Origin of the sequence: Streptomyces africanus (genome assembly GCF_002150735.1) — a bacterium.
In the GTDB taxonomy this organism is placed as follows: Bacteria; Actinomycetota; Actinomycetes; order Streptomycetales; family Streptomycetaceae; genus Streptomyces; species Streptomyces africanus.
In genome coordinates this window covers 1-41820 of sequence record NZ_MUKA01000036.1, presented here as the reverse complement: position 1 = coordinate 41820, position 41820 = coordinate 1, and the positions used below count along the sequence as shown (strand labels likewise).

The 41820-nt window shown below is 71.8% G+C and carries 35 protein-coding genes and 3 pseudogenes; 11 read left to right on the top strand and 27 right to left on the bottom strand.

Translation table 11 applies throughout. The features are described from left to right. Nucleotides 1-165: pseudogene (locus CCL05_RS45965) on the bottom strand (lipase); the annotation flags it as partial. A 171-nt stretch (nucleotides 166-336) separates the two neighbouring features. Continuing rightward, nucleotides 337-783: a MarR family winged helix-turn-helix transcriptional regulator gene (locus CCL05_RS05820; RefSeq protein ID WP_086559393.1), complete on the bottom strand. Its 447-nt coding sequence runs from the start codon at nucleotides 781-783 to the stop codon at nucleotides 337-339. A gap of 79 nt (nucleotides 784-862) precedes the next feature. On the opposite strand from CCL05_RS05820, the gene CCL05_RS05815 reads away from it, so the two are divergent. Further along, nucleotides 863-1237: a cupin domain-containing protein gene (locus tag CCL05_RS05815; RefSeq protein ID WP_086559392.1), complete on the top strand. Its 375-nt coding sequence runs from the start codon at nucleotides 863-865 to the stop codon at nucleotides 1235-1237. A gap of 16 nt (nucleotides 1238-1253) precedes the next feature. Here the strand turns inward: CCL05_RS05815 and CCL05_RS05810 are convergent, their stop codons facing one another. The 5 genes from CCL05_RS05810 to CCL05_RS05790 all read right to left on the bottom strand — a co-directional run bounded on the left by CCL05_RS05810 (nucleotide 1254) and on the right by CCL05_RS05790 (nucleotide 9961). After that, entirely contained in the window at nucleotides 1254-2246 is a 993-nt protein-coding gene (locus CCL05_RS05810; protein ID WP_086559391.1) for a DNA polymerase Y family protein, read from the bottom strand. Beyond that, nucleotides 2243-5692, bottom strand: a complete 3450-nt coding sequence (locus tag CCL05_RS05805; protein WP_086559396.1) for a DNA polymerase III subunit alpha — start codon at nucleotides 5690-5692, stop codon at nucleotides 2243-2245. The genes CCL05_RS05810 and CCL05_RS05805 overlap by 4 nt, the downstream gene beginning before the upstream one ends. A 475-nt stretch (nucleotides 5693-6167) precedes the next feature. After that, nucleotides 6168-7250 (bottom strand): S1 family peptidase, encoded by a 1083-nt coding sequence (locus tag CCL05_RS05800; RefSeq protein ID WP_086559390.1) that lies wholly within the window; start codon nucleotides 7248-7250, stop codon nucleotides 6168-6170. Between the two features lie 368 nt (nucleotides 7251-7618). After that, nucleotides 7619-8524 carry a S1 family peptidase gene (locus CCL05_RS05795; protein ID WP_086559389.1) on the bottom strand — a complete coding sequence of 302 codons (906 nt, stop codon included), beginning with the start codon at nucleotides 8522-8524 and terminating at the stop codon, nucleotides 7619-7621. A 198-nt stretch (nucleotides 8525-8722) separates the two neighbouring features. Next, nucleotides 8723-9961 carry a DUF5685 family protein gene (locus CCL05_RS05790; RefSeq protein ID WP_208641384.1) on the bottom strand — a complete coding sequence of 413 codons (1239 nt, stop codon included), beginning with the start codon at nucleotides 9959-9961 and terminating at the stop codon, nucleotides 8723-8725. A gap of 289 nt (nucleotides 9962-10250) precedes the next feature. Here CCL05_RS05790 and CCL05_RS05785 point away from each other — a divergent pair, with 289 nt between their 5' ends. Continuing rightward, nucleotides 10251-10688, top strand: coding sequence for a cell division protein SepF (locus CCL05_RS05785; RefSeq protein WP_086559387.1), 438 nt, complete (start codon nucleotides 10251-10253; stop codon nucleotides 10686-10688). 37 nt (nucleotides 10689-10725) lie between these two features. Here CCL05_RS05785 and CCL05_RS05780 read toward each other — a convergent pair whose 3' ends face one another. Further along, nucleotides 10726-11916 (bottom strand): acyl-CoA dehydrogenase family protein, encoded by a 1191-nt coding sequence (locus CCL05_RS05780; RefSeq protein ID WP_086559386.1) that lies wholly within the window; start codon nucleotides 11914-11916, stop codon nucleotides 10726-10728. Between the two features lie 266 nt (nucleotides 11917-12182). Beyond that, the gene (locus tag CCL05_RS05775; protein WP_086559385.1) at nucleotides 12183-13784 is read right to left on the bottom strand and encodes an MFS transporter; all 1602 of its coding nucleotides are present in this window, start codon (nucleotides 13782-13784) and stop codon (nucleotides 12183-12185) included. 263 nt (nucleotides 13785-14047) lie between these two features. Here CCL05_RS05775 and CCL05_RS05770 point away from each other — a divergent pair, with 263 nt between their 5' ends. After that, a complete protein-coding gene (locus CCL05_RS05770; protein WP_086559384.1) occupies nucleotides 14048-15217 on the top strand; it encodes a hypothetical protein in 1170 nt (389 codons plus the stop codon). Nucleotides 15218-15444: 227 nt separating this feature from the next. Continuing rightward, nucleotides 15445-16437, top strand: coding sequence for a phosphatase PAP2 family protein (locus CCL05_RS05765; RefSeq protein WP_086559383.1), 993 nt, complete (start codon nucleotides 15445-15447; stop codon nucleotides 16435-16437). 100 nt (nucleotides 16438-16537) lie between these two features. Here the strand turns inward: CCL05_RS05765 and CCL05_RS05760 are convergent, their stop codons facing one another. Beyond that, nucleotides 16538-16753 carry an I78 family peptidase inhibitor gene (locus CCL05_RS05760; RefSeq protein WP_086559382.1) on the bottom strand — a complete coding sequence of 72 codons (216 nt, stop codon included), beginning with the start codon at nucleotides 16751-16753 and terminating at the stop codon, nucleotides 16538-16540. 429 nt (nucleotides 16754-17182) lie between these two features. Here CCL05_RS05760 and ctaD point away from each other — a divergent pair. Then, nucleotides 17183-18754, top strand: a pseudogene (gene ctaD / locus CCL05_RS05755) (aa3-type cytochrome oxidase subunit I); the annotation flags it as partial. On the opposite strand, the gene CCL05_RS05750 reads toward ctaD, so the two are convergent. The 3 genes from CCL05_RS05750 to CCL05_RS05740 are packed head-to-tail and all read right to left on the bottom strand — an operon-like array spanning nucleotide 18753 to nucleotide 21654. After that, nucleotides 18753-19793, bottom strand: coding sequence for a WYL domain-containing protein (locus CCL05_RS05750; RefSeq protein WP_086559381.1), 1041 nt, complete (start codon nucleotides 19791-19793; stop codon nucleotides 18753-18755). The pseudogene ctaD and the gene CCL05_RS05750 overlap by 2 nt on opposite strands. Before the next feature lie 39 nt (nucleotides 19794-19832). Continuing rightward, on the bottom strand, nucleotides 19833-21119 hold the full coding sequence (locus tag CCL05_RS05745) for an ABC transporter substrate-binding protein (protein ID WP_086559380.1): 1287 nt from the start codon (nucleotides 21117-21119) through the stop codon (nucleotides 19833-19835). Next, nucleotides 21094-21654, bottom strand: coding sequence for an MTB12 C-terminal domain-containing protein (locus CCL05_RS05740; RefSeq protein ID WP_208641382.1), 561 nt, complete (start codon nucleotides 21652-21654; stop codon nucleotides 21094-21096). Before CCL05_RS05740 ends, CCL05_RS05745 begins: the two co-directional genes overlap by 26 nt. Before the next feature lie 142 nt (nucleotides 21655-21796). On the opposite strand from CCL05_RS05740, the gene CCL05_RS05735 reads away from it, so the two are divergent. Genes CCL05_RS05735 through CCL05_RS05725 form a run of 3 tightly spaced genes read left to right on the top strand, consistent with a single transcriptional unit; the run spans nucleotide 21797 to nucleotide 25596 of the window. Next, entirely contained in the window at nucleotides 21797-22273 is a 477-nt protein-coding gene (locus CCL05_RS05735; protein WP_086559379.1) for a hypothetical protein, read from the top strand. Nucleotides 22274-22282: 9 nt separating this feature from the next. Beyond that, entirely contained in the window at nucleotides 22283-24958 is a 2676-nt protein-coding gene (locus CCL05_RS05730; RefSeq protein WP_086559378.1) for an ABC transporter permease subunit, read from the top strand. Next, on the top strand, nucleotides 24955-25596 hold the full coding sequence (locus CCL05_RS05725; protein ID WP_086559377.1) for an ATP-binding cassette domain-containing protein: 642 nt from the start codon (nucleotides 24955-24957) through the stop codon (nucleotides 25594-25596). The genes CCL05_RS05730 and CCL05_RS05725 overlap by 4 nt, the downstream gene beginning before the upstream one ends. Nucleotides 25597-25665: 69 nt before the next feature. On the opposite strand, the gene CCL05_RS05720 is transcribed toward CCL05_RS05725, so the two are convergent. Continuing rightward, on the bottom strand, nucleotides 25666-26313 hold the full coding sequence (locus CCL05_RS05720) for a LysM peptidoglycan-binding domain-containing protein (RefSeq protein ID WP_086559376.1): 648 nt from the start codon (nucleotides 26311-26313) through the stop codon (nucleotides 25666-25668). A 544-nt stretch (nucleotides 26314-26857) separates the two neighbouring features. Between CCL05_RS05720 and CCL05_RS05715 the strand changes: the two genes are divergently transcribed. Further along, nucleotides 26858-27640, top strand: coding sequence for a hypothetical protein (locus CCL05_RS05715; RefSeq protein WP_086559375.1), 783 nt, complete (start codon nucleotides 26858-26860; stop codon nucleotides 27638-27640). An 85-nt stretch (nucleotides 27641-27725) separates the two neighbouring features. Beyond that, the gene (locus CCL05_RS05710; protein WP_086559374.1) at nucleotides 27726-28112 is read left to right on the top strand and encodes a hypothetical protein; all 387 of its coding nucleotides are present in this window, start codon (nucleotides 27726-27728) and stop codon (nucleotides 28110-28112) included. A gap of 71 nt (nucleotides 28113-28183) precedes the next feature. On the opposite strand, the gene der is transcribed toward CCL05_RS05710, so the two are convergent. The 5 genes from der to aroH all read right to left on the bottom strand — a co-directional run bounded on the left by der (nucleotide 28184) and on the right by aroH (nucleotide 32646). Next, the gene (gene der, locus CCL05_RS05705) at nucleotides 28184-29677 is read right to left on the bottom strand and encodes a ribosome biogenesis GTPase Der (protein WP_086559394.1); all 1494 of its coding nucleotides are present in this window, start codon (nucleotides 29675-29677) and stop codon (nucleotides 28184-28186) included. 79 nt (nucleotides 29678-29756) lie between these two features. After that, nucleotides 29757-30407, bottom strand: coding sequence for a lysophospholipid acyltransferase family protein (locus tag CCL05_RS05700; RefSeq protein WP_086559373.1), 651 nt, complete (start codon nucleotides 30405-30407; stop codon nucleotides 29757-29759). Then, nucleotides 30404-31066: a (d)CMP kinase gene (cmk, locus tag CCL05_RS05695; RefSeq protein WP_425275892.1), complete on the bottom strand. Its 663-nt coding sequence runs from the start codon at nucleotides 31064-31066 to the stop codon at nucleotides 30404-30406. Before cmk ends, CCL05_RS05700 begins: the two co-directional genes overlap by 4 nt. 135 nt (nucleotides 31067-31201) lie before the next feature. Further along, a complete protein-coding gene (locus CCL05_RS05690) occupies nucleotides 31202-32287 on the bottom strand; it encodes a prephenate dehydrogenase (protein WP_086559371.1) in 1086 nt (361 codons plus the stop codon). Next, nucleotides 32284-32646 (bottom strand): chorismate mutase, encoded by a 363-nt coding sequence (gene aroH, locus CCL05_RS05685; protein WP_086559370.1) that lies wholly within the window; start codon nucleotides 32644-32646, stop codon nucleotides 32284-32286. Before aroH ends, CCL05_RS05690 begins: the two co-directional genes overlap by 4 nt. A gap of 188 nt (nucleotides 32647-32834) precedes the next feature. Here aroH and CCL05_RS05680 point away from each other — a divergent pair, with 188 nt between their 5' ends. Continuing rightward, nucleotides 32835-33275 carry a Rieske (2Fe-2S) protein gene (locus tag CCL05_RS05680; RefSeq protein WP_086559369.1) on the top strand — a complete coding sequence of 147 codons (441 nt, stop codon included), beginning with the start codon at nucleotides 32835-32837 and terminating at the stop codon, nucleotides 33273-33275. Between the two features lie 54 nt (nucleotides 33276-33329). Here CCL05_RS05680 and CCL05_RS05675 read toward each other — a convergent pair whose 3' ends face one another. The 8 genes and pseudogenes from CCL05_RS05675 to CCL05_RS05640 all read right to left on the bottom strand — a co-directional run. Then, nucleotides 33330-34349, bottom strand: a complete 1020-nt coding sequence (locus CCL05_RS05675) for an ADP-ribosylglycohydrolase family protein (RefSeq protein WP_086559368.1) — start codon at nucleotides 34347-34349, stop codon at nucleotides 33330-33332. 71 nt (nucleotides 34350-34420) lie between these two features. After that, nucleotides 34421-35482 carry a pseudouridine synthase gene (locus CCL05_RS05670; RefSeq protein ID WP_086559367.1) on the bottom strand — a complete coding sequence of 354 codons (1062 nt, stop codon included), beginning with the start codon at nucleotides 35480-35482 and terminating at the stop codon, nucleotides 34421-34423. Further along, entirely contained in the window at nucleotides 35482-36168 is a 687-nt protein-coding gene (gene scpB, locus CCL05_RS05665) for an SMC-Scp complex subunit ScpB (protein WP_086559366.1), read from the bottom strand. The genes CCL05_RS05670 and scpB overlap by 1 nt, the downstream gene beginning before the upstream one ends. Next, complete coding sequence (locus tag CCL05_RS05660; protein ID WP_425275893.1) at nucleotides 36165-37424, bottom strand: segregation and condensation protein A; 1260 nt, start codon at nucleotides 37422-37424, stop codon at nucleotides 36165-36167. The genes scpB and CCL05_RS05660 overlap by 4 nt, the downstream gene beginning before the upstream one ends. A gap of 90 nt (nucleotides 37425-37514) precedes the next feature. Continuing rightward, nucleotides 37515-38102: a hypothetical protein gene (locus tag CCL05_RS05655; protein WP_086559364.1), complete on the bottom strand. Its 588-nt coding sequence runs from the start codon at nucleotides 38100-38102 to the stop codon at nucleotides 37515-37517. After that, nucleotides 38087-39214: a ParA family protein gene (locus CCL05_RS05650; protein ID WP_086559363.1), complete on the bottom strand. Its 1128-nt coding sequence runs from the start codon at nucleotides 39212-39214 to the stop codon at nucleotides 38087-38089. The genes CCL05_RS05655 and CCL05_RS05650 overlap by 16 nt, the downstream gene beginning before the upstream one ends. 413 nt (nucleotides 39215-39627) lie before the next feature. Continuing rightward, on the bottom strand, nucleotides 39628-40752 hold the full coding sequence (ald, locus tag CCL05_RS05645) for an alanine dehydrogenase (protein ID WP_086559362.1): 1125 nt from the start codon (nucleotides 40750-40752) through the stop codon (nucleotides 39628-39630). Nucleotides 40753-40888: 136 nt separating this feature from the next. Continuing rightward, nucleotides 40889-41820 (bottom strand): annotated as a pseudogene (locus CCL05_RS05640) (hypothetical protein); the annotation flags it as partial.

Below are 41820 nucleotides of genomic sequence, written 5' to 3'. Positions count from 1 at the left end.
GAGGACGACGGGGCGGGGGTGGGCGGTGGACGGCTTGCAGGAGTAGTCGTTCCAGCCGGAGCTCGGCGCGCCGGCGGCCTGGGCGGAGGTGGCGGGGACGGTGACGGCCGCGGCGGTCAGCAGCAGTACGGCCAGGGGTCTGAGCACTCGTTTCCAGGGCAGCATCGGGTGATCTCCTTGCGGCTCAAGGGAGGTGCGACGGCACGAAGCCCTGTGATCCGGATCACGGGATGCTGTTCACTCGTCAAGTTACGAGTCAGTAGTCAAACTGGGAAGTTACGCGTCAGTAAAAACTTCCAGTGGTAACCGACGACGGTGGGCCCGCCTGACGCCCCTTCACCAGGCGGGCCGGATCGGCCCGAGCGGAGCGATCCGCAGCAACTGCTCCCCGAGCGCCCGCACTTCCCTCTCCCCCAGCACGTCCGCCCACTCCCGCACGGCCTCCGCGGCCGCCTCCTCCGCAGCCCGCGTGCACTCCCAACCCCGCCCGGTCAGCACCACCAGCCGCGCCCGGGCGTCCTCCGGGTGCGGCCGCCGCTCGGCGTATCCCTTGCGCACCATCTCGTCGACGAGCTGACTGGCGGCCTGCTTGGTCACCCCGAGGTGGGCGGCCAGGTCGGTGACCGTCGCGCCGTCCGGGGCGAGCCGGGCGAAGGCGAAGCCGTGTGCGGGCCGCACTCCCTCGAAACCCCGCGCGACCACGCCCTCATGGATGCGTTGCGTGAGCTTGCCGGCGGCGGCGAGCAGGGCGGCGGACAGGGCCATGGCCTCGGAGTTCTGCACGCATGCATTGAAACACTCTTGACGCGATGGTCAAGCTGCTTGACCATATAGTCAAGCAGCTTGACCACTTGGAGGCCTCATGCCCGTCGTCCGCTCATCCGAAGCCGTCACCCACGAGATCCACGGCGCCCGCTTCGTCTCGTACGCCACCCCGCGCAGCGGCAGCAAGGAGCTGTGCGCCTGGCGCGGTGAGATCCCCGCCGGCCTCAAGGCGCCCGCCCACACCGTCAGCCGGGAGGAGATCTTCCATCTGCTCGACGGCGAGCTGCTGATCACCCTCGACGGCCGCACCGAGCGGATCACCGCGGGCGACACGGTGATCATCAACCCCGGCGCCACCCTGACCGTCGAGAACCCCACCGACCGGACCGCGTACTCCTGGGTCACCACCTCGATCGGCATGGAGGGACAGCTCGCCGACGGCACACGCATCGTGCCGCCGTGGGCCAACTGACGTCACGCGGAAGGATCTACGCCGCCAGTCGCCCCGGTCCCCCTAGCCCCCCGGGCATCACCGCCCGCGGGCCGAACTTCGCCCGGGCGCGGTCCGCGACCTCCTCGATACGGCGGACCTTCTCGTCCACGGGGTCGAAGGTCAGCTGGTGGGAGGCCTGGTCGGCGGGGTCGAGCCCCTCGGCCCGCAGGGTGATCGCACGGACCCGGGCCCGCTGCAGCCCAAGCGCCTCGTACATGCCGTACGCGGCCCTGGTCAGGTCCGGCGAGTGCGCGGTCGGTTCGTTCAGCCTGCGGCTGCGGGTCGTGGCCGAGCGGTCGGCGTAGCGCACGGTGAGGGTGAGCGTGCGGCACACCTTCTCCAGGGCACGCAGCCGGGCGCCGATCTCCTCGGCGGCCGAGAGCAGAGCGCGGCGGTGCCGGTCCGGGTCCAGTTCGTCGCGGCCGAAGGGGCGTTCCGTGGCGAGGGAGCGGGAGACGGCATTCGGGACGACCCGGCCGCGGTCGACGCCGTTCGCCTTCTCGTACAGCTCGCGGCCGGCCTTCGCGCCGATCAGCCGCTGGAGCGTGGACAGCGGCGCGGCGGCGACCCGGCCGAGGGTGTCGAGGCCGTAGTCGCCCAGCGTACGGGCGGTCGCGGCGCCCACGCCGGGCAGCGCGGCGACGGGCTTGTCCGCGAGGAACTCCGCGATGGCGTCCCGCTCCTCGGGCACCGCACAGGTCACCCCGGGCACGGCGTCGCGCAGCGCCACGCGGGCCAGCATCGGCCCGGGCCCGGCTCCGATCACGCAGTCGACGCCGTACAGCGCGAGCGAGCGCACCCGGATCACCGAGGCCAGTTCGAGGGCGTTCCGCCCGAAGTACCGCTCGGCGCCCCGCAGGTCGGCCAGTGCCCCGTCCGGTGGCAGGGCCTGGACGACGGGGGTGAACTCCTCGAGCATCCCGAGCAGTCGGGGCAGGTCGGCCTCGCGCGTCGGAGGCAGCTGGAAACGTACGCAGAGGATGGTCATCCCGCACTCCCCGGACTCTGGTGCCACAACTTTCTTCCCACCGCGGGCCCTTCGCCCGCGGGACGCAGATCGGCCCAGGGGTGCATCTCGTACCCCGTGGACATACGGATCTTCCGCTGCTCCGCCGGATCCTGGTCCGCGGAGCCCTCCGGCCCCTCGCCGTCGTCACCAGAACCGGAATCGGCACCGGCACCGGCCAACCGGGCTGCGACCCCCTCCAGCCCTTCCTCCCGGCGCACCTCCAGCAGCTCCGCGAGGTTCCAGGCGGCGGCGCCCACCACGCTGAGGCTGCGCGGGCCGCGCCGCTGCACCACCCCGCGCACCAGCAGCAGCCAGGAGTGGAAGACGGTGTGGGCGCAGGCGTCGTGGGAGTCGTCGAAGAAGGCGAGGTCGACCAGGCCCGTGCCGTCGTCCAGGGTGGAGAAGATGACCCGCTTGCCGGACCGGATCGGCGGCGTCTGGGTGGCCGCCTTGGCTCCCGCGACCAGCACCGTCTCCCCGTGCCGGGCCTCGCGCAGCCGGCGCGCGGACACCACGCCGAGCTCGTCGAGGAACGCCCGGTGATCGTCCATCAGGTTGCGCGAGGCGTCCATGGACAGCACGCCCAGTTCGGCACTGAGCCGCTCCGACGAGGTGAGGTCGGGCAGCCCGGCCGGTGCGGTCTTCCGTCCGCCGGCCAACGGGAGCTGGCCCCCGCCCGCGCCCCGAGCGCCCCGGTGCAGCTCGGTCAGATGCAGTTGCAGATCACGGCGGTTGGCGCCGAACGCGTCCAGCGCTCCCACCTGCGCGAGCCGCTGGGCCAGCGGACGGCTGGGCCGGCCCCGCTCCCAGAAGTCGACCAGCGAGGCGTACGGCTGCCCCTCGGCGATCCGCGCCGCCTCGGCCTCACTGATGCCGTGCACATCGGAGAGCGCCAGTCGCAGCCCCCATTTACCGGACACCAGTTCGATACGGTGTGCGACGCCCGACTTGTTCACGTCCAGCGGCAGCACGGGCACCCCGCGCCGCCGCGCGTCCGCCAGCAGCAGCCGCTTCGGGTACATGCCGGGGTCGTGCGTCAGCAGTCCCGCGTAGAAGGCGGCCGGATGATGCGCTTTCAGCCACGCCGACTGGTATGTCGGCACGGCGAAGGCGACCGCGTGCGCCTTGCAGAAGCCGTACGACCCGAAGGCCTCGATGATCTCCCAGGTCCGCTGAATCGTCTCCGCGTCGTACCCGTTCGCCGCCGCGTGCTGCGCGAACCACACCTTGATCCGCCCCTGCGACTCCGGATCCGACAGTCCGCGCCGCACCCGGTCCGCCTCACCGCGCCCGCAGCCGGTCATGATGTCGACGATGTCGATGATCTGCTCGTGGAAGACGACGACCCCGTACGTCTCCTTCAGCGGCTCCTCCAGATCCGGATGCGGACAGCGGATCGGCGCCCGCCCGTGCCGCGCCTCGATGAACGGCCGCACCATGTCGGCGGCGACCGGCCCGGGCCGGAACAGCGAGATGTCGACGACGAGATCGTGGAAGCCGGCCGGCTGGAGCCGCCCGACCAGGTCCCGCTGCCCCGGCGACTCGATCTGGAAGCAGCCGAGCGTCTCGGTGGACCGGATCAACCGGTACGTCTCCGGATCCCCCGGCGACAGCCCGTCCAGATCGACCCTCACCCCCGACACCCGCTGCACTTCCGCCACGGCGTGCGCCATCGCGGACTGCATCCGCACCCCCAGCACGTCGAGCTTCAGCAACCCGAGATCCTCGACGTCGTCCTTGTCGAACTGCGACATCGGAAAGCCCTCGCCGCTGGTCGGCATGACCGGCGTACGCGCGAGCAGCGAGGCGTCCGACAGCAGCACCCCGCACGGATGCATGGCCACCCCGCGCGGCAGCGCGTCCAGCGCCTCGACCAGCTCCCACAGCCTCCCGTACTTCTCCTTCTCCCCCGCCAGCGCACGCAGTTCGGGCAGTTCCTCCAGCGCCGCGCGGGCGTCCCGCGCCCGGATATGGGGAAAGGACTTGGCGACCCGGTCGATCTCGTCCGGGTCCATGGACAGGGCGGCTCCCACGTCACGGATCGCATGCCGTACGCGATACGTCTCGGGCATCGCGACCGTCGCCACCCGCTCGGTGCCGAACCGGTCGATGATCGCGCGGTAGACCTCCAGCCGGCGCGCGGACTCCACGTCGATGTCGATGTCGGGCAGCACGACCCGCTCCTTCGACAGGAACCGCTCCATCAGCAGCCGGTGCTCGATCGGATCGGCGTGCGCGATCCCGAGCAGATGGTTGACGAGCGACCCCGCACCGGACCCCCGGGCGGCGACCCGGATCCCCATCTCCCGGACGTCGTCGACCACTTGGGCGACGGTCAAAAAATAAGAAGCGAAGCCGTGGTGGGCGATGATGTCCAGCTCATGGTGCATCCGCTCCCAGTACTCCCGCCGCCGGTCGTACCCGCGCAGCACCATCCCCGCCGCCGCCCGCGAGGCCAGCGTCCGCTGGGCGGTACGGCGGTCGGCACCGACCAGATGCGGCTCGGGGAAGTGCACGGTACCGATCCCGAGATCGTCCTCGGGATCGACCAGGCACTCGGCGGCGGTGGCCTCGGTCTGCTCCACCAGCCGATGAGCGGTGTCCCGCCGGAACCCCGCGGCCTCCACGACCCGCTCCGCCACCCCGACCATGTCCCCGGCCCCCTTGAGCCAGGCCTCACCGGAGTCCAGCTCCTTGGTCGGGTCGACGGGCACCAGACGCCGGGCGGCGTCCAGTACGTCCGCGACCGGCCCCAGCCCCGGGTCGGCGTACCGTACGGCGTTGCTGAGCACGGGCCGGATCCGCTGCTCGGCGGCGAACCCGACGGTCCGGGCGGCCAGCCGCAGGGAGCCGGGCCCCGTACCTTTCCGGCCATGCCAGACGGCCTCCAGCCGCAGGGCGTCGCCGTAGACCTCCCGCCAGGGCACGAGCAGCCGCGCCGCACGGTCGGGACGTCCGGCGGCCAGGGCACGCCCCACATCCGAATCAGGCCCGAGCAGCACGGTCACCCCCTCGGCGCGATGGCGCTCCCAGGGCAGCAACGGCGTCCCCTCCCCCTCGTGCACCGCCGAGACCAGCCGGCACAGCCCGGCCCATCCACGGGCACCGTCCCGGGCGAGGAAGGTCACCCGGGGGGCGGACTCGTCGACGAAGGCGCCACCGCGCACAGGAGTCCGACGCCGCCCCCGCCCGGGCTCGGGGCGCTCCGCTCCCGCCACCGCCAGATCCGCCCCGAAGACCGGACGGACCCCCGCCTTCGCACAGGCCTTGGCGAACCGGACGGCACCGGCGAGGGTGTCGCGATCAGTGAGAGCCAGGGCGTCCATGCCCCGCTCGGAGGCACGCTCGGCCAGCCGCTCCGGGTGCGAGGCTCCATACCGCAACGAGAACCCGGAGACGGTGTGCAGATGCGTGAACCCCGGCACACGCACCTCCCGCACTCGTGAACCACACCGGCTCTCGAACATCTGTTCCCAGCTACCTCACCCCCACCATACCCTCATCCTCGAATACATGTGCGACATCCGCTCGACCCTGCCCCACCTGCCAAAACACCAAAAAGCCCGCCTGGCGGCCATGGCCCGATGCGGTAACCGCACGCACCAGCACCCGCGGGTCGCCGACGGCGAGAAGGGGACGTGTCGGGGGGTGTCCGCCCGCAGCGGTTGGCGCGTCAACGGACAGTCAGTCGGTTCGCAACCCCATCGCGCCGTTCCGAGGACGGACACCCCCCGGCGCGGCCCCGACCCACAAGCCAGCCGCAGGCGCTACGCGCACCCCCACCGAAGCAGCCACAGGCCGCCGCAGGCACCCGGCCCAACCGCCGGAGGCAGGCGCGCCACACGCAAAAGCCCCGCCCCTCACACAAGGGGCGGGACTCCACAAAACTGGACCCGGAACTCAGCCGATCTCGGTCCCGGTCGCCGACAGCGCCTCCGTCACCGGCTGGAAGAACGTCTCCCCACCGGACGTGCAGTCACCACTACCGCCGGACGTCAGCCCGATCGCGTTGCTGCCCGAGAAGAGCGAACCACCACTGTCACCGGGCTCCGCGCACACGTCGGTCTGGATCAGACCGTTCACGATGTCGCCGTTGCCGTAGTTCACGGTGGCGTCCAGCCCCGTGACCTTCCCGTCGTGCACCTGGGTCGTCGAACCGCTCCGCGTGACCTCCATGCCGACCGTCGCCTCGGCGGCACCCGTGATCTTCTGCGTCGAGCCGTTGTAGAGGTTCACCTCACTCGGGTGAGCCACCTCCGCCGTGTACTTGACCAGCCCGTAGTCGTTGCCCGGGAAGCTGGAGTCCGCGTTGGTGCCGATCTCCTTGCCGCTGGAGTCCGACCACGTCGAGATGCCCTCGGTGCAGTGCCCGGCGGTCAGGAAGAACGGCTCGCCGCCCTTGACCACGTTGAAGCCGAGCGAGCAGCGGCCACCGCTACCGGTGATCGCGTCACCACCGGCGACGAAGGGCTTGTACTCGCCCTTCGTCCGCTTGAGTTCGGCCTTCGCACCGAGCCCGCCGACGACCTTCGTCAGCTTCGTCCACTCGGCCTTGGACACCGTACGGTCGGCGGTGACGACGATCTTGTTGCTCGTCGGGTCGGTCACCCAGGAGGTGCCCGGAATCGTCGCGTCCTGCTTCAGCGTGCCGCGGGCGCTCTTCAGTTCGGCGAGAGAGTTCGCCACGACTCTCGCCTTGGCTCCGGCCTTCTCGACGGCCTTGGCCGCGGCCTCGTCGAGCACGTTCACCACGAGGCTCTTGCTCTTCGTGTCGTAGTACGTGCCCGCCGCGTCGGCACCCAGGTCCTGGGCCAGCGTCGAGGCGAGCTTTCCGGCCGCCGTGACCGACAGGGTCCGGGGCGCGGAGGCCTCCGGGGTCTCGCTCGCGTTCGCAGTCTGGAAGGTGACTCCCGCGGCGACCAGTGCGGCGATACCCGCACCTGCCACGGCTGCACGCCGCTTGGGTATGCGTCGGTGCTTCAACTCACGTCCTCCTGTGGGGGGTCGGCCCGGGAGGTTGTGGGGACCTCGCGAACCGGAAGGCTTTGTTGACGAGCGCCCACTATTCCGAGGACAACGGGGGGCACACAAGGGTGAGTTCTAGACGCGCGTAGACAGCGCTTCGCACGCCCCCTCATTTTGACCGTCCACGATCAAATCGGACCCAACTCCCCTGTGTTCACAGTGCAAACATTACGCGCGAGTAATGTGCGGGCACTCTTCGAGGTTCACGTGTGGCTGAATTTCGCCCCCACGGCAGCCGGTTCGGAGGGGCGCCCGCGCTCCATACGAAAGCCCCCGCACGCCATGCGTGCGGGGGCTACGAAGTACTGCGAACTGCCGCCGGGGGCCTAGTACACGCTGACCCCGTAGGCGCTCAGAGCCTCCGTGACGGGCTGGAAGAACGTCGTACCACCGGAGGTGCAGTCACCGCTGCCGCCGGAGGTCAGACCGTACGCGACGCCGTTGCTGCCGTAGAGCGACCCGCCGGAGTCACCGGGCTCGGCGCAGACGGTGGTCTGGATCAGGCCGGAGACGACGTCACCGCCGCCGTAGTTGACGGTGGCGTTGAGGGCGGTGACCCGGCCGCTGTGCGTACCGGTCGTGGAGCCGTCGCGGATGACGGTGGTGCCCACACTCGGGGTGGCCGCGCGCGTGATGTCCACGCCGTTCGCGGTGCCGGGGCGGCTGACGGAGCCGCTGTAGCGGACGAGGCCGTAGTCGTTGCCCGGGAAGCTGGAGCCGGCGGTCGAGCCGATGACCGTGGTGCGGCCGGAGTTGGAGTACCAGGTGCCCGCGCCGTCGGTGCAGTGACCGGCGGTCAGGAAGTATTCGGTGCCGTTGCTGGCACGGACGTTGAAGCCGAGGGAGCAGCGCCAGCTACTCGCATAGATGGCGTCGCCGCCCTGGATCAGCTTGTTGAACTTGCCGGGGGTGCGCTTGATCGTGAGCGCGTCGGCGTTGGCGCCGGCCTGCTGCTTGATCTTCGCTATCTCGGCCTGGCTGACCGTGCTGTCGACGGTCAGGAGCACACGGTTGTTCTTGCTGTCGACGGCCCAGGCGGTGCCCGGGATGTCGGCCTTCAGCAAGGAGCCGCTGGCACTCTTGAGTTCGGCGGCGCTGAAGGTGGTGGGGGTGTCCGAGGCGTTCGCGCTGGGGATCGCGATCGCTGCGGCGGCAACGAGGCCGGTGGAAACGGCGATCAGCCGGGTCCGTCTCGAAATGCCGCTGCGGGGGGTGGTGCGCTTGATCCTCACTTTTCGTTCCTCCACAAAGGAAGTCGGGGGCCCTCGTGGGGTTTCGGGCCCGTGAGGCGCAGTCCGGGGCGAGGCGGGCCGGATTCCGAATCCGCCGTGCCCCTGACAAGCGCTGTGGGGGGAGTATTCGGCCGAACGGCCGGTAGGCGCAAGAGGGCCTTTCGGCCGGGCCCTTCTGAAGCACCGGTCGCGGTGGAGTCAGCAGTCGCAGGGGCAGCAGCAATCGCACCCGTCGCAGTCGCAATCCCGGCAGCAGCCCTCGCGCTTCTTGCGGGACCACGGCCCCTCGTACTCCTCGGCACAGCACAGCTTGCAGGTGCAGCACAGCAGCCAGAACATCCCGCAGCCGGCCCAGAAGCCGCGCCGGCCCTGGGGCGGCTGGGGCACCGGCGCGCCACCGCCGAGACCACCGCCGCCATACCCTCCTCCCCCACCTGCGAACGGGTTTCCGCCCCCACCCGCGTACGGGTTTCCACCACCGCCCGCGTACGGGTGCTGCCCGGAGCCGTACGGCCCCTGGGGCGGCTGCTGTCCGTACGGCCCGCCCTGGTGCGACGCGCACACCGGCACCGTGCCGAACGCCCGGTCCACCGAGCGCCGCAGTTCGTGCACGAACAGCAGATGCACGAGCTTCGCGTCGGCGAATTCGGCGTCGCGCAGCGCGAGCCGCACCCCGTGCACCGCGTCGTCGGCGAGCCGCCGGGCCTCCGCGAGGGAGGTACCGGTCGCGGCGATCGGGTTCCAGGCACCTGACGCGGCATCAGCGTGCAGGTCCTCCACGGCATCCAGCAGATGGGCCAGCCGTCCGAAGAGCCGTCCGGCCTCGGCGAGCGGCCCGGCGTTGTGCGGCCGGCCGGCGAGGACCGCCGTGTGGGCGAAGGCGGCGGCGGTCGCGGTCTCGGTCGGTTCGGTGACCGTCAGGATCGGCGTACCGGGCCCGGCGAGCGCCTCGATACCGCTCTGCCGGTCCACGGCGTCGACCAGGACGGTCGTGTCGAAGCCGACGGCGGAGCCGGTGCGCGCCCCGGCGCGGTCCCAGCCCACGGCGATCCGGCGCGCGGCGCGCGCGACCGGCGCTCGGGACAGCAGTCCATCGCCGTCGGCGACGTGGTCGCGCACCTTGGCGGAGGCGAGCACCAGCGACACGGCCGCCGCGAGCCGCGCTCCCTCACCGTGCGCGACGGACGCGGTGCGCATCCCGCGCAGCGGACACGGCCCCGCCGTACGCCGCCCCGCACCGCTCGACGTGCTGCCCGCCCGGCCCGCCTGAGCTTCCGTCAACACCGAGACGAGAAGCCCGTCGTAGTTCGTCACGATGCGCGCGAGCTGCCCGTGGTCCCGGCGCAACGCGAGGCACAGCCCACACAAATGCGCCATCCACTGGGCCGTGAGGCTCTCCCCGAGCCGGTGCCTACAGGGCCTGACCATTCCGAACATCGATGTCCCCCGTGCTCCGTACGACGTTTTGGCGCCGCATGGTATCGGCCATCGCGTTCACCCGTACGCACCGCTCATCACCCGTACGCCGCGAAGAATCATATTTCACTCACAGTCAGCAGTCGTTTACGACAAGGCCCTTGGGAAACACGGACTCTCGACGGATTCGCTGTGCACCAGTACCGTCACAAACCCCCCGTGCGGCGTCTATCCACTTGGCGCGCCATCCGCATCATGGACGACCATAGGGATGCGGAAAGCAGAAAGACCGCTGTGAGAGGAGGCGTCCATGGGATCGGTACGCAAGGCAAGTGCCTGGCTTGGCCTCGTCGACGACAACGAAGACGAGCGTTACTACGACGACGACTACTCCGACGGGACCGAGCCCGGGGAGGCCTGGGTCACCGATCCGCGCGTCAAGGTGGCCTCGGACGTCGCCGAGGAGAAGGGGCGCCGCATCGGCACGGTGACCCCGGACAGCTTCCGGGACGCGCGCGCCATCGGCGAGCTGTTCCGCGAAGGCGTGCCGGTCATCATGAACCTCACGGCCATGGACGCCGGCGACGCCAAGCGCGTGGTCGACTTCGCGGCCGGGCTGATCTTCGGCCTGCGCGGTTCGATCGAGCGGGTGTCGACCCGCGTGTTCCTGCTGACCCCCGCCAACACGGAGATCGTGAACGGCGACCCGGGCGCGCACCGCACGGACGGCTTCTTCAACCAGAGCTGAGGCAGGGCCGCTCACCGGCCCCGCCCCCGCGCGGGGTTCACCGGAAGGCGTCGAGTCCGGTGAGCGCCTTGCCCAGCACGAGCTGGTGCATCTCGACGGTGCCCTCGTAGGTGAGCACCGACTCGAGGTTGGTCGCGTGCCGCATCACGGGATATTCGAGCGAGATCCCGTTGGCGCCGAGAACGGTGCGGGACGTGCGGCAGATCTCGATCGCTTCTCGTACGTTGTTGAGCTTGCCGAAGCTGACCTGCTCGGGACGCAGGCGGCCGGCGTCCATACGCCGCCCCAGGTGATGGGCGAGCAGAATTCCCTTGTGCAGTTCGACCGCCATGTCGGCGAGTTTGGCCTGGGTGAGCTGGAAGCCGCCGATGGGCCGTCCGAACTGCTCCCGCGACTTCGCGTAGTCGACCGCGGCCTCGAAACAACTGCGGGCCGCGCCCATGGCGCCCCAGACGATCCCGTACCGGGCGTGCGACAGACAGCTGAGCGGTCCGCGCAGGCCAGTGCCCTCCGGGAGGACGGCGTCGGCGGGCAGCCGTACGTCGTCGAGGACGAGTTCGCTGGTGACGGAGGCCCTGAGGGACCACTTGTGCTTGATCTCGGGGGCGGAGAACCCGGCGCTGTCCGTCGGCACGACGAACCCGCGGATCCCGTCGTCGGTCTGCGCCCACACGACGGCGACGCCGGCGACCGAACCGTTGGTGATCCACATCTTGCGGCCGCTCAGGACCCAGTCGGTGCCGTCGCGCTTGGCGTACGTCCGCATGGAGGCCGGGTCGGATCCGTGGTCGGGCTCGGTCAGCCCGAAGCACCCGATGACCTCGCCGGAAGCCATGCGGGGCAGCCACTGCCGCTTCTGCGCCTCACTGCCGAACCGGTGGATGGCGTACATGGCGAGGGAGCCCTGCACGGAGACGAGGGAGCGGATCCCGGAGTCGGCGGCCTCCAGCTCCAGGCACGCCAGTCCGTACTGCACGGCGGACGCCCCGGCGCACCCGTACCCCTCCAGGGACATCCCCAGGGCGCCGAGCTCCCCCAGCTCCCGGGCGAGCTCCCTGATCTCCGGCAGCTCTCCCTTCTCGTACCACTCGGCGACATGCGGCAGCACCCGGTCCGCGGCCCAGGCCCGCACGGTGTCCCTGATCCCGAGGTCCTCCGGCTCCAGGAGGTCGTCGAGGCCGAGGGGATCGGCGGGATCGAACGGAGGAAGCTTGGACGACTCGGACATGCGGACACCCTCCGAAGCTCTTTAACTAGCACTGCTAACCAAGACGCTACGACCTCCACCCGCCCCCGCACCACCCATAGCTGCCGACTGGACGGCCGAAGTCGCCAGTGGGGGCACAGCGCCGTCGGCGTCCGCGCCCATCATCGGCCCGCACACCCACCTCTGCCCGCCACCACCGCAAGCCGCCAACGACGGCCCACCCCCACAGGCGACCTCCACCCCTCAACCGGCAGATACGGGCGGCGCGTGGGTGGGCAAAAAGGGCGTCACACCGAGACGCGCGACTCCGCGGCGTCCCTCGGGGCAGGCAACTCCACCGCACCGTCACCCTCACACTGCATGACCCGCGGCAACCGCAACGCCATCACCGCCCCGAGCACCAACAACCCCGCACTCACCAGCAACGTCACATGCAGCCCGTGCACGAACGCGTCCCGGGCGGCATGACGCAGGGCAACCCCGGCCACCCCGCCCAGCTGCGCGGCGACCTCGTACGCCTCCCCCAGCGAATGCCCCGCCGAGGAGGACGCCGACTCCGGCACCCCCGGCACACCCGACAACCCGGGCGCGTACGCCGCGTTCATCACCGTGCCGAGCAGGGCGATCCCGATCCCCGCCCCCAGCTGGTACGACGTCTCCCCGATCGCCGCCGCCCCGCCGGCCTGGTTCTGCGGCGCCTCGCTCAGCATCGACTCGTACGCCCCGAACAGCGTCGTCTCCAGCCCGAAGCCGAGCAGCACGAACCCGGTCAGCATCAGCGCGCAGTCGTCCGTCCGGCCCAGCGCCGTCAGCAGTACCACCGCGAACGCCGTCAGGCAGAATCCGAAGCACACCATCCGCCGCGGCCCGAACCGCCGCAGCATCCGTGCCCCGGCCAGCCCGGCCGCCATCGCGGCGAACGTCAGCGGCAGCAGCCGCAGCCCCGTCTCCAGCGGCGACAGTCCGAGCACCAGCTGGAGGTACTGCGCGGCGATCAGTTCGAGTCCGACCAGCGCGAGCATCGCCAGCACGATGCACCCGACGGCCGTGCTGAACGCCGGCCGCGCGAACATGCCGAGGTCGACCAGCGGATGCGTCCGCCGCCGCTGCCGCCGTACGAACGCGACCAGCAGCACCGCGCCCACCACCAGCGGCAGCACGGTGAGCAGGCTCCCCACCGACTCCCCGCCGCCGAGCCGCTTGACGCCCAGCACCACCCCGAACAGCCCTATCGCCGCCATCAGCGCGCCGACCACGTCCCAGGGCCCTTCGCCGTCGCCCTTGGACTCGGGCAGCAGCAGTCGCCCGACCGGGAGACTGACCAGCATCAACGGGATGTTGACGAGGAACACCGAGCCCCACCAGAAGTGCTCCAGCAGGAAGCCGCCGAGCAGCGGTCCGACCGCCGCGCCCACCGCGGCCACGGCGCTCCAGATGCCGATCGCGAGCGCCCGCTCGCGCCGGTCCGGGAAGACCTGCCGGAGGATCGACAGCGTCGCGGGCATGATCATCGCGCCGCCCACGCCGAGCAGCGCCCGCGCCACGATGAGTACCTGGGCGTTGTCCGCCAGGGCCGCGAGGCCGGAGGCGAGGCCGAACAGCGCGTACCCGAGGAGCAGCACCCGTCGGCGGCCGACGCGGTCACCCAGCGTGCCGAACAGGATCAGCAGCGAGGCGCAGACGAGCGGATAGACGTCGACGATCCAGAGCAGCTCTATCCCGCCGGGCTTCAGGTCCTCGGTGACGGCGGGGACCGCCACGTGCAGCACGGTGGCGTCGACGGCGACCAGCAGCAGGCTGACGCAGAGGACGACGAGAACCACCCAGCGGTTGGCACCGGCCCCGGCCGCCCGACGGCGCAGCGCAGCGGCCGTGGTCGTCCCGGACATGTACGTACCTCCCAGATGTTCCCTCGCGATCGGCGGGCTCACGGGGTGGGGGACGCCCCCGCGACTCGGCCGGAGAGGAGCGGTGGTCTCCGGCCCGCGCAAACGAACAGCGAGTGACACGTCAGAGTACGCGAGTCCGCGCCGGAGCCGAGTGGCGGACCTCTCACAGGTCCGGCGGAAAGATGTGGCGTACGCCACTCCCCCCTCCGTCGACCACGCCCCGGGCGGCCGGCCGGTTCCGGCCCCGGTCGATAATCGGGCCCGTGACCGATCTCGAGACGCGCGCGGCCCCGTCCCGCGCCGGGGCGCTGCACCGGGCGGCCCCGGCGCTCCTCGGGTACGCGGCCGTCCGTGTCCTGGGCCTCGTCGCCCTGGCCCTGTGGAGCGCGGCGCGCGACAAGAGCGCGTACACGCTGCTGACCGCCCGCTGGGACGCGCTCTGGTACACCAGGGTCGCCGAGCTCGGCTACGGCTACGAGGTGCGTCTGGCGAACGGGGACGTGCACTCGAATCTCGCGTTCTTCCCGCTGCTGCCCTGGCTGGAGCGGCTGGTGGCGGCGGTGTCCCCGCTGTCGTACGCGGACGGCGGTTTCCTGGTCGCCCTGGGCGCCTCGGTCGCCGCGGCCTGGGGGATCTTCGCGGTCGCGGACCATGTGTACGGCCGCCGGGCCGGGGTGTGCGCGGTGCTGCTGTGGGCCGTGCTCCCGGTCGGGATCGTGCAGTCGATGGCGTACAGCGAGTCGCTGTTCACGGCGCTCGCCGCGTGGTCGCTGTACGCGGTGCTGACGGGCCGCTGGGTGACCGCGGGCATGCTGGCCCTGCCGGCGGGGCTGACCCGTCCGGTCGGGATCGCCGTGGTGGCCGCGGTGTGGGCGGCGGGCATCGCCTCCTTCGCCCGGGAACGGCGGTCCGGCGACGCCCCCGACGTCGGCTCCCGCACCCGCCGCGCTCTCGGCATGCTGCTCGCCCCCCTCGGCACCGCCGGATACGTGCTGTGGGTCGGCCACCACACCGGCAAGGGGCCGCTCGGCTATCTCGACGTGCAGGCGGGGTGGCGCAACGGTTTCGACGGGGGTTACGCCTTCGCCCGGTTCGTCGCCGAAAAGTTCACGTCGTTTCCCTCGGCCCTGGCCGGTGCCGGGCTGATCGCCGGGGTCGTGTCAGTCGTCTGGCTGTATGTGGCCGGAGTACGTGGACGCCAGCCGCTGCCGCTGCTGGTCTACACCGGTGTGGTCACCGCGCTCGCCCTGTGCGCGTCGAGCTACTTCGGCTCGAAACCGCGGCTGCTGATGCCCGCCTTCCCGCTGCTGCTGCCTCTCGCCCTGGCCCTGGCCCGGCTGCGTATCCGCAGGTCAGCGCTGGTGCTCGGGTCGGTGGCGGTCGCCTCGGCGGTGTACGGGGCGTTCTGGCTGAACGGTTCGGGTCCCCCCTGACCCGCTGTGAGCGCCCGGAGAATTCCGCGCCATGCCCCGGTGAACGAATCCAAAAGCCCAATAAAACCCCCATCCGGAATGATCAAAGGAATTGAAGGTCGCAGCGCCCGGCGATTACGGATTCGCTGGAAATAAACCTCCTCCTGAGAGGAATCCCACATCACATCGTCATCACAAAGCCGTTGATTCGACGGGGATCCGAGCTCACTCGCTGTAACGTCGATTGGGTGCGTACCGAACCGAAGCTCACCCGTCTGGACCGGGTGTTCGCCCGGCTGGACCGTGAGCCGGAACGACCGGCCCACATCGATGTGCCGAAGATGAGCAGGCACCGCATCGTGCTCTTCGCGGCGACCCTGGCCTTCTACGGCGCGATCGTGTGGGCCGTGATCATCACGTCCTGGCTGGTGCGGCTCGACTGGCAGGTCATGTTCTTCCGGCCGTACCAGCAGTGGTCGGAGATCCACTGGTTCGTCGACTACTACGTGGTGCTCGGCCAGCGCGGCCCGACCGCCGTGATGGTCGCGGCCTGGCTGGGCTGGCGCTCCTGGCGGCAGCACACCCTGCGTCCGCTCCTCGCCCTCGGCGTCTCGCTGCTCCTGCTGAACATCACGGTGGGCGCCGCCAAGTACGGCATGGGCCGCCTGGGACCGCACTACGCGACCGTGATCGGCTCCAACGAGATGTGGCGCGGCGGCGATATATTTCCGAGCGGTCACACCGCCAACGCCGTGGTGACCTGGGGAATCCTGGCCTACCTGGCCTCCGGCGCGAGAGCGCAGCGCTGGCTGTCCGCCGTGTCCGCGGTGACCTCGCTCGGCGTCGGGATGGCCACCGTCTACCTCGGTACGCACTGGCTGAGCGATGTGCTGCTGGGCTGGGTCGCGGGGCTGCTGATCCTGCTCGGCCTGCCGTGGTTCGAGCCGCTGATCGCCCGTTCCGAGGACAGGATCTTCGACCTGCGCGACCGCTGGCGGGCCCGTCGGAGCCCTGCGGCGCCGGACGCCGTCCCGGCCGGCGCGCCGCCCCTGGTGGTCACGCCGCTGCCCGCCGACCGGGAGGATGTCGCGGCCCGCTCGCCCCGGGCCCCGGCCTACCTGGCGCCGGGACCGCACACGACCCGCTCGGAGCGCACGCCGACCACCCCCGCGGGCAGCCGCCGCCCGCCGCACACGGAGCGGCACCCGCGCGGCTCGGCCTCCTCCTCGGCCCGCCCCTGACGCATGACCGGCCACGACGGACGGCGGGCCGCTGCGCACACCCCGTCCGGGCACGGCGAAGGCCCCGGTTCCGCTGCGGAACCGGGGCCTTCGGGGTGTCTCAGCCCTTCCAGGCCCGCGCCACCCGGCCGCTCTTCACCTCGAAGTTCAGCCGGCCCACGCGGTACTCCATCGTGATGATCGCCCCCGGCGGCAGCGCGCGCACCGTCGGCCAGCCGCGCTCACGCGCGAGGCGCTCGGCCCGGTCGGCCTCCAGGCCGACATAGGTGTCCGGGCTGTCGTCGGGTTCCGCGGAAGGTGTCGGAATCGGTGCCATGCCGCCACGCTATGCCGTGCCCGGCGACCGCGGAAGTCCGGGCCTGTGACCCCGGTCCCTGTCCCTTGGCTGTCACGCTTCTGTCACAAGATCACGACAGGTGTTTCGGCTGCTGTCCGTCACACGGACGAGCGGTTTCGTAGGCCTTCCGCAGGTATTCGATCGGAATTTCCGCGTGTCACATGAGCCCATGGAAAAAGCCCGGCGGAAAGTTCCGGGAGAAGTGACCTCGGGGCCCCATTCCATTCCGGCGCCGCACCGGGCCGGCTCAGCCGCGGCCGCACAGGAAATGCCTGGCTTCGGCACGCAGAGGCCGGTACGCCCCCTGTCGGAGCGCTCGGTGACGCGCGCATCATGGCGTGAGCTCGCGGGTACGCGACGCGGGCTTCGGCGGGCCCGGCACGCGATGAGCGAAGGGGCGAGCGAGCGATGGGGACGCAGACCGTACAGGCGGCGGCGCGGCCCGTGCCGAGGAAGCAGCACGGGCGGGTGTTGGTCGACTGGCTGACCACGACGGACCACAAGAAGATCGGTCACCTCTACCTGATCACGTCGTTCGTGTTCTTCCTGATCGCCGGGGTGATGGCGCTGCTGATGCGCGCCGAGCTGGCCCGCCCCGGACTGCAGATCATCAACAACGAGCAGTACAACCAGGCCTTCACGCTGCACGGCACGATCATGCTGCTGCTGTTCGCGACGCCGACCTTCGCGGGCTTCGCGAACGAGCTGATGCCGTTGCAGATCGGCGCGCCCGACGTGGCCTTCCCGCGGCTGAACATGTTCTCGTACTGGCTGTTCCTGTTCGGCGGGCTGATCGTGCTGGGTTCGCTGGTGGTGCCCTCCGGACCGGCCGACTTCGGCTGGTTCGCCTACGCCCCGCTCAACAGCGCGGAGCGCACGCCCGGCATCGGCGCCGACCTGTGGATCATGGGGCTGGCGCTGTCCGGCTTCGGCACGATCCTCGGCGCGGTCAACTTCATCACCACCATCATCGGGATGCGCGCGCCCGGCATGACGATGTTCCGGATGCCGATCTTCGTCTGGAACACGCTGTTCACGTCGATCCTGATCCTGATGGCGTTCCCGGTGCTGGCGGCGGCGCTGCTGGTGCTGGAGGCGGACCGGCGGTTCGGCGCGCAGGTCTTCGACGCGACCAACGGCGGGGCGATCCTGTGGCAGCACCTGTTCTGGTTCTTCGGCCATCCGGAGGTGTACATCATCGCGCTGCCGTTCTTCGGCATCATCACGGAGATCATCCCGGTCTTCAGCCGCAAGCCGATGTTCGGCTATCTGACGCTGGTGGGCGCGACGATGGCGATCACCGGCCTGTCGGTGGTGGTGTGGGCGCACCACATGTTCGCGACGGGCGCGGTGCTGCTGCCGTTCTTCTCCTTCATGAGCTTCCTGATCGCGGTGCCGACGGGCGTGAAGTTCTTCAACTGGACCGGCACCATGATCAAGGGCTCGCTGTCCTTCGAGACGCCGATGCTGTGGGCGACGGGCTTCCTGGTGACGTTCCTGTTCGGCGGGCTGACCGGGGTGATCCTGGCGTCGCCGCCGATGGACTTCCATGTGACGGACACGTACTTCGTGGTGGCGCACTTCCACTACGTCGTCTTCGGCACGGTCGTCTTCGCGATCTTCGCCGGCTTCTACTTCTGGTGGCCGAAGTTCACCGGCAAGATGCTCGACGAGCGGCTCGGCAAGATCCAGTTCTGGACGCTCTTCACCGGCTTCCACACCACGTTCCTGGTGCAGCACTGGCTGGGCGCCGAGGGCATGCCCCGCCGGTACGCCGACTACCTCGCCGTGGACGGGTTCACCGCGCTCAACACCGTGTCGACGATCGGCGCGTTCCTGCTCGGCATGTCCACGCTGCCGTTCCTCTACAACGTGTGGAAGACCGCACGGTACGGCGAGAAGGTCGAGGTCGACGATCCCTGGGGCTACGGCCGTTCCCTGGAGTGGGCGACCTCCTGTCCGCCGCCCCGGCACAACTTCACGGTGCTGCCTCGGATCCGGTCGGAGTCGCCGGCGTTCGATCTGCACCATCCGCGGTACGCGGCGGTGACGGCGCAGCCCGAGCCAGAGCGCCATCAAGCCGGTCGCGAACCTTCCTGATCGCCTCGGTCAGCTCGTCGGGTTCGATCACCTCGAACTCGAAGCCCAGCATCATCACGTGGATCACCATCACCTCGAGGCTCCCGGCGCCGCAGCGCAGCAGGCAGCTGTCCGGGCCCTCCGCCTCCAGAACCCCGGCGCTGGGCGAGATGTGCGCGGCGGCCTCCTCCAGGGGCGCCAGGAGCCGCACGACGGCGTGGGTGGCGTACGCGCGCGTGGAGACGCCCTGGGAGACGTAGGCGGCGAGGTCCTCGGCGGGCGCCTCGCGCGGCTCGAAGCGCGGGCCGTGCGGCGGCCGGGGCGTGATGCGGTCCACGCGGAAGGTGCGCCAGTCCTGCCGGTCGAGGTCCCAGGCGACGAGGTACCAGCGGCGCTCGGTGCACACCAGGCGGTGCGGTTCGACACTGCGGCGGCTGTGGGTGCCGTCGTGGCCGCGGTACTCGAAGCGCAGGCGCTCGGCGTCCCGGCACAGGTGGGCGAGCTCGGTCAGCACGGCCGGGTCGACGGCGTCGGGTACGGGACCGCGCAGCATCGGCACGGTGAAGGCGTTGAGGGCGCCCACGCGGCGGCGCAGCCGGTTCGGCAGCACCTGTTCCAGTTTGGCGAGGGCCCGTACCGAGGTCTCTCCGATGCCCTCGATGCCCTGCCCGGCCGCCGTGCGCAGTCCGACCGCCACGGCGACGGCCTCGTCGTCGTCCAGGAGCAGCGGCGGCAGCTCGGCGCCCGCGCCCAGCTGGTAGCCGCCGCCCGTGCCGGGGCTGGCGTTGACCGGGTAGCCGAGTTCGCGCAGCCGGTCCACATCCCGGCGCAGGGTGCGGGCGCTGACGCCGAGCCGCTCGGCCAGGTCGGGGCCGGACCACTCGCGGTGGGCCTGGAGCAGGGACAGCAGGCGCAGCAGGCGTGCCGAGGTCTCCAACATGGGGGCGAGTCTGCCAGCCCTTGCGGTCAGCCGCTGTCCTCAAGGCGCGTACGCCAGCTGGGGGACGTCGAAGCAGGTGCGGTTCATGTCGCCCTGGCCGACCCAGCCCCTGCCGTCCTCCCAGCGGGCCACCGACAGGCAGGTCCGGAGGGTCTTCGGGGGCTCGGCGAGCCGCTCGAACACGACGGGCAGGAGCAGTCCGCCCGCGGTGTATCCCTCGCTGCGGTTCATGTAGGCGTCGACGCACGCGCGCGTGATGCCCGTCCTCGCGCAGGACCGCGCGGCGTCCGTGAACCAGCGGGCGGCCGCCCAGCCCTCCAGTTGCCACTGCGAGTGCGTCTTCAGGTCCTTGGTCGCCTCGCGGAACTCCCGTACGGCCGGGTGGCCGGTGTCGTCGTAGTTGCGGCTGGAGCCGGTCGCCCAGAGGGCGTTGCGGCAGCGCGGGGCGGCCTTGTAGTCGTCGGCGACGGTGGACGCCCAGTTCTGCACGTTGGTCACCTTGGCGGTGACGTGGGCGCCGACCTCGTCCATGGCCTGGCACAGCCGGGCGTTGCCGTGGCTGTCGATGGCGTCGAAGACGAGATCGGCGCCCTGTTCCTTCAGGTCGGCGGCGACGGCGCGGAAGTTGGGCAGGGCGAAGTCGACCTGCTCCGTGACGACCTTGTAGCCCTCGGCCCGCAGGCCCCGTTCGACGAGCCGGGCGTAGGCGGCGGACGCGGACTGGTTGTAGGAGACGACGGCGGCGGTCCGGGCGCCGTGCTCGCGCTTGAAGTAGCGGTAGACCTCGGTGCCGCCGTACAGCTTGCCGTCCCAGCCGGTGGTGCCGTTGCGCGGGGCGCGGCTGCCGTAGATGCCGTAGAGGTGCGGGTAGGTGTCGTAGGCGCTGCCGATGGGCTGGCCGCCGATGTCGGGCACGCGCGCGCGGGAGACGCGGGAGGCGCCCGCGTAGTCCAGGGCGGTGGTGGCGACCAGGGCGACGACCTCGTCCTCCTCGACCAGCCGGTGCACGCACTCGTTGTTGCCGACGCCGCTGCCGCCGTCGTCGCACCGGCGTACCTCCACGCGGCGGCCGTCGATGCCCCCGCGCGCGTTGAGCCGGTCGAACCATGCCCCGGCGCCGTCGCGCGGGCCGGTGAAGGCGTTGCCGCCGACCGGGCTGGTGGCGCTGGTGATGATGCCGACCCGCAGGGGCGCGGAGGCGCGGGGCGCGGAGCCGCGGTCGTCGTGCTCGAAGTCGCTCTCCGGGAGCCGGCTGCCGCAGGCCGCGCTCAGGGCGAGCAGCAGCGCCGCGGCGAGGGCCTCAGCAGCCCGGGACCGGCGACGCATTGCCGCTCAGTTGCACCAGCGCGCACAGCGTCTTGGCGGACAGCTTCCAGGTGCCGTTCTGCTCGACGGCCGTCCCGGAGGCGTCCGGCAGGACGGTGGCGCCCTTCAGGGTGAGCGTGTACGTCACGTCCGCCCCGGTCGCCGAGGTGAACTGGACCTTGGTGACCTTCGCCTGGACCTGCCCGCCGCGCTCGTCACCGCTGAAGGCCTTGAGGACGGGGGCCAGCCGGTCGCCGTTCTCCAGGACGGCCAGCTTGTCCTCGGGCGAGGTCTTCGGGTCGAAGAACTTCTGCCAGTTCTGCCTGATCTCGGTCTCGGCCGCCGCCCGGTCCGCCGGTGCGCTGGCCGGCGCGCTCGTGGTCCGCTCCGCGGTCGGTGTGGGCGGCGTGCTCCCGCTGCCGCCGTTGTCGTCGCTGCAGGCCGCGAGGACCGGGGCGAGGGTCAGGACCAGGGCGGCCGCGATCGCCGTACCCCGTCCCGCGGCTCGTGGGCCCCGTGCCGCCTTCCCCCGCCTGAGGTCGCTGCCGAGAACCATCTGGCTCACCACCGGGTGTCGGTCCGGGCCAAGTGCGCCCGGTGCTTTCAGGGTCAGCTTCCAAGGGGCATAGTGCAAGCGAGCGGCGGACTTGAACAGGTGGCCAGGCGCGTGCCCGGACAACCGACGTGTGGGAGCAGCGATGCGGACAAGCCGACTGCGGACCGTGCATCCCGTCCTCTGGGCCGGCTGGGCGGCGCTGGCCGCCGGAGCCGTGCTGTGCGTCGTCGGCTGGTACGGCGTCTCCGGGGAGCGCTTCGCCGAACGGCAGCTGCCCTACCTCGCTTCCTGCACGGTTCCCGGCGCGGCCCTGATCGTCTCCGGGGCGGTGCTGCTGGCCCACGGCCGGGACGCGATCGCCGCCGCGCGCGTGGAGGAGCTGTACGGCCTGCTGGTGGCGGCGGAGCCGGCGGACGAGGACGAGAGCGGGCAGGCCGCGCTCGCGCCCCTCGCGGTCAGCGGCGAGCTGCTGATGGTGCCGGGCGGCACGCTGTGGCACCGCGCGGACTGCCCGCTGGTGGCGGGGAAGGCGGAGGCGGTTCCGGTGGACTCCAAGCTGGTGGCGAGCGGCGAGCTGGGCCCGTGCCCGATCTGCGAGCCCGTCGAAGAGACCGACTGAGCCCGGGCCATGTCCTCGCTGACGTACGAGCTCACCCTGGCCGGCCTGTCGGTGGGCAGCGCGGCGGCGCTGACCGGGATCGGCCTGATCGTGACGTACCGCGCGACCGGGGTGCTGAACTTCGCGCACGGCGCGGTCGCCATGGTGTGCGCCTACGTGCTGCGGCAGTGCGTGGTCGAGTGGGGCTGGCCGCTGTGGCTCGCGGCCGGGGTGACGCTGCTGGTGCTGGCTCCGGGCCTGGGCGTCGTACTGGAGCGGTTCGTCTTCCGGCCCCTGGCGGTGCTCGGCGGTGACCCGGCGCAGACGCTGGTGGCGTCCATCGGGGTGTTCGTGCTGCTGGTGGGCGGGGCGGCGCTGCTGTGGGGGCAGGGGGCGCGGGACGACGCGCCGGAGCTGGTGCCGGACGAGCCGTGGGGGCAGCTGGCGGTGGTGCTGGTGCTGGCCGCCGGGGTCGCGGCGGTCGTCCGCTGGACGCGGTTCGGGCGGGAGCTGCGGGCCGTGGTCGACGACCGGCAGCTCGCCGTGCTGGGCGGTATCGACGCGGACCGGGTCGCGGCGGCGGGCTGGGCGTTCGGCTCCTTCACGGCGGGCCTGACCGGGGTGCTGCTGGCGCCGTACGTGCGGCTCGACCCGTACGGGCTGTCGCTGCTCGTGATGGAGGTCGTGGCGGTCGCGGTCGCCGCGCGGATGCGGAGCCTGCCGGTCGCCGTGGTGGTGGCGCTGGGCATCGGGGTCGCGCAGAGCCAGCTCACGCGGCTGCACCCGTCCGGGTGGGGCGCGCCGCTGCTGCAGACGGCCGGCACGAACCTGTTCGTCGTCGCCCTGCTGGTCGCGGCCCTGGTCCTGCCGGGCGTGGGCACGCGTGACGCGCTGCCGCGCACGGCAACCGCCCGGGCTGCGACCCCGCCCGGCGTGTGGATCGTGGCGGCCGTGCTGTTCCTGCTCCCGCTGGGCCTCGCCGGCCGGGACCTGCACACGTCGATCCAGGTGCCGGCGCTGGCCGTCGTCCTGTTGTCCCTGGTGGTGGTCACCGGCCGCGGCGGACAGATCTCCCTGGGGCAGGCGGCGTACGCGGGGCTGGGCGCCCTGTTCACCGCGCTGCTGGCGGCGGGCCGCTTCCCGGGCCTGCCGGCCGTGCCGGAGCTGGCGGCCCTCGCGGCGGCGGTCGTCCTGGTGGCGCCGTTCGGCCTGCTCACGGGCTGGCCGGCGATCGGCCGCCGGGGCCTGGCGCTGGCGCTGGCGACGTTCGCCGTGGGCGTGGGCGTGAGCCGCTTCGTCTTCGACCAGCCGTACGCCACGTCGGGCCTGTCGCTGGGCCGCCCGGCGGGTTTCGAGGGGGACCGCGCGTACTACGTCCTGGAGTTGCTCCTGCTGGCGATCGCGCTGCCGGCGGCGCACGCGCTGCGCCGGGGGCGGACGGGCCGGGCCCTCGCGGCCATGCGGGACCACGAGGCGGGGGCGCAGGCGGCGGGCGTCCCGGTGCCGTCCCTCAAGCTGCTCGCCTTCGTCGCGTGCGCCGCGCTCGCCGCGCTGGGCGGCGGCATGCTCGGCATGGGCCTGCGCGCCTTCGACCCCGCCGCCTACGACCCCGTGCGCGGTCTGCTGTGGTTCGCGGCGGTCGTGGTGCTGGGAGCCGACAGCACCCTCGGCGCCCTCGGGGCCGCGGCCCTCCTGGTCGGTCTGGACGCGGGCGCGCGGGGCGGCGTGGCGGCGGCCCTGATCGGTGTCCTGGCGGTCTTCGTGGGCCGCTTCCCCGGCGGCCCGTACGAGGCCCTGCGAACGGCGGCGGACCGCCTGCGCCCGCGCCGCGCACCGGCCCTCACACCGGCGGGAGCCCGGGCCCGCGAGCTGCTGCGCCCGGTGGAGCGGCGGGCGGCCCGGACGGCGCCGGCGGGCGCGACAGCGACAGGGGCGACAGCACGTGCGGCATACCGCCGGAGCAACCGGCCTCCGGCCTTCCGGGGCACCTCGACACCGTCGGCTCCCGCCTCCCCCCTCCTCACGGCCCGCCGCCTCCACGCCCACTACGGCGGCTTCACCGCCCTCGACGGGGTCGACCTGGACGTCTTCCCCGGTCGGATCACCGCGGTCGTGGGCCCCAACGGGGCCGGGAAGAGCACCATGTTCCACTGTCTGGCCGGCACACTGCGGCCCGCGCGTGGCGAGGTGCGCCTGAGCGGCCGGGACATCACCGCCCTGCCCGCGCACGCCCGCACCCGGCTCGGTGTCGCGCGGACCTTCCAGCAACTGGCCGTCTTCCCGTCGCTGACCGTGGCCGAGAACGTCCGGGTGGGCGCCGAACAGGGCCGGGTGACCGATCCGGGTGCCGTGGAGCGGACGCTCAGGCTGCTCGGTCTCGGCGGGCCGGTACGGGCGCTGCCCGCCGCCGGGCTGCCCACGGGGACGCTGCGCCGCGTCGAACTGGCCCGGGCCCTCGCGGGCGCCCCGCGCGTCCTGCTGCTCGACGAGCCCGCCGCCGGCCTCGACACCACCGAAGTGGCCGCCCTCGCCCGGGTCCTGAAGGCCCTGGCCGCCGACGGCACGGCCCTGCTCGTCGTCGAGCACGACCTGGACCTCGTCGCCGGCCTCGCCGACGTCGTGCACGTGATGACGGCGGGCCGGATCGTCGCCTCCGGCCCGCCCGGCCGGGTCCTGGACGCCCTGGGAACGGCGGCCGGGCGATGACCACCGTCTCCCTGCGCCACGCGCGCGTGCGCTACGGCCCCCTGGAGGCCCTGCACGGCGTCACCCTCGCCGCCCCCGGCCCGGGCCTGACCGTGCTGCTGGGCCGCAACGGCTCCGGCCGCAGCACCGCCCTGCGGGCCCTGGCCGGCACGGTGCCCCTGTCGGGCGGCGCCGTGGTGTGGGACGGCGCCGACGTGACCCGTGTACCGGCCTACGAGCGGGCCCGGCGCGGGCTGTGCCTGGTCCCGGAGCGGCAGGCCGTGTTCGGCTCGCTCACCGTGCGCGAGAACCTCGGACTCGCCGCCCCGGACCTTGCCCCGGCCCTCGACGCCTATCCGCAGCTGCGGCCCCTGCTGGAGCGGCGTGCCGGCACGCTCTCCGGCGGGGAGCAGCGCATGCTCGCCCTGTCCCGGGCGCTGCTGGCACGCGCGCGCGTGGTGCTCGTCGACGAGCCCGCCCAGGGCATGTCGCCCTCGGTCGCGGCCCGTACCTACGAGCTGCTGGGCGCGCTCGACGCGTGTGTGGTGGTCGCCGAGCAGCGCCTGCCGCCCGCCCTGCGGGAGCGGCCCGCGATCGTCTACGAACTGCGGCGCGGGACGGTCGTGTTCGCCGGCGAGGCGGGCGAGCTCCCCCACTGACCCGGCGCGCGAAGACCCCGCCCGGTCGGCCGACCGGACGGGGCCCGTGTCCCGGCGAGGGGGAGCGGCTCAGATGTCGAGGCGCAGGCCGGGCACGATGATGTCGGGATCACCGCCGATGGCGGCCTTGTTGGCGGCGTAGAGGTGCTGCCAGGTGGTCCCGTGCCGGGCGGCGACCCCGCTCAGGGTGTCGCCCGCGCGGACGGTGTAGTCGCCGCGGGAGGAGCCGCGGTCCGGGTGTGCGGCCGTGGAGCGCGCCGGCGTCTTCGCGGGCTTCGCCGGAGCGGGCTTGACGGAGGTGACCGGGTCGGCAGCGGCGGAGGCCGCGGGTGCGCTGCCGCTCGCCCCGGCGCGTGCCGAGCAGGTGGGCCAGGCGCCCCATCCCTGGGCGCGCTGGACCTTGGTGGCGACGGCGATCTGCTGGGACTTGCTCGCCTGGTCGGCGGTGGGCGCGTAGGCCGTGCCGCCGTAGGCGCGCCAGGTGGAGGGGGCGAACTGGAGTCCGCCGTGGTAGCCGTTGCCGGTGTTGATGTGCCAGTTGCCGCCGCTCTCGCACTGGGCGATGCGGTCCCACACTCCGCTGTCAGCCGCCGCGGCGTTCCCGGTCGCGGCGAGCAGTCCGAGGGGCGCGAGCAGTGCCGCGCCGGCGAGGACCGCCGTCGTACGAACCTGGTTCTTCCGAGCGTTGTCGCGCGTGGTATCGGCACATTCGGACATGTAGTTCCCTCTCTACGCACTCGGGGTCCCCCAAGGCGGAACGCCACTCCCCGCGCCATGGGGCGCGTGGGTCGCGCTCGCCCCGTCCGCCGGTGTGGTGCTGCGCGTGGTTCCGGAGAATCACGCGGCCGGCGGACGTACCCGAGCGGTGCTCGCTGCACACGGCGGAGGAATCTAAGGAGTTGACGGGCCGTCATCAACCGGTTGCCCGTCAGGCCAGGCCAGTTCCCCAATACCTCGGGTAACGGCTATTTCCGGACACCCACTTCATTCCCGGATTTCCTGATATGTCGACCAACGCGCCCGACACCCTGTGACCCACTTCACCCTCTCAACGCCCTTTACAGTCCCGTGACTTGACGGTGAGTGCGCGAATCCGTGCCGAGCGTGACCCTGTGCGCTGGATGGTTCGATTCCGTTCGCCCTGGGGCGTGACTCCCGCCACAGATCGCCCGTTGTCATCTTCATGAGCCGGGGCCCACCCGGACCACGGGCCGGGAGCCACCCGGTCCTGCCACGCACCGCATCCCCGAGGGAGCCACCCGTGCCGCGCATGCTCGACGTCAGCGACGAGGTACGCGCCGAGATCGGCGACGAAGAAGCCGACCGCCTGCTCGCCGGACAGACCGCCCCGGGCAGTTACGACTGCACGTCCTGCCGCACTCCGGGCGACTCCGAGCAGGAGCGCACCAGCACCGTCCTGTTCATCGGGGACGAGACCGCCGTCCTCGCCTTCGCCCACGCCGGCTGTCTGCCCTCGCAGGTCGTCCAGGTCACCGAGGAACAGCTCCGGGGCGCCGTGAAGTCCATCACCGGCGACACCGTCGACCTGGAGCCCGACACGGTGGTGCCCGAGCAGGCGGTGCTCGGCGTGACCAGCGGACTCGTGCTGATCGCCGGGGAGCTGCACCCGGCCCTGGTGGTGGAGCCGACCGCGCCCATCGCCCGGCCGGGCACCACGGGCTCCGGCGACGACTTCCTGCCGCTGCTGATCGAGCAGGGCTTCATGCCGCTGACCGAGCTGTCCGCCGTACCGCCCGTGCTGCACGGCTGGTCGGTGCTGCTCGCCGTGGGCCGGCTGCACGCGGTGCTCCAGCCCGGCAGCAACGGCGGCCAGCCGGTGGCCTGGTGGCAGGCCCACCAGCCGCTCCAGGTCACCGAGGGCTGGCGCGCGGCCGCCAACAAGCACCAGCAGGTGCTGATGTTCGCCGCGCCGGTCGGCTCGATCGGCCGGCAGCCGCGCGAGGACCTGATGCGGGACGCGCTGGACAAGGCGGCGGCGACCGGAAAGCTCGTCGGCGCCGCGCTGCCGCTGGCCGGCACCTGAGCGGCGCGTCACCCGGACAGACCGCATCCACGCGAAAGCCGTACCGGGGCCGCATCCCCCGACCCGCGGGGTCGTTTGGACATACGTGCACGCATACGACGTTCCCCGCCGCCAGTCCTACTCGTCGATCCCCTCCGCACGATCGGCCCAGGACTCCCAGGGCGGCCCATCGGCCACGCCGATCTACGACGCGCTCTACGCCGAGTACGTCAAGTCCTTCCGCGCACTTCCCGGCGACCGCAGCGGCGAGGAGAAACTCGGCTTCACCGCCTTCGGGAACCTCCCGCACAGCACAGGCTCGTACGGCGGTTCGCACAGCAACTCGTACAGCGCCTACAGCGCGGGGGCCCAGAGCGCCCGCCATGCCACCGGACAGCAGCCGCAGTGGCAGCGCGTCGGGGCCATCGGCTCGCACGGCACCGGGATGCACCACGTGCCGGCCGCACTGCCGCCGGGTCGGCGCGGCGTCTGAAGCGAGCACCGTACAGCGGAAGGGCGGCCCCGGCTGGGGCCGCCCTTCCGCTGTTTCGCGCCTGCTTCGTCCTACTTCTTCCTGCCGCGCTTCTCGCGGACCCGCACCGAGATGTGGATCGGCGTCCCCTCGAAGCCGAACTCCTCGCGCAGGCGGCGCTCGATGAAGCGCCGGTAGCCCGCCTCGATGAAGCCGGAGGCGAAGAACACGAACCGCGGCGGCTTGGTGCCCGCCTGCGTGCCGAACAGGATGCGCGGCTGCTTGCCGCCCCGGATCGGGTGGGGGTGAGCGGCGACCAGCTCACCGAGGAACGCGTTCAGCCTGCCGGTCGGGACCCGGGTCTCCCAGCCCGCCAGGGCCGTCTCGATCGCCGGGACCAGTTTCTCCATGTGGCGGCCGGTGCGCGCCGAGACGTTGACCCGCGGGGCCCACGCCACCTGGCCGAGCTCGGTCTCGATCTCCCGCTCCAGGTAGTAGCGGCGCTCCTCGTCGAGGGTGTCCCACTTGTTGAAGGCGAGGACGACCGCACGGCCCGCCTCGACGGCCATGGTGACGATCCGCTGGTCCTGCACCGAGATGGACTCGGAGGCGTCGATCAGGATGACGGCGACCTCCGCCTTCTCGACAGCGGCGGCGGTGCGCAGCGAGGCGTAGTAGTCGGCGCCCTGCTGGAGGTGGACGCGCTTGCGGATGCCCGCCGTGTCGACGAACTTCCAGGTGACGCCGCCGAGTTCGATCAGCTCGTCGACCGGGTCCCGGGTGGTGCCCGCCAGCTCGTTGACGACGACGCGCTCCTCGCCCGCCACCTTGTTCAGCAGCGAGGACTTGCCCACGTTCGGGCGGCCGATCAGGGCGATGCGGCGCGGTCCGCCGATGCCGCCCCCGCCGAACGTCTCGCGCGGCGCCTCCGGCAGCACCTCCAGGACCTGGTCGAGCATGTCGCCGGTGCCCCGGCCGTGCAGCGCCGAGACCGGGTACGGCTCCCCCAGGCCCAGGGACCACAGAAAGGCCGCGTCGGCCTCGCCGCTCGGGCCGTCCACCTTGTTGGCGCACAGCACGACCGGCTTGCCGGCCTTGCGCAGCAGCCGTACGACGGCCTCGTCGGTGTCGGTGGCGCCGACCTTGGCGTCGACGACGAAGACGACGGCGTCGGCCGCGTCGATGGCGTACTCGGCCTGGGCGGCGACGGAGGCGTCGATGCCGAGGACGTCCTGCTCCCAGCCGCCGGTGTCGACGACCTTGAAGCGGCGGCCCGCCCACTCGGCCTCGTAGGTCACACGGTCGCGGGTGACACCGGGCTTGTCCTCGACGACGGCCTCGCGGCGGCCGATGATGCGGTTCACCAGGGTCGACTTGCCGACATTGGGGCGGCCGATCACGGCGAGGACGGGCAGCGGGCCGTGCCCGGCCGCCTCGATCGCGCCCTCGACGTCCTCGAGGTCGAAGCCCTCCTCCGCGGCGAGCTCCATGAACTCCGCGTACTCGGCGTCGCCGAGCGCCCCGTGGTCGTGCTCGGGCGCGCCTTCGTAGGCGTCCGAGCCGTCGGGCTGGGTGTGGTCGTTCATGAAGTCCGTACCTCGTCGTTCATCGTGGTGGTCGGTGGAGTACCCGCTGTCCTGCGGCTGATCCACTACTCAGTGTTGCCTAGCGCCCGGTGAGGCGCCTGGCGTTTTCCAGGTGGGCGGCGAGCTGCTTCTGGATGCGCCCGGTCGCCTCGTCCAGCGCCTTGCGCGTACGCCGCCCGCTGCCGTCGCCCGCCGCGAAGGGCTCCCCGAAGACGACGTCGACGCGGGACCGCAGCGGAGGCAGCGCCTTTATCAACCGTCCCCGCCGGTCGGAACTTCCCAGCACGGCGACCGGCACGATCGGGGCACCGCTGCGCACCGCGAAGTACGCGAGCCCGGCCCGCAGCGAGGCGAAGTCGCCCTCGCCCCGGGTGCCCTCCGGGAAGATGCCGAGCACGCCGCCGTTCTGCAGCACGCCGAGCGCCCGGGTGATCGCCGTGCGGTCGGTGGTGTCGCGGTCCACCTTCAGCTGGCCGATGCCGGTCAGGAACGGGTCGAGCGGGCCGATGAACGCCTCCTTCTTGATCAGGAAGTGCGTCGGCCGGGGCGCCACGCCCATGACCATCGGGCCGTCGATGTTGTGGGAGTGGTTGACGGCGAAGATCACCGGGCCGGTCGTGGGCACCCGCCAGGCCCCGAGCACGCGCGGCTTCCACAGCCCGTACATCAGGCCGACGCCGATGCGCCGCCCGACGTCGGCGGCCCGCGGAGAAGGCAGCTGGTCGGTCACTTCCCGGCCCGCTTCTCCTCGACGAGGGTGACGACGCACTCGATGACCTGGGCCAGCGTGAGCTCGGTGGTGTCCACCTCGACCGCGTCGTCCGCCTTGGCGAGCGGCGAGGTCTTGCGGCTGGAGTCGGCCGCGTCGCGCTTGATCAGGGCCTCCCGGGTGGAGTGCACGTCGGCGCCCTTCAGCTCACCGCTGCGGCGGGCGGCACGCGCCTCCGGGGAGGCGGTGAGGAAGATCTTCAGGTGGGCGTCCGGCAGCACGGTCGTGCCGATGTCGCGGCCCTCGACCACGATGCCGTTCGCCGCGGAGGCCGCGATCGAGCGCTGGAGCTCGGTGATCCGGGCGCGCACCTCGGGCACCGCGCTGACGGCGCTGACCTTGGAGGAGACCTCCTGGGTGCGGATCGGCCCGGCCACGTCGACGCCGTCGACGGAGATGGCGGGGGCCTGCGGGTCGGTGCCGGAGACGATCTCCGGCTTGCCGGCCGCGGCGGCGATCGCGGCGGGGTCGTCGATGTCGATGCCGTTGTTCACCATCCACCAGGTGATCGCCCGGTACTGGGCGCCGGTGTCCAGGTAGCTCAGCCCGAGCTGTGCCGCCACGGCCTTCGAGGTGCTCGACTTGCCCGTGCCGGCGGGGCCGTCGATGGCGACAATCACTGGCGTGGCGCTTTCCACTGTGGGGACCTTCCTGAACCGGGCTGGCGGGGGTGAAGGGCGCGAGGGCCCCGCACAAGGTTACTGGGTGCGGGTCACTCGTCCGGCCGCGCGTCGGTCAGCCACGTCCAGCATGCCCTACTGCCGGATCGCCCAGCCCCGCTCCCGCAGCGCGGCACTCAGTACGGCTGCCGCCTTCGGCTCCACCATCAGCTGCACCAGGCCGGCCTGCTGCCCGGTCGCGTGCTCGATGCGCACGTCCTCGATGTTGACGCCGGCCCTGCCCGCGTCCGCGAAGATCCGGGCCAGCTGTCCGGGCTGGTCGTCGATGAGCACGGCCACGGTCTCGTAGACCCGCGGAGCGGATCCGTGCTTGCCGGGGACCCTGACCTGCCCGGCGTTGCCGCGCCGCAGGACGTCCTCGATGCCGGTGGTGCCGTCACGGCGCTTGTCCTCGTCGGAGGACTGCAGGGCGCGCAGGGCCCGCACGGTCTCCTCCAGGTCGGCGGCGACGTCCCCGAGCAGGTCGGCGACCGGCCCGGGGTTCGCGGAGAGGATGTCGATCCACATCCCCGGATCGGAGGCGGCGATCCGCGTCACGTCCCGGATGCCCTGTCCGCACAGACGTACGGCGGCCTCCTCGGCGTGCTCCAGGCGCGCGGCGACCAGGCTGGAGACCAGGTGGGGCATGTGGGAGACGAGGGCGACGGCACGGTCGTGGGCGTCGGCGTCCATCACGACCGGCACGGCACGGCAGTGCGAGACCAGCTCCAGGGCGAGGTTCAGCACCTCGGTGTCGGTGTCCCGGGTCGGGGTGAGCACCCAGGGGCGGCCCTCGAAGAGATCGCCGGTGGCGGCCAGCGGGCCGGACTTCTCCCGGCCCGACATGGGGTGTGTGCCCAGGTACGCCGTCAGGTCGAGGCCCCGGGCCTCCAGTTCGCGGCGCGGCCCGCCCTTGACGCTGGCGACGTCGAGGTAGCCGCGTGCCACACCGCGGCGCATGGCGTCGGCGAGCACGTCGGCCACATGGGCGGGCGGGGCGGCGACGATCGCGACGTCGACGGGCCCGTCCGGCGCCTCGTCCGTGCCTGCGCCCAGTGCGGCGGCCGTATGGGCCTGCTCCGGGTCGTGGTCGGCGAGGTGCACGGTGACGCCCCGCTGGGACAGGGCGAGGGCGGCGGACGTGCCGATGAGACCGGTACCGATGACGAGTGCGGTCCTCACTGGGCGATGTCCTTGCGCAGGGCGCCCGCGGCGCCGAGGTAGACGTGCGCGATGTCGGCACGGGGCTTGTCGGACTCGATGTGCGCGAGGACGCGGACGACGCGCGGCATGGCGCCCTCGATGTCCAGTTCCTGGGCGCAGATCAGCGGGACGTCGACGATGCCGAGCTTGCGGGCGGCTGCCGCAGGGAAATCGCTGTGCAGGTCGGGCGTGGCCGTGAACCAGATGCTGATCAGGTCGTCGGCGGTGAGGCCGTTGCGCTCCAGGATGGCCGCGAGCAGGGCTCCGACCTGCTCGTCCATGTGCCCGGCCTCGTCCCGTTCGAGTTGGACGGCGCCCCGGACCGCTCGTACCGCCACGGCGATGCTCCTTGCTGACGTGCGTGTCGCTCTGTGTCGCTCTGTGTGTCAAGCCTAGTCAGCCCGCGCGGCCGGGGTGCGCGGTGCCCATTCGATGAGACGCCGGACTTGCCATTCTTTGGGTATTTTCGATGCGAAGATACAGAGAATTCCGATTTACCCCTTTTTGGCGCCTTCGGAGTGACGACATGACCTACGAGACCACACGTCGCACGGTCCTCCTCGCGACGGGCTCGACGGGCGCGGTGGCGCTCGTCGCGGCCTGCGGCGGGGGCGGCGACGGCAACGGCTCCACGTCGACGAGCTCACCGACCGGGCAGAAGACGACGAGCGCCCCGGCCGGTAAGGAACTGACCTCCACCGACGAGATCCCCGTCGGCGGCGGCAAGATCTTCGAGAAGGAGAAAGTCGTGGTGACCCAGCCCGACCAGGGCCGGTTCAAGGCCTTCTCCGCGATCTGCACCCACATGGGCTGCACGGTGACGACCGTCTCCGACGGCACCATCAACTGCCCCTGTCACGGCAGCAAGTACCACGTCGCCGACGGCTCGGTGGCCCACGGCCCGGCGACGCGGCCGCTGCCCGCCGAGCAGATCACCGTGGAGGGAAACTCGGTTCGTCTGACGTGAGGGTGGAGCGCTCCTGTCCCGGCGGGTGCACGAGACGGTCGCGAACAGTTGCCCTCACGCGTCCCAGAGAGCGCCGAGGGTCAGCAGGTCGCTCCGGTACTCGATCCGGTCGGCCCACTCGCCCGGCCAGGCCTCCGCGCCCAGATGCGCGCCGGCGAAGGCACCGGCCAGGCAGGCGATGGAGTCCGAGTCGCCGGCGGTGCAGGCGGCGCGGCGCAGGGCCGTGAGCGGCTCGTCGGGGAAGAGCAGGAAGCACAGCAGCCCGGTCGCCAGGGCCTCCTCGGCGATCCAGCCGTCGCCGGTGGCCAGGCACGGGTCGTCGTCGGGCGAGACCGTACCGACGGCGTGCTGGAGCCGGTCGAGGATCGCCAGGCACTCGTCCCAGCCGCGCGCGATGAACTGCTCGGGGCTCGGGTCCTGGGCCCGGCGCCACAGGTCGCCGAGCCAGCGCTCGTGGTAGTGGCTGCGGTTCTCCAGGGCGTACGAGCGGAGCAGACCGATCAGGCCGGCCGGCTCGGCGCCCTGCGCGAGCAGCCGTACGGCGTGCGCGGTGAGGTCGGACGCGGCGAGCGCGGTGGGGTGGCCGTGGGTGAGGGCGGACTGCAACTGGGCGGCGCCCGCGCGCTGTTCGTCGCTCAGGCCGGGGACCAGGCCCAGGGGCGCGACCCGCATGTTGGCGCCGCAGCCCTTGGAGTGGATCTGACTGGCGTCCTGCCAGGGGCGGTCCGCATGCTCCAGCAGGGCGCAGGCCCGCAGACACGTGTTGCCGGGAGCGCGGTTGTTCTCCGGAGAGCGGTTCCAGGCGATGAACTCCTGCCGTACGGCGTCGGCCATCCCCCCGGGCTCCAGCACACCCCGGTCCATCGCCGTCCTGATGCCCCGCCCGAGCGCCAGCGTCATCTGCGTGTCGTCGGTGACGAGCGCCGGCTCGGGCAGGTCCAGCCGCCGCCACGGACCGAACCTGGCGACGATCCGCGGCACGTCGCTGAACTCGGTCGGATACCCCAACGCGTCCCCCAGGGCGAGGCCGGTGAGCGCTCCGGTGGCGGCTTGCTTATAGACGAGCGTGGTCATGTCAGAAGTCCTTCCGTCCCCGCGCCCTGAAGGACACGGGGAACTCACGGCGCTCGGGGTGTCCCCTAAGCCTAGAGATCGACTTCCTGCATCAGCATGCCCACCTCCGTGTTGGACAGCCGCCGCAGCCAGCCGGACTTCTGGTCGCCGAGGGTGATCGGGCCGAAGGCGGTGCGCACCAGCTTGTCGACCGGGAAACCGGCCTCCGCGAGCATCCGGCGCACGATGTGCTTGCGGCCCTCGTGGAGGGTGACCTCGACGAGGTAGTTCTTGCCGGTCTGCTGGACGACCCGGAAGTGGTCCGCGCGCGCGTAGCCGTCCTCCAGCTGGATGCCGTCCTTGAGCTGCTTGCCCAGGTCGCGCGGGATCGGGCCCACGATGTGCGCGAGGTAGGTCTTCTTCACGCCGTACTTGGGGTGGGTCAGCCTGTGGGCCAGCTCGCCGTGGTTGGTGAGCAGGATGACACCCTCGGTCTCGGTGTCGAGCCGGCCGACGTGGAAGAGCCGGGTCTCGCGGTTGGTGACGTAGTCACCGAGGCACTGCCGGCCCTCCGGGTCCTCCATGGTGGAGACGACCCCGGCGGGCTTGTTCAGGGCGAAGAACTGGTAGGCCTGCGTGGCGACGGTCAGCCCGTCGACCTTGATCTCGTCCTTCTCCGGGTCGACCCGCCGCCCCTGCTCCAGCACGATCTCGCCGTTGATCTCGACCCGGGCCTGCTCGATCAGCTCCTCGCAGGCACGCCGGGAGCCGAAGCCCGCGCGGGCGAGGACCTTCTGGATCCGCTCGCCCTCCTGCTCGGCGCCCGGGAAGGTCTTGGGCAGCTTGACGTCCTTCTTCCCGGCGTACCGGTCGCGGTTGCGCTCCTCGATCTGCGCCTCGTACTCGCGGGGGCGCGCCGGGGCCGTACGCCCGCGCTGCTGGGCCTGCTTGGGCCCGCCCTTGGCGCCGCCGCGCGCCGCACCGCCGCGCCCGGACTTGGGTCCCTCCTTCGTCGCTCCGGGGCCCACGTCGTAGCGGCGCTCCTCGGGGCGGGGCTTGCGGGGGCGGCCCTGCCCCTGCTTCTGGTCCCTGTCGTTACCGGCGCCGCGGTGGTTACCGCGTCCGCCGCTCTTGCCGCTGCCGCTGCTTCGCATCAAAGTTCCGTCTGGTCGTCTTCGTCGTCGGTACCCGGGGTGACCGGGCGGCCCGGCACGTCGTCATCAGGCGCGTCCGGGTCGAACGACGGTACGCCTTCCTGGGTCTCGGCCTCGATCGCCTCCGCCTCCGGGAGGAAGGGCGCGAGTTCCGGGAGCTCGTCCAGACCGCGCAGGCCCATCCGCTCCAGAAAGTAGTTCGTCGTCGTGTACAGGATCGCACCTGTTTCGGGTTCCGTGCCCGCCTCCTCGATCAGACCGCGCTGGAGGAGGGTGCGCATGACGCCGTCGCAGTTGACTCCGCGTACGGCGGAGACCCGGCTGCGGCTGACCGGCTGCCGGTAGGCGACGACGGCCAGGGTCTCCAGGGCGGCCTGGGTGAGGCGGGCCTGCTGGCCGTCCAGCACGAAACGCTCGACGGCCGGGGCGTACTCGGCGCGGGTGTAGAACCGCCAGCCGCCCGCCACGAACCGCAGTTCGAAACCGCGGCCCTGGACGGTGTACTCGTCGGCCAGCTCGCGCAGGGCGTCCGCGATCTGGCGCTTGGGCCGCTCCAGTATCTTCGCGAGGTGCTCCTCGGTCGCCGGCTCGTCCACGACCATCAGGACGGCCTCCAGAGCGGGCTTGAGGTCGAGGCCGGCGACGGCACGCAGCCCGGCCGGGACCTCGGTGGCTTCCTGGCTCATGCCTTCTTCTCCTCCTTCGGCGGCTCGGGCGGCCGGTCGAACTCGTCGGTGACGGTCGGTGTCTCGTCCCCGTCCCCGCCGGTCCACCGCACGAGCAGCTCGCCGAGCGCGGTCTCCTGCTCCAGCGCGACGGCCTTCTCCCGGTACAGCTCCAGCAGCGCCAGGAACCGGGCCACGACGGTCAGTGTGTCGTCGGTGTCCGCCACGAGCTCCCGGAAGCCGGCCTCGCCGAGCTCCCGGAGCCGGGCGACGACGATCGCGGCCTGCTCCTGCACGCTGACCAGCGGGGCGTGGATGTGGTCGACGTACACCTGCGGCTTGGGCTTGGGCTGCATCGCCTTCACGGCGAGCTTGGCGAACCCCTCCGCGCCGATGCTGATGACCACCTCGGGCAGCAGCTCGGCATGGTGGGCTTCGAGGCCGACGGTACGCGGATAGCGCCGGGCCTCGTCGTCGAGCCGCCCGCTGAAGATGTCGGCGATCTGCTTGTACGCGCGGTACTGGAGCAGCCGGGCGAACAGCAGGTCCCGGGCTTCGAGCAGCGCGAGGTCGGCCTCGTCCTCCACCTCGGCGGCGGGCAGCAGCCGTGCCGCCTTCAGATCGAGCAGCGTGGCCGCGACGACGAGGAACTCGGTCGTCTCGTCCAGGTCCCAGTCCGGGCCCATCGCCCGGATGTACGCCATGAACTCGTCGGTCACCTTCGACAGCGCGACCTCGGTGACGTCCAGCTTGTGCCGGGAGATCAGCTGGAGCAGCAGATCGAAGGGCCCCTCGAAGTTGGCGAGCCGGACCTTGAAGACCCCGTCGTCGTCGGCACCGTCGGCCGGCGGCTGGGCGGCGCTCCCCACCCCGGGGGCCGACCCGGCCTCGGCCGGGGCCCGTGGAGGAACAGCCTGGGCGCCGGCACCGGCCGCTGGGGCATAAGCAAGCACCTCGTGCCGGGACCCGGTCTCGCCGGGCTCGGCGACCGTAGAGGCGGTCTCAGCCGCAGCCACCGGCCCCGGCGCCGGATGCTCACGCCCCGTCGCCGGATGACCGGCCTCGGGCCCGGGCCCGGACACGTCGCCCGCCTCCGGGGAAACGCCCTCACGGCCCTCCCCGGCCGCCGTCCCCGGCTCGGCAGGGACCCGCCGCTCCACAAGGTCCGGCGACTCCTCGACAGCCAACCCGGGCGTCACGCCCGACTCGCCGGTACCCGCAAGCACCTCACCGGGCTCGACCGCGTCCACGTCCACCGGCTCGACCGGCGGAGCCATCGGCCCCCGGCCCAGCGCACGCCGACGCCCGGACGGGCCGCTGGGCGGTGGTGGGGAGGCGTTCGAGGTCATGGCCCCCGCAGGCTACCGCTACCGCCCGCGCAGCCGTCGTACGAGGATGCTGGCGTCCCCGCGGGTCTCCAGGTCGGCGAGGACCACGGCGACCGCCTCGCGGACGATACGGCCTCGGTCGACGGCCAGGCCGTGCTCGCCGCGGAGCACGAGACGGGCGTGCTCCAGGTCCATGAGCTCCTCGGCCGACACGTAGACCGTGATCTTCTCGTCGTGCCGCTCACGGCCGCTGGGACGGCGTGCGGCGGCCCGCCCGCGCTTGCGGGGTGCCGCCGCGGCGGCACCGGCCGCGCCCGCGGCAGAACCTTCCTGCGCCGCCTGCCGACGGGCGGAGCCGGAGCGGCTGCGGGACTCCCCGGCCCCGGCCGGCTCCGCGTCCGCCGCGACATGCTCCGCGCCCTCGCCGTCACCGCCCTGCGCGGGCACCGACTGCGGTGCGTCCTCCGCGGCCGTGGCCGCTGCCGCCACCGCGTCGCCCTCCCCCGCCGGAGCGGGCACCCGGGCGTCGCCGTTGGCCTGACGCCTGGGCTGGGACGACTGAAGCCCCATCCCCCCTGTGGTACGGAAGAGTTCGTCGGCCCCCGGCAGACTCACTCGGCGTGACACCGGGCGAGCACCTCCCTGGCGAGCTGGCGGTAGGCGGCGGCACCGACGGAGTTGGAGGCGTACGTGGTGATCGGCTCACCGGCGACCGTGGTCTCCGGGAAGCGGACCGTGCGCCCGATGACCGTGTGGTAGACGTGATCGTCGAACGCCTCGACGACACGCGCGAGCACCTCACGGCTGTGCACCGTGCGCGAGTCGTACATCGTGGCGAGGATCCCGTCGAGCTCCAGGTCGGGGTTGAGCCGCTCCTGGACCTTCTCGATGGTCTCCGTCAGCAGGGCCACACCACGGAGGGCGAAGAACTCGCACTCCAGCGGCACGATCACCTTGTGCGCGGCCGTCAGGGCGTTGACCGTGAGCAGGCCGAGCGAGGGCTGGCAGTCGATGACGATGAAGTCGTAGTCGTCCAGCAGCGGCTTCAGGGCGCGCTGCAGGGTCGACTCGCGGGCGACCTCGGAGACGAGCTGGACCTCGGCCGCCGACAGGTCGATGTTGCTGGGCAGCAGGTCCATGTTGGGGACCGCCGTCTTCAGCAGCACCTCGTCGGCCGCCATCCCCCGCTCCATGAGCAGGTTGTAGACGGTGAGGTCGAGTTCCATCGGGTTGACGCCGAGTCCGACCGACAGCGCGCCCTGCGGGTCGAAGTCCACGAGCAGGACCCGGCGTCCGTACTCCGCGAGCGCGGCACCCAGGTTGATGGTCGACGTGGTCTTGCCGACGCCGCCCTTCTGGTTGCACATCGCGATGATCTTCGCGGGTCCGTGGTCGGTCAGCGGGCCCGGGATCGGGAAGTACGGCAGCGGGCGCCCGGTCGGGCCGATGCGCTCCCGGCGCTGTCTGGCCGCGTCGGGCGCGAGAGTGGCCGCGTACTCGGGGTCGGGCTCGTACTCCGCGTCGGGGTCGTAGAAGTGCCCCTCGGGCAGTTCGTCGTAGTCGGCGAAGTGGTTGTGGGGCGCGCCACTTCCGTCGCCGGCCATGGCGTTCACGTGATGGCCATCCATCTTCTGGTGTGCTGTGTGAGTCGCCTGCTGACTCTGGTGGGCTGCGAAGGTGCGCACAGCGACGGAGCCGACAGCAGCGAACCCCGCGGGACCCTGGTCCCGTGCAGGCATTCCTGGTTGACCACCCCCGGGAGTAAATGTCGACTCATTCACAAGTCGTCTTACCTCCTTGGTGACCAGGAAACTTCTAGACAGGTCAGCGTGGCACCATGCCGACGGTTGGCGACTCTATGGCGTGTCGGGCGTCCGCAGCAACACAATCCGCCGGACCCGGCCCGATGTGTCGGCAATGAAACATCCCGCTGTCAAGGGCGTACGGCCGTCGCACGGCAGGTTTCACCGGTGTGCGAATCGGTTGAAGGGTTACGTTCGAGGCGAGTTGCCCGAGAATCGCGAAGTGACCATACACACATCCGGCCGGACCTTGTCGGGCAAGGTCCGGCCGGGTGCGCGCCGTTGACGACCTGTGTTGACGTATCGCCTTTACGTGTTGGTGACTTGGTCGACTCTGCGGCCCGCGGGGCTCAGCCGAGCAGCGAGGACAGCTCGACGTGCTCCACGTCATGCGCCTCGGCGACCTCCTTGTAAACGACCTTGCCGTCATGGGTGTTGAGCCCCTTGGCGAGCGCCGGGTCGCGGCGCAGCGCCTCCGCCCAGCCGTGGTCGGCGAGTTCCACGATGTAGGGCAGCGTGGCGTTGGTCAGCGCGTAGGTGGAGGTGTTCGGCACCGCGCCGGGCATGTTGGCGACGCAGTAGAAGACCGAGTTGTGGACCCGGAAGGTCGGCTCGGCGTGGGTGGTCGGGCGGGAGTCCTCGAAGCAGCCGCCCTGGTCGATCGCGATGTCGACAAGGACACTTCCGGGCTTCATCCGCGAGACGAGCTCGTTGGTGACCAGCTTCGGGGCCTTGGCGCCGGGGACCAGCACCGCGCCGATGACGAGGTCGGCCTCCAGGCAGGCCTTCTCCAGCTCCAGGGCGTTGGAGACGACGGTCTGGATCTTCGTGCCGAAGACCTTGTCGGCCTCGCGGAGCTTGTTGACGTCCTTGTCGAGCAGGGTCACGTGGAAGCCCAGGCCGATGGCGATCTGCGCCGCCTGCCAGCCGGAGACGCCGCCGCCGATGACGACGGCCCGCCCGGCCAGGACGCCGGGGACGCCGCCGGGCAGCACGCCGCGGCCGCCGTTGGCCCGCATCAGGTGGTAGGCGCCGACCTGCGGGGCCAGCCGGCCCGCGACCTCGGACATCGGGGCGAGCAGCGGCAGCGCGCGGCCGGGCAGCTCGACCGTCTCGTAGGCGATCGCCGTGGTGCCGGACTCCAGCAGGGCGTCCGTGCACTCCTTGGAGGCGGCCAGGTGCAGGTAGGTGAAGAGCGTCTGGTCCTTGCGGAGGCGGTGGTACTCCTCGGCGATGGGCTCCTTGACCTTCAGCAGCAGGTCGGCGGAGGCCCAGACCTCGTCGGCGGTGTCCAGGATCCGCGCGCCGGCGGCGACGTACTCCTCGTCCGTGATCGAGGAGCCGACGCCGGCGCCGCGCTCGATGACGACCTGGTGGCCATGACGCACCAGCTCGTGCACGCCGGCGGGGGTGATGGCCACCCGGAACTCGTTGTTCTTGACCTCGCGGGGGATGCCGACCTTCACGTCGATCACGGTCCTTGACTCAGAGGGTATGGGCGCATTACTAGACATACCCGGGCGCGCACGGGCACACCGGGAGAGACCGCAGGAGAACGTGCGGCAGAGCCAGTCTAATGAAGGTGTTCCCGCTGTCTAGCCTTTCATTACATCAATCTTCAGCGGATGTGCCACGGATTTCGCAGGCGTGAGGCTCCGGTTTCCGGTGTGAGTCGCCGTCGGAGGCCGTCACGGGCTCCTCGTCGTCCTCCTCGTACTCCCCGAGAATCCGCTCGGCGGCGCCCTGGTGCAGCCGGGCCGACGCGGGGTCGCCGAGGTGCTCGAGGGTGTCGGCGACCCGCAGATGCAGCGCCGCCTGCAACCGCGTGTCCCCGGCCCGCCGCGCCCATTCCACGGCCTCCCGGCAGGTGCGCAGCGACTCCTCGGGCCGGCCCGCGTACCCCTGGACCCGCGCCAACTCGCTCAGCGCCCGCGCCTGGGCGGCCAGGTCACCGTTCTTGCGGTGCCCGGCGATCGCCGCGCGCCAGTTCCGCAGGGCCTCGCCGTAGCGGCCGGCGCAGGTGTGCGCGGCGGCGATCCGCCCGTACAGCCGGGCGGCCTCGGCGCGCTCGTCCCGGGCGAGCCGCTCGACCAGGGCCCGGCCGAACCAGTCGGCGGCCCGGTCGAAGTCACCGAGCTCCAGGTGCGCACCGCCTACGGATTCCATCGCGCGGCCGGTCGCATACGGATCGTTCACCTCGCGTCCGGCGTCCAGCGCGGCCCGGTAGCNNCAGGTCGAGGAGCTTCTGGCGGGCCTGGGGGCTGTCGGTCTCGGTGATCGCCCTGCAGGCCTGGAGCAGCCGTACCGTCCGCTCCAGCATGCGGGCGCGGGCCAGCTGGAGCTCGGCCGGGCGCTCCTGGCGCTCGGCGAGGAGCCGGAGCCGGTCGTGCAGACAGCCCGGCACCTCGTACTGCGGCAGCGGCGAGTCCACCGCGTGCAGGAAACCGAGGGCGACGAAGTCGTCGAGGGTGCTGCGGGCGCTGTCGACCGAGCAGCCGACGAGCGCGGAGGCGGTCTGCGGGTCGACCAGTCCGGCCGGGGCG

Coding starts and splice junctions, on each gene's coding strand:
- CCL05_RS05815 (WP_086559392.1), top strand. CDS start 863: ATGCCCGTCGTCCGCTCATCCGAAGCCGTCACCCACGAGATCCACGGC.
- CCL05_RS05810 (WP_086559391.1), bottom strand. CDS start 2,246: ATGACCATCCTCTGCGTACGTTTCCAGCTGCCTCCGACGCGCGAGGCC.
- CCL05_RS05790 (WP_208641384.1), bottom strand. CDS start 9,961: ATGTTCGGAATGGTCAGGCCCTGTAGGCACCGGCTCGGGGAGAGCCTC.
- CCL05_RS05785 (WP_086559387.1), top strand. CDS start 10,251: ATGGGATCGGTACGCAAGGCAAGTGCCTGGCTTGGCCTCGTCGACGAC.
- CCL05_RS05780 (WP_086559386.1), bottom strand. CDS start 11,916: ATGTCCGAGTCGTCCAAGCTTCCTCCGTTCGATCCCGCCGATCCCCTC.
- CCL05_RS05775 (WP_086559385.1), bottom strand. CDS start 13,784: ATGTCCGGGACGACCACGGCCGCTGCGCTGCGCCGTCGGGCGGCCGGG.
- CCL05_RS05760 (WP_086559382.1), bottom strand. CDS start 16,753: ATGGCACCGATTCCGACACCTTCCGCGGAACCCGACGACAGCCCGGAC.
- CCL05_RS05750 (WP_086559381.1), bottom strand. CDS start 19,793: ATGTTGGAGACCTCGGCACGCCTGCTGCGCCTGCTGTCCCTGCTCCAG.
- CCL05_RS05745 (WP_086559380.1), bottom strand. CDS start 21,119: ATGCGTCGCCGGTCCCGGGCTGCTGAGGCCCTCGCCGCGGCGCTGCTG.
- CCL05_RS05740 (WP_208641382.1), bottom strand. CDS start 21,654: ATGGTTCTCGGCAGCGACCTCAGGCGGGGGAAGGCGGCACGGGGCCCA.
- CCL05_RS05735 (WP_086559379.1), top strand. CDS start 21,797: ATGCGGACAAGCCGACTGCGGACCGTGCATCCCGTCCTCTGGGCCGGC.
- CCL05_RS05730 (WP_086559378.1), top strand. CDS start 22,283: ATGTCCTCGCTGACGTACGAGCTCACCCTGGCCGGCCTGTCGGTGGGC.
- CCL05_RS05725 (WP_086559377.1), top strand. CDS start 24,955: ATGACCACCGTCTCCCTGCGCCACGCGCGCGTGCGCTACGGCCCCCTG.
- CCL05_RS05720 (WP_086559376.1), bottom strand. CDS start 26,313: ATGTCCGAATGTGCCGATACCACGCGCGACAACGCTCGGAAGAACCAG.
- der (WP_086559394.1), bottom strand. CDS start 29,677: ATGAACGACCACACCCAGCCCGACGGCTCGGACGCCTACGAAGGCGCG.
- CCL05_RS05680 (WP_086559369.1), top strand. CDS start 32,835: ATGACCTACGAGACCACACGTCGCACGGTCCTCCTCGCGACGGGCTCG.
- CCL05_RS05675 (WP_086559368.1), bottom strand. CDS start 34,349: ATGACCACGCTCGTCTATAAGCAAGCCGCCACCGGAGCGCTCACCGGC.
- CCL05_RS05670 (WP_086559367.1), bottom strand. CDS start 35,482: ATGCGAAGCAGCGGCAGCGGCAAGAGCGGCGGACGCGGTAACCACCGC.
- scpB (WP_086559366.1), bottom strand. CDS start 36,168: ATGAGCCAGGAAGCCACCGAGGTCCCGGCCGGGCTGCGTGCCGTCGCC.
- CCL05_RS05660 (WP_425275893.1), bottom strand. CDS start 37,424: ATGGCTCCGCCGGTCGAGCCGGTGGACGTGGACGCGGTCGAGCCCGGT.
- CCL05_RS05650 (WP_086559363.1), bottom strand. CDS start 39,214: ATGCCTGCACGGGACCAGGGTCCCGCGGGGTTCGCTGCTGTCGGCTCC.